The 53,081-nt window shown below is 63.2% G+C and carries 54 protein-coding genes and 1 tRNA gene; 27 read left to right on the top strand and 28 right to left on the bottom strand.

Annotated elements, in window-relative coordinates:
• The 7 genes from acs to phaC form a co-directional block, all read left to right on the top strand.
• On the top strand, window positions 1-1,766 hold a 1,766-nt coding region (acs, locus tag AAGA68_21915; protein MEM9387726.1), incomplete at its 5' end, for an acetate--CoA ligase.
• Between the two features lie 36 nt (window positions 1,767-1,802).
• Window positions 1,803-2,978, top strand: a complete 1,176-nt coding sequence (locus AAGA68_21910) for an acetyl-CoA C-acetyltransferase (GenBank protein ID MEM9387725.1) — start codon at window positions 1,803-1,805, stop codon at window positions 2,976-2,978.
• 31 nt (window positions 2,979-3,009) lie between these two features.
• Window positions 3,010-3,732, top strand: coding sequence for an acetoacetyl-CoA reductase (gene phbB, locus AAGA68_21905; protein MEM9387724.1), 723 nt, complete (start codon window positions 3,010-3,012; stop codon window positions 3,730-3,732).
• Window positions 3,733-3,898: 166 nt separating this feature from the next.
• On the top strand, window positions 3,899-4,240 hold the full coding sequence (locus AAGA68_21900) for a hypothetical protein (GenBank protein ID MEM9387723.1): 342 nt from the start codon (window positions 3,899-3,901) through the stop codon (window positions 4,238-4,240).
• A 59-nt stretch (window positions 4,241-4,299) separates the two neighbouring features.
• On the top strand, window positions 4,300-4,797 hold the full coding sequence (locus AAGA68_21895; GenBank protein MEM9387722.1) for a polyhydroxyalkanoate synthesis regulator DNA-binding domain-containing protein: 498 nt from the start codon (window positions 4,300-4,302) through the stop codon (window positions 4,795-4,797).
• Between the two features lie 17 nt (window positions 4,798-4,814).
• Window positions 4,815-5,570, top strand: a complete 756-nt coding sequence (locus AAGA68_21890) for an SDR family oxidoreductase (protein MEM9387721.1) — start codon at window positions 4,815-4,817, stop codon at window positions 5,568-5,570.
• A gap of 2 nt (window positions 5,571-5,572) precedes the next feature.
• Window positions 5,573-7,261, top strand: coding sequence for a class I poly(R)-hydroxyalkanoic acid synthase (gene phaC, locus AAGA68_21885; GenBank protein MEM9387720.1), 1,689 nt, complete (start codon window positions 5,573-5,575; stop codon window positions 7,259-7,261).
• 65 nt (window positions 7,262-7,326) lie between these two features.
• Here the strand turns inward: phaC and AAGA68_21880 are convergent, their stop codons facing one another.
• From AAGA68_21880 to AAGA68_21870, 3 genes are all read right to left on the bottom strand, one after another.
• The gene (locus AAGA68_21880) at window positions 7,327-7,665 is read right to left on the bottom strand and encodes a DUF779 domain-containing protein (protein MEM9387719.1); all 339 of its coding nucleotides are present in this window, start codon (window positions 7,663-7,665) and stop codon (window positions 7,327-7,329) included.
• Window positions 7,666-7,759: 94 nt separating this feature from the next.
• Complete coding sequence (gene adh, locus AAGA68_21875) at window positions 7,760-9,301, bottom strand: aldehyde dehydrogenase (GenBank protein MEM9387718.1); 1,542 nt, start codon at window positions 9,299-9,301, stop codon at window positions 7,760-7,762.
• A 622-nt stretch (window positions 9,302-9,923) separates the two neighbouring features.
• Window positions 9,924-10,409: a hypothetical protein gene (locus AAGA68_21870; protein MEM9387717.1), complete on the bottom strand. Its 486-nt coding sequence runs from the start codon at window positions 10,407-10,409 to the stop codon at window positions 9,924-9,926.
• Between the two features lie 228 nt (window positions 10,410-10,637).
• On the opposite strand from AAGA68_21870, the gene sthA reads away from it, so the two are divergent.
• Together sthA and AAGA68_21860 are read left to right on the top strand one after the other, a co-directional pair.
• Window positions 10,638-12,038: a Si-specific NAD(P)(+) transhydrogenase gene (sthA, locus tag AAGA68_21865; GenBank protein MEM9387716.1), complete on the top strand. Its 1,401-nt coding sequence runs from the start codon at window positions 10,638-10,640 to the stop codon at window positions 12,036-12,038.
• Between the two features lie 56 nt (window positions 12,039-12,094).
• Complete coding sequence (locus tag AAGA68_21860) at window positions 12,095-12,517, top strand: potassium channel family protein (GenBank protein ID MEM9387715.1); 423 nt, start codon at window positions 12,095-12,097, stop codon at window positions 12,515-12,517.
• Window positions 12,518-12,530: 13 nt separating this feature from the next.
• Here the strand turns inward: AAGA68_21860 and AAGA68_21855 are convergent, their stop codons facing one another.
• Window positions 12,531-12,896 (bottom strand): hypothetical protein, encoded by a 366-nt coding sequence (locus AAGA68_21855; protein ID MEM9387714.1) that lies wholly within the window; start codon window positions 12,894-12,896, stop codon window positions 12,531-12,533.
• A 92-nt stretch (window positions 12,897-12,988) separates the two neighbouring features.
• Window positions 12,989-14,212, bottom strand: coding sequence for a 6-phosphofructokinase (locus tag AAGA68_21850; GenBank protein MEM9387713.1), 1,224 nt, complete (start codon window positions 14,210-14,212; stop codon window positions 12,989-12,991).
• 209 nt (window positions 14,213-14,421) lie between these two features.
• On the opposite strand from AAGA68_21850, the gene AAGA68_21845 reads away from it, so the two are divergent.
• Window positions 14,422-15,201, top strand: a complete 780-nt coding sequence (locus tag AAGA68_21845; GenBank protein ID MEM9387712.1) for a hypothetical protein — start codon at window positions 14,422-14,424, stop codon at window positions 15,199-15,201.
• A gap of 175 nt (window positions 15,202-15,376) precedes the next feature.
• The gene (locus AAGA68_21840) at window positions 15,377-16,525 is read left to right on the top strand and encodes a di-heme oxidoredictase family protein (protein MEM9387711.1); all 1,149 of its coding nucleotides are present in this window, start codon (window positions 15,377-15,379) and stop codon (window positions 16,523-16,525) included.
• A gap of 18 nt (window positions 16,526-16,543) precedes the next feature.
• Here AAGA68_21840 and AAGA68_21835 read toward each other — a convergent pair whose 3' ends face one another.
• The 5 genes from AAGA68_21835 to dapA form a co-directional block, all read right to left on the bottom strand.
• Entirely contained in the window at window positions 16,544-17,977 is a 1,434-nt protein-coding gene (locus AAGA68_21835) for an alanine/glycine:cation symporter family protein (GenBank protein MEM9387710.1), read from the bottom strand.
• Window positions 17,970-19,121 carry a diguanylate cyclase gene (locus tag AAGA68_21830; protein ID MEM9387709.1) on the bottom strand — a complete coding sequence of 384 codons (1,152 nt, stop codon included), beginning with the start codon at window positions 19,119-19,121 and terminating at the stop codon, window positions 17,970-17,972. The genes AAGA68_21835 and AAGA68_21830 overlap by 8 nt, the downstream gene beginning before the upstream one ends.
• A 246-nt stretch (window positions 19,122-19,367) precedes the next feature.
• Window positions 19,368-19,458 (bottom strand) — tRNA-Ser (locus AAGA68_21825).
• Window positions 19,459-19,525: 67 nt separating this feature from the next.
• A complete protein-coding gene (locus AAGA68_21820) occupies window positions 19,526-20,344 on the bottom strand; it encodes a hypothetical protein (protein ID MEM9387708.1) in 819 nt (272 codons plus the stop codon).
• Window positions 20,341-21,213, bottom strand: a complete 873-nt coding sequence (dapA, locus tag AAGA68_21815; GenBank protein ID MEM9387707.1) for a 4-hydroxy-tetrahydrodipicolinate synthase — start codon at window positions 21,211-21,213, stop codon at window positions 20,341-20,343. The genes AAGA68_21820 and dapA overlap by 4 nt, the downstream gene beginning before the upstream one ends.
• A gap of 291 nt (window positions 21,214-21,504) precedes the next feature.
• Here dapA and AAGA68_21810 point away from each other — a divergent pair, with 291 nt between their 5' ends.
• Genes AAGA68_21810 through AAGA68_21795 form a run of 4 tightly spaced genes read left to right on the top strand, consistent with a single transcriptional unit; the run spans window position 21,505 to window position 26,172 of the window.
• Window positions 21,505-22,032, top strand: coding sequence for an ACT domain-containing protein (locus AAGA68_21810; GenBank protein ID MEM9387706.1), 528 nt, complete (start codon window positions 21,505-21,507; stop codon window positions 22,030-22,032).
• Window positions 22,032-23,582, top strand: coding sequence for a PhoH family protein (locus AAGA68_21805; GenBank protein ID MEM9387705.1), 1,551 nt, complete (start codon window positions 22,032-22,034; stop codon window positions 23,580-23,582). Before AAGA68_21810 ends, AAGA68_21805 begins: the two co-directional genes overlap by 1 nt.
• Before the next feature lie 56 nt (window positions 23,583-23,638).
• Window positions 23,639-25,171, top strand: coding sequence for a M48 family metalloprotease (locus AAGA68_21800; GenBank protein ID MEM9387704.1), 1,533 nt, complete (start codon window positions 23,639-23,641; stop codon window positions 25,169-25,171).
• The gene (locus AAGA68_21795) at window positions 25,168-26,172 is read left to right on the top strand and encodes an alpha/beta hydrolase-fold protein (protein MEM9387703.1); all 1,005 of its coding nucleotides are present in this window, start codon (window positions 25,168-25,170) and stop codon (window positions 26,170-26,172) included. The genes AAGA68_21800 and AAGA68_21795 overlap by 4 nt, the downstream gene beginning before the upstream one ends.
• Window positions 26,173-26,296: 124 nt before the next feature.
• Here AAGA68_21795 and AAGA68_21790 read toward each other — a convergent pair whose 3' ends face one another.
• From AAGA68_21790 to AAGA68_21775, 4 genes are all read right to left on the bottom strand, one after another.
• A complete protein-coding gene (locus tag AAGA68_21790) occupies window positions 26,297-26,641 on the bottom strand; it encodes a hypothetical protein (protein MEM9387702.1) in 345 nt (114 codons plus the stop codon).
• The gene (locus tag AAGA68_21785) at window positions 26,628-27,194 is read right to left on the bottom strand and encodes a sigma-70 family RNA polymerase sigma factor (protein ID MEM9387701.1); all 567 of its coding nucleotides are present in this window, start codon (window positions 27,192-27,194) and stop codon (window positions 26,628-26,630) included. Before AAGA68_21785 ends, AAGA68_21790 begins: the two co-directional genes overlap by 14 nt.
• A gap of 18 nt (window positions 27,195-27,212) precedes the next feature.
• On the bottom strand, window positions 27,213-27,674 hold the full coding sequence (locus tag AAGA68_21780; protein ID MEM9387700.1) for a hypothetical protein: 462 nt from the start codon (window positions 27,672-27,674) through the stop codon (window positions 27,213-27,215).
• A 107-nt stretch (window positions 27,675-27,781) separates the two neighbouring features.
• Window positions 27,782-28,018 carry a hypothetical protein gene (locus AAGA68_21775; GenBank protein ID MEM9387699.1) on the bottom strand — a complete coding sequence of 79 codons (237 nt, stop codon included), beginning with the start codon at window positions 28,016-28,018 and terminating at the stop codon, window positions 27,782-27,784.
• A 170-nt stretch (window positions 28,019-28,188) separates the two neighbouring features.
• On the opposite strand from AAGA68_21775, the gene AAGA68_21770 reads away from it, so the two are divergent.
• From AAGA68_21770 to AAGA68_21725, 10 genes are all read left to right on the top strand, one after another.
• Entirely contained in the window at window positions 28,189-28,683 is a 495-nt protein-coding gene (locus AAGA68_21770) for an SUF system Fe-S cluster assembly regulator (GenBank protein MEM9387698.1), read from the top strand.
• An 8-nt stretch (window positions 28,684-28,691) separates the two neighbouring features.
• Complete coding sequence (gene sufB / locus AAGA68_21765) at window positions 28,692-30,128, top strand: Fe-S cluster assembly protein SufB (GenBank protein ID MEM9387697.1); 1,437 nt, start codon at window positions 28,692-28,694, stop codon at window positions 30,126-30,128.
• Between the two features lie 85 nt (window positions 30,129-30,213).
• Window positions 30,214-30,969, top strand: a complete 756-nt coding sequence (gene sufC / locus AAGA68_21760) for a Fe-S cluster assembly ATPase SufC (protein MEM9387696.1) — start codon at window positions 30,214-30,216, stop codon at window positions 30,967-30,969.
• Window positions 30,966-32,306: a Fe-S cluster assembly protein SufD gene (sufD, locus tag AAGA68_21755; GenBank protein ID MEM9387695.1), complete on the top strand. Its 1,341-nt coding sequence runs from the start codon at window positions 30,966-30,968 to the stop codon at window positions 32,304-32,306. The genes sufC and sufD overlap by 4 nt, the downstream gene beginning before the upstream one ends.
• Entirely contained in the window at window positions 32,303-33,580 is a 1,278-nt protein-coding gene (locus AAGA68_21750; protein ID MEM9387694.1) for a cysteine desulfurase, read from the top strand. The genes sufD and AAGA68_21750 overlap by 4 nt, the downstream gene beginning before the upstream one ends.
• A complete protein-coding gene (gene sufU, locus AAGA68_21745; GenBank protein MEM9387693.1) occupies window positions 33,580-34,032 on the top strand; it encodes a Fe-S cluster assembly sulfur transfer protein SufU in 453 nt (150 codons plus the stop codon). Before AAGA68_21750 ends, sufU begins: the two co-directional genes overlap by 1 nt.
• Before the next feature lie 6 nt (window positions 34,033-34,038).
• Window positions 34,039-34,593 (top strand): putative Fe-S cluster assembly protein SufT, encoded by a 555-nt coding sequence (gene sufT / locus AAGA68_21740; GenBank protein MEM9387692.1) that lies wholly within the window; start codon window positions 34,039-34,041, stop codon window positions 34,591-34,593.
• A gap of 22 nt (window positions 34,594-34,615) precedes the next feature.
• On the top strand, window positions 34,616-35,137 hold the full coding sequence (locus tag AAGA68_21735) for a histidine phosphatase family protein (protein ID MEM9387691.1): 522 nt from the start codon (window positions 34,616-34,618) through the stop codon (window positions 35,135-35,137).
• Between the two features lie 90 nt (window positions 35,138-35,227).
• Window positions 35,228-36,199 (top strand): transaldolase, encoded by a 972-nt coding sequence (tal, locus tag AAGA68_21730; protein MEM9387690.1) that lies wholly within the window; start codon window positions 35,228-35,230, stop codon window positions 36,197-36,199.
• Window positions 36,200-36,206: 7 nt separating this feature from the next.
• Window positions 36,207-36,821, top strand: coding sequence for an NAD(P)H-dependent oxidoreductase (locus tag AAGA68_21725; GenBank protein ID MEM9387689.1), 615 nt, complete (start codon window positions 36,207-36,209; stop codon window positions 36,819-36,821).
• Here the strand turns inward: AAGA68_21725 and AAGA68_21720 are convergent, their stop codons facing one another.
• The 4 genes from AAGA68_21720 to AAGA68_21705 form a co-directional block, all read right to left on the bottom strand.
• Window positions 36,822-37,517, bottom strand: a complete 696-nt coding sequence (locus AAGA68_21720) for an aspartate/glutamate racemase family protein (protein MEM9387688.1) — start codon at window positions 37,515-37,517, stop codon at window positions 36,822-36,824.
• 15 nt (window positions 37,518-37,532) lie between these two features.
• Window positions 37,533-38,921 (bottom strand): SpoIID/LytB domain-containing protein, encoded by a 1,389-nt coding sequence (locus AAGA68_21715; GenBank protein ID MEM9387687.1) that lies wholly within the window; start codon window positions 38,919-38,921, stop codon window positions 37,533-37,535.
• A complete protein-coding gene (locus AAGA68_21710; protein MEM9387686.1) occupies window positions 38,914-40,014 on the bottom strand; it encodes a glycoside hydrolase family 3 N-terminal domain-containing protein in 1,101 nt (366 codons plus the stop codon). Before AAGA68_21710 ends, AAGA68_21715 begins: the two co-directional genes overlap by 8 nt.
• A 295-nt stretch (window positions 40,015-40,309) precedes the next feature.
• Window positions 40,310-40,756 carry an aldehyde-activating protein gene (locus AAGA68_21705; protein MEM9387685.1) on the bottom strand — a complete coding sequence of 149 codons (447 nt, stop codon included), beginning with the start codon at window positions 40,754-40,756 and terminating at the stop codon, window positions 40,310-40,312.
• Window positions 40,757-40,928: 172 nt separating this feature from the next.
• Here AAGA68_21705 and AAGA68_21700 point away from each other — a divergent pair, with 172 nt between their 5' ends.
• A complete protein-coding gene (locus AAGA68_21700; protein ID MEM9387684.1) occupies window positions 40,929-41,390 on the top strand; it encodes a GyrI-like domain-containing protein in 462 nt (153 codons plus the stop codon).
• An 18-nt stretch (window positions 41,391-41,408) separates the two neighbouring features.
• On the opposite strand, the gene AAGA68_21695 is transcribed toward AAGA68_21700, so the two are convergent.
• The 10 genes from AAGA68_21695 to AAGA68_21650 form a co-directional block, all read right to left on the bottom strand.
• Window positions 41,409-42,041 (bottom strand): hypothetical protein, encoded by a 633-nt coding sequence (locus AAGA68_21695; protein MEM9387683.1) that lies wholly within the window; start codon window positions 42,039-42,041, stop codon window positions 41,409-41,411.
• 59 nt (window positions 42,042-42,100) lie between these two features.
• Window positions 42,101-42,829, bottom strand: coding sequence for a class I SAM-dependent methyltransferase (locus AAGA68_21690; GenBank protein MEM9387682.1), 729 nt, complete (start codon window positions 42,827-42,829; stop codon window positions 42,101-42,103).
• Between the two features lie 177 nt (window positions 42,830-43,006).
• A complete protein-coding gene (locus AAGA68_21685; GenBank protein MEM9387681.1) occupies window positions 43,007-43,408 on the bottom strand; it encodes a hypothetical protein in 402 nt (133 codons plus the stop codon).
• 299 nt (window positions 43,409-43,707) lie between these two features.
• Complete coding sequence (locus tag AAGA68_21680) at window positions 43,708-44,166, bottom strand: hypothetical protein (GenBank protein ID MEM9387680.1); 459 nt, start codon at window positions 44,164-44,166, stop codon at window positions 43,708-43,710.
• 125 nt (window positions 44,167-44,291) lie between these two features.
• Window positions 44,292-44,975 (bottom strand): hypothetical protein, encoded by a 684-nt coding sequence (locus tag AAGA68_21675; protein ID MEM9387679.1) that lies wholly within the window; start codon window positions 44,973-44,975, stop codon window positions 44,292-44,294.
• Between the two features lie 179 nt (window positions 44,976-45,154).
• A complete protein-coding gene (locus AAGA68_21670; protein ID MEM9387678.1) occupies window positions 45,155-45,967 on the bottom strand; it encodes an alpha/beta hydrolase in 813 nt (270 codons plus the stop codon).
• Between the two features lie 177 nt (window positions 45,968-46,144).
• A complete protein-coding gene (locus AAGA68_21665; protein ID MEM9387677.1) occupies window positions 46,145-46,606 on the bottom strand; it encodes a GNAT family N-acetyltransferase in 462 nt (153 codons plus the stop codon).
• Between the two features lie 1,779 nt (window positions 46,607-48,385).
• A complete protein-coding gene (locus tag AAGA68_21660; GenBank protein MEM9387676.1) occupies window positions 48,386-48,532 on the bottom strand; it encodes a hypothetical protein in 147 nt (48 codons plus the stop codon).
• Between the two features lie 749 nt (window positions 48,533-49,281).
• Window positions 49,282-49,581 carry a hypothetical protein gene (locus AAGA68_21655; protein ID MEM9387675.1) on the bottom strand — a complete coding sequence of 100 codons (300 nt, stop codon included), beginning with the start codon at window positions 49,579-49,581 and terminating at the stop codon, window positions 49,282-49,284.
• A gap of 1,175 nt (window positions 49,582-50,756) precedes the next feature.
• On the bottom strand, window positions 50,757-51,350 hold the full coding sequence (locus AAGA68_21650) for a hypothetical protein (protein ID MEM9387674.1): 594 nt from the start codon (window positions 51,348-51,350) through the stop codon (window positions 50,757-50,759).
• 760 nt (window positions 51,351-52,110) lie between these two features.
• On the opposite strand from AAGA68_21650, the gene AAGA68_21645 reads away from it, so the two are divergent.
• Window positions 52,111-52,965 (top strand): hypothetical protein, encoded by an 855-nt coding sequence (locus AAGA68_21645; GenBank protein MEM9387673.1) that lies wholly within the window; start codon window positions 52,111-52,113, stop codon window positions 52,963-52,965.
• Window positions 52,966-53,081 lie beyond the last annotated feature (116 nt).

The following is a 53,081-nucleotide window of genomic DNA, read 5'->3' as shown; positions in this document are numbered from 1 at the left end:
TCGGTCCCGCCAACGTGTCGATACGCTGGTTTGAGGATGGCAAGCTCAACGCGGCGGCGAACTGCCTCGATCGCCATCTAGAGGAGCGCGGAGACCAGGTCGCGATCATTTGGGAAGGTGATGATCCCAGCGAACACGAGCACATCACCTACCGCGATCTCCACCAATGCGTCTGCCGCTTCGCCAACGCCCTGCAGGACCTCGGTATCGAAAAGGGTGATCCGGTCACGATCTACCTGCCGATGATTCCCGAGGCCGCTGTCGCAATGCTGGCCTGCGCCCGCATCGGTGCACCCCACGCGGTGGTCTTCGGCGGCTTCTCACCGGAAGCCCTCGCCGGGCGCATCGCCGACTGCGGCTCACGCCTGGTCATCACCTCAGACGAGGGCATGCGCGGAGGCAAGCGAGTGCCCCTGAAGGCTAGCGTCGACGCGGCGCTAGCGTCCGTCGACTCGGTCGAACACGTTGTGGTCGTGCGGCGCACGCACGGCAAGATCGCGTGGGAAGAGGGCCGCGATCGCTGGTACCACGACCTGGTGTCTAAGGCCTCCCCGCACTGCCCGCCGGTGCCAATGGAGGCCGAGGCACCCTTGTTCATCCTCTACACCTCCGGCTCCACCGGCAGCCCCAAGGGCGTGTTGCACACCACCGGTGGCTACATGGTCTACGCCTCCATGACACACGAGTACATCTTCGATACGCAGGAAGGTGACGTGTACTGGTGCACAGCCGATGTCGGTTGGGTAACGGGTCACAGCTACATCATTTACGGCCCGCTCGCTAACGGCACCACGACGGTGATGTTCGAGGGCGTCCCGAGCTACCCCGACTACTCGCGCTTTGGGCAGATCATCGACAAGCACGGCATCACCCAGCTGTACACCGCGCCTACGGCCGTTCGTGCGCTGATGCGCGAGGGCGAAACGTGCATGGCGAACAGCAGCCGAAAGACCCTGCGACTGCTCGGCTCGGTCGGTGAGCCCATCAACCCGGAGGCCTGGGACTGGTATCACCGGGCCGTTGGCAATTCGATGTGCCCCATCGTTGACACCTGGTGGCAAACGGAGACAGGCGGCGTGCTGATCACGCCCCTGCCCGGCGTGTCGGCGCAAAAGCCAGGCTCGGCCACACGACCGTTCTTCGGCGTAAAGCCGGCATTAGTGGATAACGAAGGAAATGAGCTGGAGGGAGACGCCGATGGCATCCTCGTCATCAAAGACAGCTGGCCAGGACAAATGCGAACGCTTTACGGAGATCACGAGCGATTCGTCAACACCTACTTCACCAACTATCCGGGCAGCTACTTCACCGGTGACGGCGCACGACGCGACGGCGACGGCGACTACTGGATCACGGGTCGCGTGGATGACGTCGTCAACGTATCCGGGCATCGAATGGGTACCGCTGAAGTCGAAAGCGCCCTGGTGGCTCACGAAGCAGTCGCGGAAGCAGCGGTGGTTGGCTACCCGCACGATCTCAAAGGGCAAGGGATCTACGTTTACGTGACCCTCGCCGCCGGCCTTGAGCCCTCGCCGGAGCTCACCAAGGCGCTGCGCGCTTGGGTTCGCCAAGAGATCGGCCCCATAGCGGCGCCAGATCTAGTGCAGTTCGCGCCCGGCCTACCCAAGACGCGCTCCGGCAAGATCATGCGCCGCATCCTGCGTAAGATTGCTGCTAACGATACCGATAACCTCGGCGATGTCTCTACGCTGGCGGAACCCGCCGTCGTCAGCGACCTCGTCGAGAATCGCTTAAACAAGGGCTAGGGCGCCGAAGATGGCGCATCGAGAACGGAGGATGCCATGCCCAACTCAGTGATCGTCGGCGCTGCACGCACGCCGATCGGAAACTTCAACGGTAGCCTGGCGACGCTGTCCGCCGACAAGCTCGGCACCATCGCCATACGCGCGGCGCTCGAACGCGCTGGTTGCGCGCCAGAACTCGTCGACGAGGTGACGCTGGGGCAAGTCCTCACCGGCGGTGCGGGTCAGAACCCCGCCCGCCAAGCGGCCATCAACGCGGGAGTACCCAAAGAGCGCACAGCGATCACGATCAACCAGATCTGTGGCTCCGGCCTACGCGCAGTCGCCCTCGCCCACCAGGCCATCATCGCCGGCGACGCAGATGTGGTAGTGGCCGGTGGCCAGGAAAGCATGAGCGGGTCACCCCATGTGAGTCACCTGCGAGGCGGCGTGAAGATGGGCCCAGCGACTCTCGTCGACAGCATGCTCGTGGATGGCCTACAGGACGCGTTCAGTGGCATGCACATGGGCATGACCGCCGAGAACGTGGCGAAGGCCTACGAGATCGATCGCGAACGCCAGGACGCGTTCGCGGCCGATTCTCAACACAAGGCGTCGGCGGCCATTGAAGCCGGCGCATTCGCCGATGAGATCGTGGCTGTCGAGGTGCCAGGTCGCAAGGGCGTCACCGTAGTGTCCGCCGATGAGTTTCCGCGTCCGGAAACGACAGCCGGGGGGCTTGCGAGGCTGCGCCCCGCCTTCGACAAAGAGGGCTCTGTCACCGCTGGCAACGCCTCGGGCCTGAACGACGGCGCCGCTGCCTTGGTCGTGACGCACGAGGAGTATGCGCACCGGCACGGCATGGTGCCACTGGCACGCATCGCTTCCTGGGCGACCGCTGGCGTGGATCCTAATCTGATGGGCACAGGTCCGATCCCCGCGTCGCGCCGCGCGCTCGAGAAAGCCGGATGGAGTATTGGCGAGCTCGATCTGATCGAAGCCAACGAGGCCTTCGCGGCTCAAGCCATCGCGGTCAACGATGCCCTTGGCTGGGATCTTAGTAAGGTCAACGTGAACGGCGGTGCCATCGCGCTCGGACACCCCATCGGGGCCTCCGGTGCTCGCGTCCTCACCACGCTGGTCCATGCCATGATCAAACGTGAGGCACGACGCGGTCTGGCCACCCTGTGCATCGGCGGCGGCATGGGCATCGCCGTGTGCATCGAACGGGACTGATTCCCTAGCTCGTGAACGGAGAGGTTTCCCTATGAGTAAGACAGCAATCGTCACTGGCGGCACGCGGGGCATCGGCGAAGCGATCTGCCTGGGCCTGAAGCAGGCTGGCTACAAGGTAGCCGCCGTGTACGCAGGCAATGAGGAACGTGCGCAAGCGTTCCGCAACCGGACCGGCATCGCCACCTTCCGCTTCGACGTGGCCAATTCGGACCAGTGTGCGGAAGGGGTGTCCATGATCGAGCGCGATCTCGGGCCGACCGACATCCTGATCAACAACGCCGGCATCACCCGTGACGGCACCATGCACAAGATGAGTCACGAGAATTGGCAGCAGGTGATCGACACCAACCTCGGCGGCTGCTTCAACATGTGCCACGCCGTGCTGCCAGGCATGCGGGAGCGCAACTTCGGGCGCATCGTCAACATCGGCTCCATCAACGGACAGGCCGGTCAGTACGGCCAGGTGAACTACGCGGCCGCCAAGTCGGGCATCCACGGCTTCACCAAGGCGCTGGCCCAGGAAGGCGCAGCGAAGGGCATCACCTGCAACGCGATCGCCCCGGGCTACATCGATACCGACATGGTCGCTGCCGTGCCCGAGCGCGTGCTGGAGAAGATCATCGCCAAGATCCCCGTGGGGCGCCTTGGCCATGCGGATGAGATCGCCCGCGGCGTCTTGTTTCTGGTGGCGGATGAGGCCGGGTTCGTAACCGGATCGACCCTCTCTATTAACGGCGGACAACACATGTACTGACGCGTTGCGCATTTTGGCTTCCGCAAAGCCCGCAGCGTGCACTGCACACTGCGGGTTTTCCTTTTTAATCAGTAGTTACCGCATCTATATTGTGCGGCGCACATAAAAGTGATAGGCTGTATCTGACGTCCACGGAACGTCTCCCAACAACCTCAGGAGCCTCACCATGAGCACCGCCCCTTTCGAGTTCGACACCCTCCTCAAGGGCTACCCAGACCTGGCCTCTCGCACGCAGGAAGTGAGCCGCATCTACCTCGATGCCACCAGCGAGATCCTACGCGAGCAGGCGGCTACCGCCGAGAAGCTGGTCGACTTTGGCGTCCGCGCCATGCGCCTGCCGGAGAAGACCGAACCGGCTGAATTCTTCGCTGATCGCCTGCAGCAGCAACGTGAGCTGCTGGACACAGTGAGCGCCAGCGCGGAGAAGATCATCGCGCAGGTCAACGACGCCAGTCACAAGGCCTTCAGCGCCTGGGCCGATGTGGTCACGCCCGAAGGCAACGCCTAAGTCCGTAACAATCCCCGCGCCGGGCCGGTCACGCCGGCACGGCGCTGAGGGGGCTGACGATGCGCCTCATACGCAAGCAGAAGAATCGTCGACTCTACGACACGGTGGATCGACGCAACATCACCCTTCAGGAGCTCGCCCGACTGATCGGCGCGGGTGAGCAAATCCAGGTAGAAGATGGCACCAACGGTGAGAACATCACCCGTACGATCCTCCTCCAGATCTTGCTGGAACAGGAATCCCCCGGCCGCGTGCTGCTCTCGGAAGCCTTCCTCGAATCCCTGATCCGCCTCGGCCACAACCCGCTGCAACAGATGGCCTCGAACTACCTCGACGCCAGCCTCGCAGCCTTCGAACGCTATCAATCGGAAATCGCCGAACGTTGGCGCGCCGATGCCAAAGCCATGAGTCACCCTGCGGAAGTGCTGACCGAGGCCGCGCAACGCTCGCTCAGCAGCTGGATCTCGATGCAGCGCTCGATCTTTGATGCCTGGTCCGGCCGCGGGCCCAAGCCACCGCCCGACGCCGCCCCCGACTCGGACGAACAAAACGATTAGCTGACAAGGAAACGCCCGTGCAACTCGACGGCAAACTCATCATCATCACCGGCGCGGCCGGCGGACTTGGGCGGGCGATGGCCCAAGAGCTCTCGGGCATTGGCGCGCACCTCGCGCTGGTCGATCTGGATCAGGACGCCGCCCAGTCCGTCGCAGACAATCTGAACACCCCCGCCAAAGCCTACGCGGCCAACATCGCTGACGAGGCCGCGGTAGATGACCTCTACGCGAGCATCGCGAGAGACTTCGGGTCCAACCTTCATGGGCTGATCAACAACGCTGGCATCACCCGCGATGGTCTGTTGGTAAAGGCAAGGGACGGTGAGATCGTCTCGCAGATGACGCTCGATGCCTGGCAAGCGGTGATCAACGTCAACCTCACTGGAGTGTTCCTCATGGGTCGCGGCGCTGCTAAGCAGATGATCAACTCGCAGAGCCAAGGCGTGATCGTGAACATCGCCAGCATCTCCAAGGCGGGCAACATGGGACAGAGCAACTACGCCGCCGCTAAGGCGGGGGTGGCCTCGCTCGCCGTTGTGTGGGCCCAGGAGTTGGCGCGCTACGGTATCCGAGTGGCCTCCATCTCCCCCGGCTTTTCGGACACGCCCATGGTGGCTGCGGTCAAACCTGAAGCGCTGGAGAAGCTGGCAGCGAAGATCCCCTGCAAGCGCCTCGGCGATCCGGCAGAGATCGCTCACACGGTAAGATTCTGTTTTGAGAACGACTACCTCACTGGCCGCGACATCGCCATCGACGGCGGCCTGAGGATCTAGCCGTGGAGAACGTGCTCGTGAAGACCCCGAAGCCGCCATCGTTGAAGTCACTGTACGGGCTCACCAAGCCGGCACGGCGCCTGTCCGCGCACCTGGCGCAGCACCCTGACTTGCTGGTCAAAATGCCGCTGAAGTACGCCGCTGGCGTAGGCGCCCTGGGTGCCTACGCGGTCGGCCGAACCCTTGGGCTCAAACCAGCGCCCGTGCGCGAGCCGGCGCGCGGCGACCGACGCTTTCGCGACGACGCGTGGGCCGAGAGCCTCCCCTTCGACCTACTCAAGCAGCACTACCTTCTCGCCGCCGAGGCGGCTGAATCCCTTGTCGCGCAGACGCCGGACTTCGAAGGCAAGGAAGCAGAGCAAGCGCGCTTCTGGCTGGGTCAGCTCACCAGTGCCGCATCCCCTGACAACGTGCCCTTTACCAATCCTCAAGTGGTGCGCAAGACGCTGGAGACGGGCGGCGCGAACCTACGCCGCGGGCTCGCCAATCTGCTCGAGGACTTCTCCCCCGAGCAGGGCCAGCTGCGGATCAGCATGACGGACAGCTCGGCCTTTGAGGTGGGTAAGAACGTCGCCACGACGCCCGGTAAAGTAGTATTTCGCAACGACCTCATCGAGCTGTTGCAGTTTACGCCGACCACGCAGACGGTACACAAGACACCTCTGATGATCGTGCCGCCGTGGATCAATAAGTACTACATCCTCGATCTACGTGAGGACAACTCGCTCATCCGCTGGCTCGTGGGTCAGGGCTACACCCTGTTTGTAATCTCCTGGGTGAACCCCGACAGCTCCCTCGCCCATATCGACTTCGCCGACTACATGCGCTTGGGCATCATGGAGGCACTGAATGCGGTGGAGCAGGCGACGGGCGAGCGCCGCGTAAACGCCGTTGGCTATTGCATCGGCGGCACGCTACTCGCTGCTACCCTGGCGCGTATGGCGTCGGAGAACGACGAGCGCATCGCGACTGCCACTTTCCTCACCACCCAGGTGGACTTCAGCGAGGCCGGCGAGCTAGGCGTGTTCATTGATGACGCACAGCTCGACATGCTCGAGCAGCAGATGGAACGGCGCGGCTACCTGGACGGTGCCACCATGGCCGGCAGTTTCAACATGCTGCGCGCCAATGACTTGATCTGGTCCTTTGTGATCAACAACTACCTACTGGGTGAGAAGCCGAAGGCCTTCGACCTGCTCTATTGGAACTCGGACGCGACGCGCATGCCGAGAGCAATGCATATGTACTACCTGCGCAACATGTACCTGCACAATCGCCTCGTGCAGCCTGATGCGCTGGAGCTCGACGGCGTGCCTATCGATCTTCGACGGGTGAGTATCCCTGTCTACCTACAGTCCTCCGTCGACGACCATATCGCGCCCTACCCCTCCGTCTACAAGGCCACGGAGCACTACAGCGGCCCGGTAACCTTCATGCTGGCCGGGTCCGGCCATATCGCTGGGGTGGTCAACCCACCGTCGGCGAACAAGTACTTCTACATGACCAACGACGCCGTACCGCCGTCCGTTGAGGCATGGAAGGCTGGCGCCGAGCGCCACGACGGGTCCTGGTGGCCGCACTGGGATGCGTGGCTGCAAGTTCGCTCTGGCGGACAGGTGTCCGCCCGTCAACCAGGCTCGGAGAAGCTACCCGCCCTTGAGGACGCCCCTGGCACCTACGTAAGCGCCTAGGAATAGAACGAGGTTGCCGACGTCAGCCTCCCCTGGCGGAGCCGACGCCTAATGACGACGATCGCTTAGGGATTAAGCGCCGTCTGCTCTTCTTCGGTCAGCACGCGAGAGCGCAGGAGGAAGCGAACGCCCTCTGGTGCCTCAAGCGAAAACCCCGCCCCGCGCCCGGGTACCACGTCTACCGTCAAGTGAGTGTGTGCCCAGCGCTCGAACTGGGACGCGCTCATGTAGAAGGGGCAGCCGGCAACGTCGCCCAGATGCACATCGCTAGCGCCCACCTTGAACTCCCCTAAGGGGTAGCACATGGGCGCGCTGCCATCGCAACAGCCCCCAGACTGATGGAACATCAAGTCCCCGTGGGTGGCCTGCAGCTTGCGCACCAGCGCCTCAGCGGCTTCGGTCATCGCGACTCGTTCAGTCACTTCCGTTCTCCCAATAAGAAAGCGGCCGCGGAGGCAAGGCCCCCGCGACCGCGTTGTGCCTTCGATGGCTCCCGAATCAGAAGAATCCGAGCGCCTTCGGGCTGTAGCTTACCAGCAGGTTCTTCGTGTGCTGGTAGTGATCGAGCATCATCTTGTGATTCTCGCGACCGATACCCGACTGCTTGTAGCCGCCGAACGCGGCGTGCGCCGGGTACAGGTGGTAGCAGTTGGTCCACACCCGACCGGCCTGGATGCCGCGACCGAAGCGGTAGGCACGGTTGCCGTCGCGGCTCCACACGCCGGCGCCGAGACCGTAGAGCGTGTCGTTAGCGATCTCCAGTGCTTCCTCGTCAGAGGAGAACTTGGTCACGGCGAGCACCGGACCGAAGATCTCTTCCTGGAAGACGCGCATCTTGTTGTGGCCCTCCAGCACGGTGGGCTCGACATAGTAGCCGTCGTCGAACTCGCCGCCGAGGCGGTTGCGGTTGCCGCCCGTGAGCACCTTGGCCCCTTCCTGGCGTCCGATGTCGATATAGCTCAGGATTTTCTCCAGCTGATCGTTGGACGCCTGGGCACCTATCATGGTGTCAGCCTGCAGGGGGTTACCTTGGCGAACGGCCTTTACCCGCTCCACGGCACGCTCCATGAAGCGATCGTAGATCGACTCATGTACCAAAGCGCGCGACGGGCAGGTGCACACTTCACCCTGGTTGAGGGCGAACATGGCGAAGCCTTCCAGGCACTTGTCGAAGTAGTCGTCGTCCGCGTCGAGCACATCCTCGAAGAAAATGTTGGGCGACTTGCCGCCAAGCTCCAAGGTAACCGGGATCAGGTTCTCCGACGCGTACTGCATAATCAGACGGCCGGTAGTGGTCTCACCGGTAAACGCAATCTTGGCAATGCGCGGGCTGGAGGCCAGCGGCTTGCCCGCTTCCACCCCGAAGCCATTGACGATGTTGAGCACACCAGGGGGCAAGATGTCAGCGATGAGGTCCATGACGGCCAGGATGCCGAAGGGCGTCTGCTCCGCGGGCTTCAGCACGACACAGTTGCCTGCTGCTAGCGCCGGGGCCAGTTTCCAAGCGGCCATCAGGATCGGGAAGTTCCAGGGGATGATCTGACCCACCACCCCGAGGGGCTCGTGGAAGTGGTACGCCACCGTGTCGTCGTCGAGCTCAGCCAGAGAGCCCTCCTGGGTCCGGATGCACGCCGCGAAGTAGCGGAAGTGATCCACCGCAAGCGGCAGGTCGGCCGCCGTGGTCTCACGGATCGGCTTGCCGTTATCGATGGTCTCGATGGTGGCGATGTCCGGCAGGTTCGCTTCCAGGCGGTCGGCGATCTTCAGCAGAAGCGCAGCACGTTCCGTGGGTGACGTGCGCCCCCAGGCATCGCGCGCGGCATGGGCGGCGTCTAGCGCCTTGTCGACATCGGCAGCAGAGGAGCGAGCGACCTGGCAGACCGGACGACCGGTCAGAGGGCTTACGTTGTCGAAGTAACGACCCTCGGCGGGGGCCACCCAGTTGCCGCCGATGAAGTTGTCGTAGCGTTGGCGCACGGTAATGCGCTCCGTGACGGAGGCGAGCGCCACCTCCGGCGTAATCGTAGTGGGTTGATCCATGTGACTTTCATCCTCCCGGAGGCGAGTGGTGTCGCGGCCGGGACCCCCCCGTGCCGTTGCGCCATATCACCAGTACGTGCAATCGATCACTATTCGCGATACGACGGATGCCGCCTTCGGAAAACCCGTATGTGCAGCGCACCACAAATTATGACGTATGAACTGTCGATTGTGCACCGCCGGCGAGCGAATGACCACCCCGTGAGGGGCTCGCTCCCTTGCCCTGCCGTAGCTCGACGGCGAGCCTTGTCATTTGGACCTACTTTAGGCTCTTGACCTAAAGCTTTTTGTAGCAAGGTGGAGTCCGCGCATCTTTGTACCAGCCTCCCGACATGAGCGCTTCTGCGCCCCTGAGACCGTTCCTGGAAGACCTCGCCTTCGAGGCGCTCGAGGGTTCACCGCGGGGCGGGGCGCGGGCGTACGAGGGATCGAGCGGAAGGAACCCGTGGCGGTAGTCGAAGCAGGACTGTCCGGGAAAGACCGATAGGGGGAGTCCACATGAAACTGAACGCCCTGAGTGAAGTTGAACAGATTGAAGGTGCCGCTTACGCGCCGCCACCGCCCTCGCCCATGAAGATCGCACGAGCGAAAGAGCCACCCGACGCTCTACTGCCGTTGGCGGTCATGCCCGGATCCAACTCCGCCCAGTTGCCGCTAGCGGAGAGCGGCCCCGCGTAAGAGAACGTGTCGAGCACCTGAGCGCCGTCGCCAAAGTCTCGACCAGCGCCAGGCTCGCGAAGCCGTGAACGCCGATACCGTCACCCTCCGGCGCCGGTGCCCCCGAACACACGTAGGTTTGATCGGCCTTGCTGCCTCCGTCCACATTGGTCAGCGTGACGTCCACGTCAGAGCCCGATCGCGTCGCCGTCATCTGAGCGCTATCGAAGGCCTCCTCGAGAGCGAAGAACCCAAGCCCAAAGCCGTTGATATTGTTACCTACGTAGCAGCCCGCCTGCTCGAACTGATCGTCCGCGTCCTGGTTCTGTACCTTGATGAAGATGTTGTCGACGCCAGCGCCGACGTTGAGCAGCACACCTGTGTACTGCAAGGCAGTACCGCTGTTCTGCACGAAGGCCGATGCTTGGTCGCCGCCGCTCGGCAGCGCCACCAAGTCCGTGTCGAAAGCTCGTGGTTCGCCTGCGTTGCCGGTGGTGTGGTCGATGGCGGGGCCCGCGACTGCTGCGCTACCCGTGTGAACTCGTGCTCAGTTTCTGGTGCGATGCACGAACTGAACATCCGAACCGCCGCCTGCTTCCCGGTGCACGCCAGTCGCCTTCGCTTCACTAGTTAGCCCTGAGTCTAGTTCGGTTTCACCCGTTGACGTCGGAGCGCCTCCATGGTCCCAGAGCACTTTGATCTCATCGTTATCGGCAGCGGCCCCTCGGGTCGCCGGGGAGCTATTCAAGCAGCCAAGTTGGGCAAGCGCGTCCTCGTGGTGGAGAAGAACTTGCGTGTTGGGGGGGTCTCAGTCCACACGGGTACGATCCCCTCTAAGACCCTGCGCGAGACCGTCATGAACCTATCGGGGTGGCGCGAACGCGGATTCTACGGGCGCGCCTATCGCGTAAAGCAGGACATCGGCGCCGAAGACCTCAAGCAGCGTCTGCATCTGACACTCGAGCATGAAGTCGAAGTGCTGGAGCACCAATTCGCACGCAACCGCGTATGCACGCGGCAGGGTACCGCACGCTTCATCGACGCCACGACCATTTCCGTTCACAGCGACGATGGCAGCGATACACCTTACAGCGCCGATCGCTTCCTAGTATGCGTCGGCACCCGGCCCTACCGCCCCAATGAGGTGCCCTTCGACGGGCGCCATGTGGTCGATAGCGATGATCTTCTGCAGCTGCACGCCCTACCCCCGTCTCTGTGCGTGATCGGCGCCGGTGTGATCGGCGTGGAGTACGCGACGATTTTCAGCGCGCTCGACATACCGGTGACCTTGATCGACCCGCGCGATCAGGTCTTGGATTTCATCGATCAGGAGCTCATCGCAGAGCTCATCCATCAGCTGCGTGACCGCGGCGTACAGCTGCATCTTGGTGCGAAGACCGAGCTTATCGTCGGGCCCGCAAAGGACGAAGAAATCTGCAAGGTTCACCTCGACAACGGTCGCACCGTGCGCGCAGCCATGGTGCTGTATGCGGCTGGCCGCGAGGGCGCCACGTCCCAGCTGGGGCTGCAGCAGGCGGGCCTGCAAACCGATCATCGAGGACGCCTGCGCACGGACCCTCAGACCTTCCAGTGCGAGGTCCCCCACATCTACGCGACCGGCGATGTAATCGGCTTCCCCTCCCTCGCCTCCACCTCGATGGAGCAGGGGCGCATCGCCGTGTGCCACGCCTTCGATGCGCACCACGCCGCCCCACCGGAGCACTTCCCCTACGGCATCTACGCCGTGCCCGAGATCTCCACCTGCGGCGACCCCGAACAGACCTTGCGCGAGCGACGCGAACCCTATGAGGTGGGTATCGCGCGCTTTCGCGAGACCTCCCGTGGTCAGATCATGGGGCTGCGAAACGGCATGATGAAACTGCTCTTCTCCTTGGGTGACAGGCGCCTGCGCGGCGTGCACATCATCGGCGAAGGCGCGACCGAGCTAATCCACATTGGACAGGCCGTGATGCACTTCAAAGGGACGGTCGATTACTTCGTGGAGAGCACCTTCAACTACCCCACGCTGGCCGAGGCCTACAAGATCGCAGCCCTCGACGCCTGGAACCGCATGCGCTGAAACGAGGCCGCAAGCAGCGGCTCGCCCCGTGAGGCGAATGCTCTTAGGATAGCGCTATGCAAGCGCTTACCGCCGCCTTGATCAGTGCCGCGTTGACCGGCCTCTGTGTGTTGGTCCACTTCGAGGCGCTCAACCTCTTGATGCTCCGTCTCAGCCATCACGCCGCTAGCCGGCGCGTGCTACTGCTGCACATGCTCGGTCTGCTCGCCGTCCACGTGTTGGAGATCTGGATCTTCGGCCTCGGTATCTTTGCGATGACCGAGGGGCTCGGGATCGGCGGCATCGCCGGGGGCGCCGAAGGGATGCTCGACTTCATCTACTTCTCGGCGATGATCTACACCACTGTCGGCTTTGGCGACCTAGTGCCGCACGGCCCCTTGCGGTTGATCGCTGGCATGGAAGCTGTGGCGGGACTGTCGCTGATCACCTGGTCCGCGAGCTACACCTTCTTGTTGATGCAGCGCCTGTGGAAAGCGTAGGGGACTATCAGCACTAGGGTCCACCGCCCTCGGTGGGAGGATCGTCTTCGCGACTAGGTATGGGATAGGAGTCAGCCACGCGCGCCGGCCCCTTCATCACGTAAACCGTGAAGCAGCCAATGGTGAGGGCGAACAGCAGGGACCAGCAGGTGAGCCAGCCAGCCACCGCGATAATGTCCGCCATCGCCGTCTGCCGGGTGATCTCCTCTACCGCGCCCCCACCCGGCATGATCCGCGCCGTCAGCGCGAAGACCAGAGGGATGACCAGGGTGGCGGCATACAGATTGGGTAGTCGGGTGAGAATCTCGAACTCGAAGCCTGTCCGTTGGCGTCGTCGGTCGGCCGAGTGATTGGCAACGCGCGACTTGGGATCTTGCATGGAGAGGGCTCCGTCTGGGTGGGCTCCCCAAGCGATTCGCAGCTCGCGCCGAAGCGGTTTACGCGATTCACAAGCATCGCCGTTGGCGCGCGCTACCCCGACGCGGCAGCGTCAACGATTGGCGCACGCAGGCGATAGGGACGCGGCACGCTCGAGCCGATCAGCGGACGGCAGTAGCTATGAAACGCCGCTGTGACCTGGTTGCCGGCGTCGTTGATGTACTCATCTGCCATGGTCTTAGTTTTCGCCGCCACCGCCTCCAGCGGCACCATTTCGTAGTCAACGCCGTAGTCGAGCACCGGCCGGCGGATGACTACGGAGCCGTCGACGTCGTCCCACATGGCGTACTGCACCGCCTTCTCGCCCACCTCCCGCGCCTCGCGGGCGTCGCGATCGGACACGCAGCCAGCGAAGGAACGTTGCAGGTAGCCGAAGGTGTCCGCGCGCACGCGTGAGATCTTCAATCGTGCCTTCACCTGATCCATCAGCAACTCACCTAACACCCCTGTTCCCGAGAGTTGCACGTTGCCATGGTCATCCACGCCCGTGTCTTTGAGCGTGCGCGTAATCGGCGTGCCCTCCCCATCGTGAATGCCCTCGGAGACCGCCACTATGCAGCGCCCATGCGCGGACATCGTGGCATCGACGTCGGCAAGAAAGCTATCGATGTCGAACTCGCGCTCCGGCAGGTAAACGAGGTGAGGTCCCTCATCTGGGTACTTTTTCGCCAGGGTACTCGAAGCGGTGAGGAAACCTGCATGACGCCCCATGGTGACGCCGATGTAGACCCCTTGGAGCGCACGGTTATCAAGATTGATGCCTTGGAAGGCGTTCGCTACGAAGCGAGCCGCCGACGGAAAGCCAGGCGTGTGATCGTTCTCGACGAGGTCGTTATCGACGGTCTTCGGAATGTGGACGCAGCGCAGAGGGTAGCTCGCCTCCTGCGCCTGGCGATTGACGATGCGCAGTGTGTCCGAACTATCGTTGCCACCGATGTAGAAGAAGTAGTGGATGCCGTGGCGCCGTAATACCTCGAACATGCGTGCACAGTAGTCGGCATCGGGCTTCACCCGAGTTGACAGCAGAGCTGAACTCGGCGTCTGTGCCACCAGCTCCAGATTGTGCGTGGTCTCGCGTGTCAAATCGATGAACTGCTCGTTCACGATCCCTTCAACACCGTGCATGGCGCCGTAGACCCGGCTGATCTGGCCGAACTTACGCGCTTCGAGCACTACCCCCACAAGGCTCTGGTTGATCACCGCCGTCGGGCCACCGCCCTGCGCCACCAATACCTTGCCTGCAAGCTTCTCCGCCACGTGCTTCCCTCCGACGCGATTTCCTCGGGGGGAGCCTACCTCGCCGGCCCGGGTTAAGCACCCATTGGTTGCCCAGGCCATGTTGTACAGCAGCACGTAGGTCCGCTCGTCCGATTGCTGTCAGATGCTCGCCCGCCTGGGCGAATTCCCTACCGCAGAACGCGCAATCAGTGCGCCCTGCGCTAGCAGCAACACACAGGAACTTAACAATGAAAACAGCAGCCCTCGCACTCGCCCTGGGTGCACTCGCCGTGGCCGCCCAGAGCGCACCCAACGATATGGTCATCTACAAGCAGATGCCCCACCAAGCTGTCGGCACCGCCACGCTGGCGGTCAGCCCCGGTGGCGACCTCTTGCGCGTGCGCCAACTTGGCGACGCCGGCAAGGACGGTTTCCGTACCCGTTTGCCGCAGAACAGCAAGTCCTGGCGTGCGGAGTTTTTAGCCGATCTCGAGGCCGGCGACACGCTGCGCTTCAACCCCGTTTCCCAAGGCGACGACATTGCCCCCCTGAACATCGTCGGTCGCGACCAGGGCTTTTCCGCGTCAGTGGAGTTCACCTCGAGCCCCGATCCTGCTTACCGCGTACTCGTGGTCTCCGACGGGATGCTGGTGAGCCCGTGGATCTGCTACCTCGGCGGCTTCTGCGAACCTGACGACGGTGACCCACCTGGTGGTGGCGGTGGTGGTGGCGGCCCCGGCGGCATCATCATCGATGTCGAACCGATACCCGGAGGTGACATCGAGGATCCTACGCTCTTTGAAGACGACTTCGATCAGACCCCATCCGGCAATTGCCGCCACGCCATGCGGATCGACGGTCAGTCGTCAGTCTCCGTAGCTGGCCTCCACCTCGGCAACGGCGACCAAGTCGTGATCGAGGAGGTCGCGAGCACCGAGACGCCACGCTACCCCTACGCCGGCTTCGAAGCGGTCAGGGTGCAGAGCTCAGCAGCGCAACTCGTGATCATCGACGAAGCCGCGAACTAGCCCCACTCCGCTGGCGGATGTCCCAGGAGGGGCGCCCGCTAGCGGCTCACCAGGAGCGCATCCCGTGAGTCCCCGTCACTCCCTCGTTAACACGTCCACACCCTCCGCAGCGTCGCTGATTTTCATACTACTAGTTGAATCTCTAGGTGCGTCTTCCCCGCTACGAACACAAGGGATGCAATCGCATACGCCGCAGCGGCCTGCTGTCTCTGATAAGGCCTTCGGCCACGCCCTGCCACATGCCGACACCGAGCAGTTCCTGCAGGTGATTCACGGTAAGGCGCTATTCAACCGATCCTGGACGCAGTCCCAAGGACTCGGACCGCACTTTAACGCGAGTGCCTGTGCGGACTGTCACTTCCGCGACGGTCGTGGCGCCCCAGACAATGGCTCCGCGCCGCTGATCTACCGTCTCGAGAGAGCGGACGGCGGGCAGCACCTACCGCTCGGCCCACAACTCCAAGAGCGTTCGTTGCTAGGCGCGGGAGAGGGGTGGGTGAGCGTTACCTATAAGCAGCTCAACGGCCAGCTAGCGGATGGCAGTCCCTACGCACTCCTGCGCCCTCGATACACGCTACGGGCCGCACAGGTGGACGCGCCACTGACACTAGGCCCCCGCATCCCCCCCGCGCTGGTCGGATTGGGGCTACTCGAGGGCGTGCCCGTGGGCACGATCCTCGAGTGGGCTGATCCGCACGATCAGGACGGTGATGGTGTGTCGGGTCGCGCCAGCTGGCAGGGCGATCCGACCAATCGGCAGTTAGGTCGATTCGGTTGGCGGGCCAGTCAAACGTCCCTCAAGGCACAAATCGCAGGCGCCCTGCGCGAGGACATGGGACTGCAGACTCCGCGAGAGGTGAGCCCCGCGGCGCTCTCACGGCTCGTGACTTACGTACGTCTACTCGCTCCACCAGCCGCCCGTGTCGAGCACCCACTGTACCGCGTGGGTCAAAGCCTATTCGAGGCAATAGGCTGTGCTTCGTGCCATCGCCCGACCCTAGAGGCGTCGGACCCAGTCGATGCTAGCGCGAAGCGCACGATCTATCCCTATACGGATCTGCTCTTACATGACCTTGGACCCGCGCTGGGTGACGGCGAAGGTCGAAGAGAACAATCCCGCGAGTGGCGGACCGCACCCTTGTGGGGCCTGGGCCTGCTACCCGTGGTGAACGGCGAGCTACGCCTACTGCACGACGGACGAGCACGCAGCTTTGAGCAGGCCATCCTTTGGCATGGGGGAGAAGCCGATGGGAGCCGCGAGGCTTACCGGCAGCTGCCCGCACAGCAGCGCAAGGCGCTGCTCGCCTTCTTGCGCTCGATCTAGGCGCCGGGGCAGGGCGGCTCAGGAGCCCTCGCGCCTCAGTCCTGCGCGCACCTCATAGGACGCGACATCTCGGCGCAGCTCCGGCAGCAGTAGGTACAGGGCGATGACATTGGGGATCGCCATTCCGAACAACATCGAGTCAATGAAGTCGATAATCGCGGACAGCGACACCGCAGCACCGGTTGAGAGCAACAGGCACAGCACGAGCTTGAACACGACGTCGGTGGTGCGGCTCGGCCCAAACAGGTACGCCGCCGCTTGGCTGCCGTAGAACGCCCATGAAACCAAGGTCGAGAAGGCAAAGAGCACCGAGGCGACGAGCAGCACGTAGGGAAACCAGGAGAAGGTGCCGGCAAATGCCGATGAGGTGATCTCGATGCCGACCACATCCGGCTGGAAGAGGTACGGCTCGTAGACGCCCGTCACCACAACCACCAGGCCCGTAAGCGTGCACACGAGGACCGTGTCGATGAACGGCTCGAGCAAGGCCACGTAACCCTCGGTCATCGGTTCCTTCGTGCGCACGGCCGCATGGGCGATAGCGGCCGATCCCACACCGGCCTCCGACGAATAGGTGGCCCGCTTCATGCCGTTGATCAATGCGCCCACGATGCCGCCGGCAGCCGCGTCCAAACCGAAAGCGCTGCGCAGGATAGTCTGCACCGCAGCGGGGAGAGCGTCAGCGTTCAGCACTAGTATCAACAGCGCTGATCCCACATACAGCAGGCCCATACCAGGCACGATCACCTGCGCGGCTGCGCCGATTCGCTTGATGCCACCCAAGATGATGTATGCGACACCGCTCGCCATGATCACGCCGTAGACTATCGGCGCGGAAATGCCAGTGACGTTGACGAACTGCGCATGAGACTGATTAACCTGGAAGATGCTGACTGATGCCCCCAAGGTCATCACGGCGAAAAACACCGCAGCGGCCTTTCCCACAGTCTTCATACCCAAACGCCCGAAGACCGCCTCGATGTAGAGCATCGGCCCACCGAGCACCCGTCCGTCAGAAAGCACGCGCCGGTACTTCACTGCCAATGCGCACTCGGCAAACTTGGCCGACATGCCGAAGAACCCCGCCAGAACCATCCAGAAGATGGCACCTGGGCCACCGAGCGTGATCGCCACGGGGACGGACGCGATGTTGCCGAGCCCCACCGTTCCAGAGAGCGCCGCGGACAGGGCCTGAAAGTGGGAGATCTCACCGGGCGAGTCGACGTGGGACTGGGGCTTTAGCACCAGCTTCCACCCGTGTACAAAGCCGCGGACATTGACGAACCGGTTCGCCAGCGTGAGCACCACGCCCGCTGCCATCAACCACACCACCACCAAGGGGAGCGCGACGCCGAACACCTCCACCGAGTAGAAGATGACCGATGAAACACTATCGGCGACGGGCGTCAGGACACCATTGATCTTTTGCGCGAGGCTTGTCGGTTCATCCATGCTCGGGGCTCGGCGCCGCCTGGTGAGTACTCCAGCTCCACTGGGCCTTGCCCGCGGACTTGGCCCGGTAGAGGGCGCGGTCGCTCTGCTGCAGGAGCGGCTCGATCGAGCGCTCGCCGGGCGCCATCAGCGCTAGGCCGATGCTGGCACCGGCACCAGCCGCCCCCGAAGGCGGTTGGGGGGATGCCTCCAGGGCATCGAGCAAGCGCGCGGCCGACCGCTCCAGTTCCAGAGCGGACTTCACGTCCGCCACCAGGAGCACGAACTCATCTCCCCCGAGTCGCGCCAGGAAATCCCCTCCCCGCACCGTGTCGCGCAGGCGATGCGCCACCCATCGCAGCACTTCATCGCCCACAGCGTGACCGAAGTGGTCGTTCACGGACTTAAAGCCATCCAAGTCGATGTGAAGCACGCCCGTGTGGTGACCCTTGCGTGCTGCCACAGCGAGCGTCGTGTCCGCAAAGTCGAGGAAGTAGCGGCGGTTGGGTAGTCCGGTCAGCTCATCGTGACTCGCTTGGTAGCTCAATAAATCCAGCTCCCGAGCCCTGCGGTGCAGCTCTTGCAGCGTGGGACGGAACACGAATATCGCCTCCGCCGCCAAACCGAGCAAAGTCACTAGGTAGACGGCGAACTCCAGACGCTCAAGGAAGCGAATGCGCGCCTCGGCCTCCACCTGCAACTGCAGGACGACCGCGTTCAGGCCGTTTAACAGGGAGGACTTCGCCCTCCGCGTGAGCGCATCTGCCGCTTCGATGCGCTCGTCCTGCCCGTCCATCGCCAGCAACGCGCGCACATCTCTCGAGAAGGCCTGTACGGCGGGGTCGACCGCGTCGATGCGATCGAAGTATAGAGTTCGAAGCTCAGCAGACATGCGCTCACGACCGCCGCTCGCAGCCACCAGCGCCTCATGGGAACTGAGCATCAGGGCCAAGTCGTGATCGAGCTCGTCCCGCAAAGTCGTAGCGCGCGATGGCTGCGGCTCCCGAGCAAGCTGAACCGTGTGCAGGGCGATGCGCTGGGAGAGCATGCGCTGCCTGCCGCTGATGTTGATCAGCCAGGCACTTTCGCTCTGCGCGGATATCAGCGCGCTCAGGATGAAGAAGGTGCTGGTCACAGCCGAGGCCACGATGATCAAACCGATCACGTAGCTGCGAGCAAGGCGGCGTCTAGTATCCGCTGCCGCGGCACCGGCCGGGGCTGGGTACGCTACGCGGCGCAAGGGCTTTGGCCGCAATCGCTAGCTGACTCTGAACGTAGGTAAGGCTTCACGGCACCGCCTCCTGCGGCTCTATATCCCCCACGTATCAGCCGTAAGAAGCGTACGGCAGCAGCGACGACAGCAGACGAGGTGACCTGGAACGCGCGCGCTCGCCCAGGCAAAACGATGGGATGGCGGAGAGGGTGGGATTCGAACCCACGATACGGGAGACCCGTATACCAGAATTCCAATCTGGCGCCTTCGACCACTCGGCCACCTCTCCGAAGGCCCGCCAGTCTAGCGAAGTGCGACCGAATGTCCAGCAACGCCGCCCTCATGTATGCCCTCGCCTACTCCACGGCGATCACGCGCTCCGAGACCACCTTCCAGCTGCGCCGCTCCCGCACCATCCACAGCTCTTTGTCGATCGTGGACTGGATACTCTCAAATGCGAAGTACTGCCGGAAACGCACGATCACGTTGTTCCGATCGGGCGTCTGATAGACCTCCAGAGACTCCAGATCCGTGAAGGCTTGAGCTCCCTCGCTCATACGCTGCTGGCGCACGTCCTCCCACTGCGCCCGCGTCATCGGCTGAGGGGGAATGAAGTCGCTCGAGTAAGCATCAAGATAGCCGGCGAAATCGCGCTCTTCCCAAGCCCGAGCCCATTCGCCGACGGCGTCGAACACCTGTCGGTAAACGCGTCGATCGGAGGGGATCGGTGCGCCCTGGGCTGGCGGCGGTGAGGGTACGACCCGCGGATTGGAAGCCTGCCCACCCGCGGCGGCGGCGGCTGCTGCTGCTTGCTCCGCGGCCTCGCGTTCGCGCTCGGCGGCTCGGCGAGCACGACGCGCTTCCGCGCTGTTGTCCTCGATCCCTTCGATCCGTGGCGGGTAGGCCGTACACCGCGGATCTACCTCACGATCCGCGCTCGCGATCGGCGGGATGTCGAAACGGCCGCTGTTTCGGGGCGAGTCGAGGCCGTCGGGAATGCTCAGTTCGCGACCGTCGAGGCGGCCAGAGTAGGCAGGATCCGGTTCGCAGACGGCGGCGCCCCCCCCGCAGGCGGCGAGCGTCGCTAGGAGAAAGAGGAGTGCCGCACAGGCGAACGCGTGCAAGCATCGCCGGACCGTGCGGTCCCCGTAGAAAGCGTCTTTCGGTATCATCAATGCAGGCCAGCTGTCCTGAGCGCGTCATCCAGTAGCGCCTCGTGGGCACCATCGAGAGGCGTCAATGGCAGGCGAAGGTCTGGCCCGTCGATCACCCCGAGGCGCGTCAGCGCCCATTTCACCGCGATTGGGTTACTCTCCACGAACAGCGCGGCATGCAGTTTACGTAGCCTATCGTCAATCTTGCGTGCGGCTCCTAGGTTACCGCCGCGACCGAGGGCCACCATCTGGGCCATCGCTTTGGGAGCGACGTTAGCCGTTACTGAGACAGTTCCATCGACACCCACTTCCAGCGCGTCGATCAGCGAACCGTCATCGCCGCTTAGCACCGCGAGCTGATCCCCGCATCGCTCTCGCAGTTCACGCAAACGCTGCATGTCGGCCACGGCCTCTTTGACGGCGACGATCCGCTCGTGCTGCGCCAATTCGGCCACCGTGCTCGGGTGCATGTCGCAGGCCGTTCGCGACGGGACGTTGTACAGCAGTACGGGGCCTAGCGCCGCGTCTGCCACTGCCTCGTAGTGCCGCACTAAGCCGCCCTGCGTTGGCTTGTTGTAGAAGGGCGTAACCACCATGGCTCCATCGGCTCCCGCCTCGAACACCAGGCGTGTCAGATCGGCGGCGCGTTGCGTGCTGTTGCTGCCACTGCCGGCGATCACGCTCACGCTCTCGGGAAGGTGCGCTCGCGCGGTCCGAATGAGATCGCTCAGCTCTTCAACCGTCAGGGTGGCGGACTCCCCGGTGGTGCCGCCGACCACCACGCCGTCGACTCCACCCGCGAGCTGAAAATCCAGCATGCGTTGGAACGACGCGCGATCTACGCGCCCGGCAGCATCCATAGGGCTGGCCAGCGCGACCATGGTCCCCACTGTGTTCAAGCGCGTTCCTTGGGCCGGATAAACCGGCAATGGTAATGACCGCTCAATCACCTAGCAAGGCGCCGAGCTCTTAGCGCCAGCCAAAGGCGTCGACGGGCCGTGCCCACCGGCCCCAGCCCTCGCTTCGACCCCCTGTCGACGCCGTCGTTCCGGGACCGAATTAGGCGCTTATGTCGCCGTTGCCTGCTTCGGCCCGAGCCAGGTCCATACGTCGCCTTGCCTTGGAACCCTTTGCCTGTACACTCGGCCCGAGCAAGCAACGGTGCACAGACTCCCCCCTACATGAAGCAGTTGATGGTCATCTCCGCGGTGGGCTCAGATCGCCCCGGCCTGGTTCACGATCTCACCGCGAAAATCCTCGAATGCGGCGGTAACGTGATGGAAAGTCGCATGGTGGGCCTTGGCAGCGAGTTCGCCATGTTGATGCTGATAGGCGGCAACTGGCACACCTTGGCGCGCCTTGAGGGGGAGCTCGAGCGACTAGGCGAAGACCGCCTCGCCATCTCAGTGCGGCGCACCGAGGAACGCGCGGTACGAGGTGACCTGCTGCCCTATGCGGTGGACGTGGTATGCCTCGACCACGAGGGCATCGTGTCCAACTTGGCAGGCTTTTTCTCCCAGCGCGGCATCGAGATCGCTGAGCTCAGTACCCGCAGCTACGCGGCCGCTCACACAGGCGCTGCCATGTTCTCCGTCCAGATGTCCGTGAGCATCCCGTCACGGGTTCATATCGCCGCTCTGCGCGAGGAGTTCATGGAATTCTGTGACCGCCTCAATCTCGACGCCATCATGGAGCCAATCAAGAACTGATGAGCACCCGCAACCGCCCGAGCAACGGCGCAGACGACCGCACGCCAGGCACCACCCGACTCGCCGCCGCCGGGGTGATCGCTGGCGACCCAGGTGATGCGCGCGAAGCCGGCAGCCGGCGCCAGCCCGGCAGTGGGGGCCGTCGGTTATTCGTGCTCGATACCAACGTACTCATCCACGACCCCACGGCCATGTACCGCTTCCAGGAGCACGACGTGCACCTGCCGATGGTGGTCCTCGAAGAGCTCGATGTGCTCAAGAAGGGCATGTCCGAGCCCGCCCGCAACGCTCGCCAGGCAAGCCGTTTCCTCGACCGCATCATGCAAGGGGTACCGCACTCGGGTATCGAGGACGGCTTGGCACTGCCCGGCTTGATGCCGGATGACGTCTCCCCGGAACACGAGGAGAGCCCTTCCAGCGAGCCCGGGCGACTCTTCTTTCAGACCCAAACCTTTGAATTTTCTTTGCCGAACGGCCTCCCTGGCTCCACGCCGGACAACGCCATCTTGGCCGCGACGCTCGCTCTGCAGGAGCGCCATCCAGACGTGCCGATCACACTGGTGTCCAAAGACATCAACCTGCGGATCAAGGCGTCCATCCTCGGCGTGCATGCAGAGGACTACTACAACGACCGCACGCTAACCGACACCGACGTGCTGTACACCGGTAGTGAAGCGCTCGACGAAGACTTCTGGGACCAGCACGGGGAGAACATGGAGTCTTGGCAGGAGGGGCTGAAGGCGCTATATCGCATTCACGGCCCGCGAGTGCAGGCATGGCATCCTTCTCAATTTGTCCACGGCGAAGGCGATCTGCATTTCGAGGCCATCGTGCGCGAGCGCGAGGGCGACACCGCCGTGCTCGAGCAGGTGCGTGACTTTCGAAGCGAGCACAACGCCGTGTGGGGAATTCAAGCGCGCAACCGCGAGCAGAATTTCGCGCTCAATCTCCTAATGCACGACGACGTTGACATGGTCACTATCGTAGGCTCTGCCGGCACCGGCAAGACCCTCCTCGCCCTAGCTGCGGGCCTTGCCCAAACGCTCGACAAGGGCGCTTACAACGAGATCATCATGACGCGCGTCACCGTACCCCTGGGAGAGGACATCGGCTTCCTACCGGGCACGGAAGAGGAGAAGATGGAGCCCTGGATGGGGGCGCTGATGGACAACCTCGAGGTGCTGGCGCAGACCGAGGATGGCGATGGCTGGGGCCGTCAGGCCACCAACGATCTGATCCGCCGGCGCATCAAGATCCGCTCCCTGAACTTCATGCGCGGACGCACCTTCCTCAACCGCTACATAATCGTCGACGAAGCCCAGAACCTCACCTCCAAGCAGATGAAGGCACTGATCACCCGCGCCGGCCCTGGCACCAAGCTGGTTTGCCTTGGCAACGTTGAGCAAATCGACACGCCGTACCTCACAGAGACCACTTCGGGGCTCACTTACGTGGTCAACCGCTTCCGCAGCTGGGCCCACGCCGGCCATATCACCCTGCTCCGCGGCGAGCGCTCGCGCCTGGCTCACTACGCCTCGGACATCTTGTGACCTGAAGGCGAGCGGCGGCAGGGAACCTCGCCGCCCACCGTACGGTCGGACCTGCAATGACACGCCTCGCCTCATCGCTCGCCACACGCCGCCGTCGCCCGACCCAGGTCGCTGTGATGTTGCTGGGCTTGCTGCCGCTAGTGGTCAGCACGCCAGTGGCCGCCCAGCCAATGCCGAAGAGCGAACTGCCGGACATTGGCGCACCGTGGGCCACCACGCTCTCGCGTGCCCAGGCCTATCAGTTCGGCCGCATGATCATGCGCCAGCTGCGCGATGCGGATCAGGTCCTCGAGGACCCGGAGCTCACCCAGTACGTGCAGGCCCTCGGCCACAAGCTGTCGAGCCGAGCCAGTGATGGCGAGGATAAGTTCGAGTTCTTCGTGGTGAAGGATGGTGCCATCAATGCCTTTGCGCTGCCGGGCGGCTTCATCGGCGTCAACGCTGGCCTGATCGACGCCACCAACACGGAGAGCGAGCTTGCGGGCGTGCTCGCCCACGAGGTTGCCCACGTCACACAGGATCACATCGCCCGACGCATCCACGCTCAGGGACAGAACGGCCTCGTCACCGGCGCCGCGCTGCTGGCGGCGGTTCTGCTCGGCGCGATGGCGGGCGTGGATGGCGATGCGATCGCCGCGGCAGCCTCGGTGACCCAAGGGGTCGCGGCTCAACAGGCGATCAACTTCACACGCAGCAACGAGTACGAGGCTGATCGGGTGGGCATTGGCATCCTGGCAGAGGCGGGCTTTGACCCTCAGGGCATGCCCGACTTCTTCGAGACCCTGGGCAAGCGCTCCGGTATCCGAGGCACCCAGATCCCTGAGTTCTTGCGCACGCACCCCCTCGAGGCCAACCGCGTGGCCGAGTCGCGCAACCGCGCCGCTGAATACAACGATGTGGAACCGCCGCAAGACACCCTCGATTACGACCTCGCAAAGGTGCGTGTGCGCTCCCTCTTAGCGGACACGCGCACGGAGGCCGTGCGCTACTTCGAAGACTTCTCCCCCGACGGCATCCTCGAAGCGGATGTCCCCACGCGCTACGGCTATGCGATTTCTTTGCTGGCCGCCGACCAGCCGAAGCGCGCGGAACCGTTCTTCCGCTCCCTAGTCAACGAGTTGGGTTACGTCACAGCCTTCCACTCGGGCCTCGCCGAGTCGCTGATCGCCAAGGGCGAGGTGCAAGATGGACTGGAAGTCTACGAGGCTGCCTTGCGCCTGTTCCCCCGCAACATCCCGCTCACGATGCGCTACTCACGGGCGCTCATGAACAACGGGCATGCGCAGCAAGCGCACACGTTGATGCTCGATCTGCTCAACAATATCAACTACACCGCTGAGCAGCTGCGCCTGATCGCACTAGCAGCTAGCGAGGCCGGCGATGAGGGCGACGCGCACTACTACATGTCAGAGTTTCATGTGGTCAACGGTGATCTCTACCAAGCGATCGATCAGCTGAAGCTGGCCCAGGAAGCGTCAGACCTGAAGCCAGTCCAGCGCGAGCGCTTCTCCGCTCGCATCGAGGAAATCGAGAAGGTGCTACCACGCGACCGGCGTGGGCGTATCAAACCGCGACCGAAAGACCAGTGACTACTTACAGCACGCCAGGCACGCCGGCGACGCACCGTTGGCTTGTCGTCACCCTAGTACTCTTGCTGGCTACAACCCCCAACGCCCTTGTCCGCGCCGCGCCCAGTGTCTCTGCCGGTAGGCTCCAGACCCTTCCCCCGTTCGAGGCCACACACGTGCCGGCGCGCACGGTCCGCGTCTGGCTGCCGCCAGACTACCCGCAGGACGCACCGTACGACGTCGTGTACATGCACGACGGCCAGATGCTGTTCGATGCGACCACGACCTGGAACAAGCAGGAATGGGGGGTAGACGAGACGGCCGCGGCCCTGATCGCGAGCGCCGAGACGCGGCCCTTTCTCGTCGTGGCCATTGACAATGGCGGCGACCGGCGACACACGGAGTATTTCCCGGAACGCCCGTGGCGCGCCCTGCCCGCGGCGACACGCCGGGCCTACCTCGAACTCGAACGCGCCCCCGGGATTGCGCTGTTCGCGAGCGAGGTGGCCTCCGACGCCTACCTGAGGTTCATCGTCGAGCAGTTGAAACCCTACGTCGATGCCCACTACGCCGTCCTCACCGCGCCCGCCAGTACCTTCCTCGTCGGCTCCAGCATGGGCGGGTTGATCTCACTCTACGGGCTTCTCGAGTACCCCGAGGTCTTCGGCGGGGCCGCCTGCCTCTCCACCCACTGGCTCGGCATCTTCGAGACAGCAGACAATCCCGTGCCGGCGCGGTTCGCCAGCTACCTTCGCGACACGCTGCCATCGCCGGGAGCGCACCGCTTGTACTTCGATCATGGGGATCAGGGCCTAGACGCGCACTACCCACCACATCAGCGAGCGGTCGATGAGGTAATGCGCACTGCGGGCTACGACGACGCGCACTGGATCACGCGCTCGTTCCCGGGCGAGGATCATAGCGAGAATGCGTGGAACCGACGCCTAGACACGCCCCTGCGCTATCTGCTCAACACTCGCCCCGCTGCTCCGTCTGCGCCCGCCAACGCAAACGACGACTAGCCGAGCGCCCTTTTCCCGAGCCGCCTACGCCTGGGATTGATCGGGGTGCACGTACTCGCGGCGATCGGCCACCTTAGTCTTCGGCGTCTCACCGCCGCAGTAGGCGTGCAGTGAACAGCGCCCCCTACCGCAATATCCGCCGAATGAGCAGCTGGAGCGCAAGCAATCCAACCGTGAGCAACGCGCCGAGACTACTGAGCGGCGAGAGCAGCTCACGCCCCAGCGCGCCAGGCGCGTCGAACAGCGGCGACAGGAAGGCCTCCGTGATCAACTCCAAGGGATCCTGCAGCGGCACGGCCAGCAGCGCGATAAGCAGGCCAGCGGCTAGGCGTGCCGCGAGTAGCCCGCGCTGGCGCCGCTGCACCTTGCGCATAACCTGCGCCACGAACGCCTCGTCCGCCTGAGGTGCGGGGCGCTCGCGCTCGAACAGGGCGAGCAGCTCGGGATCGAGATCGTCACGCATCTTCATAGGCCAACAGTTGTTGTCGTAGCTTCTGAGTGCCTCGGCGCACATGGGATTTCACCGTCCCTAGGGGCAACTGGGTGAGTTCCACGATCTCCTCGTGGGTGAAGCCCTCGTGGTAGGCGAGCACGACGCACAGGCGCACGGCAGGTGCCAGGGCGTCGAGCGCCGCCTCCAGATCGCCAGCGATCATCGCTCCGTCGGCCGAGTCGGCTGCCGTAGTTGCCTCGCTCGAGGCATCCTCCTCGCCCACCACGTCAGCGTTGGCCAGAGGGTCTAGGCGGCGCATGCGCGCCAGCCAAGCGCTCAGACCCAAGCGCTTCAACCACGGTCCGAAGCGCTCGGGATCGCGCAGCTGGTGCAGCTTCTTCCACGCCTGCAGGAAGGTCTGCTGGGCGAGGTCGTCGGCGAGCGCCAGGTCGCCGCAGCAGCGGCGCAGGAGCGTGCGCAGCCAGCTCTGGCGGCGCCGTACCAGCTCCGCGAAGGCGTCGCGATCGCCGGTGCGCGCTAGAGCCACGACCAGCGCCTCCGGGCCCTGGGAGTAGTCAGGTGATCGCACGGATATGACGCGACCGACCTAGGCACCTGGGTCCTGCTGGGGAGCATCGCCCTGCGCGGGTCGTCCGGGCAGCACGATGTCGTTTGGCGCCGACGACTGCGTGGCATCCACCCGCGCCGCGTAGTTGGCCGCGGCAGACATGCCTAGGCTCAGGAGCCCCAGAAAGGCTGCCGCGCCGAGTAGCGCGAAGAGCACTTCCACAGCCAGAAATGCCAACAGCCCGCCCAGCGCCGCCACCCCGAGGGCGATGTAGCGCAGGACGATCGCGCCAATGCGCATGTCGTGCTCCGTACGCTGGGTCTTGCCGAGCAACCGGTCGACGGCCGCCTGGTCCACTGGCTGCCCCGAGGCGATCAGGGCGCGCAAGGTAGCGTGACGGGTCTCGCGCTTGCGAATGTCCTCCCAAATGGCGCTGACGACCGCCGCAGCGATAAACAGCCAGAACCCTAAACCGGCTAGGCCAACCGCGTTGTCAGACATCTCAACCTCCTCGGCTGTTCTCATGGCTACTACTGGGAGAGATGCGCGCGTCGATCGTTACAGATGCACCCCCGTGAGAAGTTTTTTCGGCTCGCGTGAAAACCGCCTCAGGAGCCCTCCTCTTTAAGCGGTGCCTTGAGCTGGGTTCGCGCCACTTCCATCATCACCAGCACCTCGCAGGGCGGGAACTGGCGTAGCAGGGAGATCGAGCGGTAGTCCGTCCACTCGGCGACAGGATCGAATTCGTTCGCCTTGCGAGAGTTCAGTTCCTTCAGTCCCGCCGAGCACTCACCCTGCATCCGCGCCTCGGCGACGCGCGCTTCGGTGGTGGCACTATCGTGCAACGGGATACGCCCTTGTGCGAGCGGCCGTAGGTGCGGGCGGGACCATCGGCCCCACCCGGCACGCGCGAGCCACCTCGAGACCTGCCGCCCGGCGGGCGATCGCTTTATTGCAAAACAGGACCTCTCTGGTACCATTTCGGCTTCCACCCTGCCCATCGGGAGGCGCTGCAATGCTGCGCATCGGGAAACTCACGGACTACGGCACGCTCATCCTGACCCGGCTGGTCGGCGGACAGTGCGTGTCGGCGGCGCAACTCGCCGAACAAACGCGCTTAGGGCCCGCCACGGCCGCCAAGATCCTCAAGGCCCTCGCCCGCACCGGCATCCTGAATTCGATACGCGGCACGAACGGCGGCTACACCCTGGCTAGACCGCCCTCCCAGATCAGCGCCGCGCAGATCATCGACGCCCTGGAAGGGCCTGTCGCCATCACCGAGTGCGCCACGGGCGCGGGGTGCTGCGAGCTGGAGACCGTGTGCGGGGTTAGCAACGCCTGGCAGCACATCAACGTTGCGATTCGCCGGGCCCTCGACGATATCTCCTTGGCTGAGCTGGCCAATTGGAAACACGGGGCGGTGCCATCTTTGCAGCTGGGCACCCTCGCCCACCATCCGAATGGCGCGACCACCCCCGTGCCCGCGCAAGAAGAGACGAGTAACGCATGAGTAACGGAATGCAGGACGTCCACGACGTCGTCGAAGGCAAGTACAAGCACGGTTTCGTGACCGACATCGACACCGAGACCGTACCGCCCGGCCTGGACGAAGACGTCATTAGATTGATTTCGGCCAAGAAGAACGAGCCGGAGTTCATGCTCAACTGGCGCCTGAAGGCCTTTCGCCACTGGCAGAAGATGACCTCGCCAAAATGGGCCCACGTGCACTTCCCGCCGATCGACTACCAGGCGATTTCCTACTTCGCCGCGCCGAAGTCGGACAAGGACAAGCCGAAGAGTCTCGATGAAGTGGATCCGAAGCTCCTCGAGACCTACGAGAAGTTAGGCATCCCCTTACACGAGCGTGCCGCGCTCGCAGGCGTGGCCGTCGATGCGGTCTTCGACAGCGTCTCCGTCGCCACCACCTTCAAAGAGAAGCTGGCCGAAGCAGGCGTGGTGTTCTGCTCCTTCTCTGAAGCCGTACACAGCCACCCAGAGTTGATCGAACGCTACCTCGGTACGGTAGTGCCGCCGCGCGATAACTTCTTCGCGGCGCTCAACTCCGCCGTCTTCTCCGATGGCTCCTTCGTGTACGTCCCGAAGGGCGTGCGATGCCCGATGGAGCTCAGCACGTATTTTCGCATCAACGCTGCCAACACGGGGCAGTTCGAGCGCACGCTTATCATCGTTGATGAAGACAGCTACGTGAGTTACCTCGAAGGCTGCACCGCACCGATGCGCGATGAGAACCAGCTGCACGCCGCGGTCGTCGAGCTAGTGGCCATGAAGAACGCGGAGATCAAGTACTCCACCGTGCAGAACTGGTACCCCGGCGATGAGAACGGCGTCGGCGGCATCTACAACTTCGTCACCAAGCGCGGCGACTGCCGCGGCGACAATTCCAAGATCAGCTGGACCCAGATCGAGACGGGTTCCGCGATCACCTGGAAGTACCCGAGCTGCATTCTGCGCGGCGATAACTCCGTGGGCGAGTTCTACTCCGTGGCCGTGGCCAACAACCTGCAGCAAGCGGACACGGGCACCAAGATGATCCACATCGGCCGCGATACGCGCAGCACCATCGTCTCTAAGGGCATCGCCGCGGGCCGCGCCCAACAGGCCTACCGAGGCTTGGTCAAAGTGCTACCAACCGCCGAGCGAGCCCGCAACCACACCCAGTGCGATTCGCTGCTCATGGGCGACAAGTGCGGCGCCCACACTTTTCCCTACATGGAAGTGAAGCAACCAACGGCCACCGTCGAGCACGAGGCCACCACCTCCAAGATTAGCGAAGACCAGCTCTTCTACTGCCGCCAGCGAGGCATCGCGGAAGAGGACGCGGTGAACATGATCGTGAACGGCTTCTGCAAGGAAGTGTTCAAGGAGCTGCCGATGGAGTTTGCGGTGGAGGCCCAGCGCCTGCTCAACGTGAGCCTCGAGGGCGCCGTAGGCTAGCGGCGCCGGCAACAAGCTGCATTTAGGACATGATCGCGCGGGCTCGACCTCGAGCGCCGCGCCCGAAGGAAACCAGGAAGTCAACATGCTCAGCATTCGCGATCTGCGCGCCAACGTGCAGGACAAGGAAATTCTGAAGGGCCTCTCGCTAGAGATCGGCGCGGGAGAAGTGCACGCCATCATGGGCCCAAACGGCTCCGGCAAGAGCACCCTCGCCCACCTCCTCGCTGGCCGCAGCGGCTACGAGGTCACGAGCGGTAGCGTGGACTTCGACGGCACCGCCCTGCTGGAGCTTGAGCCAGAGGAGCGCGCACGCGAAGGCCTGTTCCTGGCCTTCCAGTACCCGGTGGAGATCCCAGGTGTGAACAACGTCTACCTCCTGAAGGCGGCCCTCAACGCACAGCGCAAGCACCGTGATCTGCCGGAACTCGACGCCTATGAGTTTCTTTCACTAGTCCGCGAGAAGATGCAGCTCATGCAGATGGACGAGAGCTTCCTCCAACGCGGCGTCAACGAGGGTTTCTCCGGCGGCGAGAAAAAGCGCAACGAGATCCTGCAGATGGCCGTGCTCGCCCCGAAGCTCGCCGTGCTCGACGAGACCGATTCGGGCCTCGACATCGACGCCTTGCGCGTGGTCGCCAACGGCGTGAACTCTCTGCGCAGCGAAGACCGCTCGATGCTGCTGGTCACCCACTACCAGCGCCTGCTCGACTATATAGAACCTGACCACGTTCACGTGCTCGCCGCAGGCCGTATCATCAAGTCTGGAGACAAGGACCTTGCCCGCGAACTCGAAGCACGCGGCTACGACTGGGTGCTCGAAGAGGCCAACGCAGCATGACCACGGCCCTCGCCGACACGATCGCGCGCTACACGGAGGCGCACGAGCAAATGCAGCGCGTCCTCGCTGGCAGCGAGGCGATCAAAGCGCTGCGCACGCGCGCGATAGAGGCCTTCTCGAGCCAAGGCTTTCCCACCACACGGCACGAGGACTGGAAGTACACCAACCTCTCTCGCATAGAGCGCGAGGCCTTTCAAGCAGCGGCGGCCATTCCTAGCGTCGCCGCGGATGCCCTTCCCGCCATGTCGTTCGCCAACGACGACGCCCTGCGCCTGGTCTTCGTAAACGGGCGCTACGCACCCTCCCTCAGCGATGCCGAGGAGGTCACCACCGCCGGCGTGCACGTGGGCAGCCTGGCGCACGCGGTAGACCAGGAAGACACCCGCCTGATGGCGCTCGGCTCCGTTGCCAACCTGGAGAGTAACGGCTTAGTGGCGCTCAACACCGCGTTCATGAAGGATGGAGCGCTGATTAGCCTGGACGCGAACGTCGAGCTGGATCGCCCGATATGCCTGGTGTTTCTGAGCGTCGAGCAGGCGGCGGCAGCCCTGATCCAACCTAGGGTCTACGTGGTGGCCGGTTGCCATGCGCGCGCCCGCATCGTCGAACATCACGCCACCCTCGGCGAACCTACTAATTTCACCAACATGGTCGAAGAGCTGCGCCTCGCAGACGGCGCTCATATCGATCACTACTTGGTACATGACGGAGCACGTACGGGCTCCGTCGTGCATTCCCTAAACACCACGCTTGGACGCGACGCGCGCTTTGTCAATCACCACCTGCAGGCCGGTGCGCGCCTTGCGCGCCAGGACATCAACGTGCAATTGGCAGCTCCTGGATCGAGCACCGTGTTGAACGGCGTGTTCCTGCCGACCGATGAGCAGCATCTCGACACGCACACGCGCGTCGACCACCTCAAGCCGCACACCCGCAGCGATGAGGACTACCGTGGCGTGCTCGATGGCCGTAGCCGGGGCGTTTTCAACGGCAAGGTCGTGGTCCACAAGGATGCCCAGGGCATCGAGGCGCACCAGTCGAGCCGCAACCTGCTACTCAGTGAACGAGCGGAGATCGACACCAAGCCTGAGCTCGAGATCTACGCCGACGATGTGGTCTGCAGCCACGGTGCCACCGTCGGCCAACTCGACGAGCAAGCTGTGTTCTACCTCCGCTCGCGAGGCCTCGACGAGCAACGCGCCCGCCAGGTGCTGACCTACGCATTCGCGCGCGACCTGATCGAGCGCATCGACCTGGCACCCGTGCGCGAGGTGGCGACCCGCGCCGTGCTCGCCCGCCTAGGCGACAGCGCTCATTTGTTGGAGGAACTGTCATGACTGCTGCTAGCCGGTCCCACCCACGTCCAGACGTCGATGTGGTGGACGCGCCGCCCCTGGACCTCGACGTAAGTGTTGTGCGCAAGCAGTTTCCGATCCTCGACCAAGAGGTGAACGGTCACCCGCTCGTGTATCTGGACAATGCCGCCTCGGCCCAGCGCCCCCAGTCGGTGATAGACGCCGTACGGCTGTACGACGAGCGTGACCACGCCAACGTTCATCGTGGTGTACACACGCTCAGCCAACGCGCGACGGATGCCTTCGAGCACGCCCGCGAGCGCGTCCGCGCGTTCCTGAACGCTCGCGAGGCGCGCGAGGTGATCTTCACCCGCGGCACGACCGAGGCCATCAACCTCGTCGCCAACAGTTACGGCGTACGCCTCCAAGCGGGCGATGAAATTCTCGTCACGCACATGGAACATCACTCCAACATCGTTCCCTGGCAGCTCCTCGCCGAGCGCACGGGCGCGACGCTGCGCCCGGTACCCATCAGCCAAGCCGGCGAGCTGGACATGGTCGCCTACCGCGAGATGCTCGGCCCCAAGACCCGCATCGTGGCCATGATCCACGTCTCCAACGCCATCGGCACGATTAATCCAGTGAAGGAGATGGTAAGGCTAGCCCGTGAGACGGGCGCCATGACACTGATCGATGGTGCCCAGGCGGTCCCTCACCTGCGGGTGGACGTGCAGGACATCGACTGCGACTTCTACGCCTTCTCTGGCCATAAGATGTACGGGCCCACGGGCATCGGCGCACTCTACGGCCGCGCTGAGCTGCTGGAGCAGATGCCGCCCTGGCAGGGCGGCGGTGAGATGATCCTCGAAGTGCGCTTCAACGGCACCCGCTACGCGCCCCTGCCCGCGAAGTTCGAGGCGGGCACGCCAAACATCGCCGGTGCCATCGGGCTCGGCGCGGCGGTGGACTTCATCGAGACCCTGACGCCCGAAGCCATCGGCGCGTGGGAACACGAGCTGCTTGAGTACGCTACCGATTTGCTCAGTGATCTGAAGGGCGCGCGGGTGATCGGCACCGCCGCGGAGAAGGCAGGAGCCCTCAGCTTCGCACTCGACGGAATCCACCCCCACGACATAGGCACTATCCTCGATAGCGAGGGCGTCGCCGTGCGCACTGGGCATCACTGCGCGCAACCCGTGATGGACTTCTTTCGGGTACCTGCAACTGCGCGCGCGTCCTTTGCCAGCTACAACACGCACGAGGACGTTGACCGACTTATCGACGCCTTACGCGTAGCGCAGAAGGTGTTCGGCTGATGGAGCTAGCGGATCTCTACAAAGACCTGATCATCGATCACAACAAGAGCCCGCGAAACTTCGGGCGCCTAGAGCCAGCGTCGCACACGGCGGACGGATTTAACGCCCTGTGCGGCGATAAGCTCACGATCTACCTAAACGTGGACGACGACGAACGCATCAGTGATGTCCGCTTCGAGGGCGCGGGCTGCGCGATCTCGATCGCTTCTGCCTCACTCATGACAGAACACCTGAAGGGTCTTAGGCTCGCGCAGGCGAAGCAGGTCTTCGGCGCCATGCACGCGTTGCTCACCGACACCGATGCCGATGTCGATCAGGCGGCGCTCGGTAAGCTCGCCGCCCTGTCTGGCGTGCGCGCCTACCCTTCCCGCGTGAAGTGTGCGACGTTGTGCTGGCACACCGTGAACTCGGCCCTGTCGACCGAGGACCCGACGACTGTGTCCACGGAGTAACGCGAGATGTTTGGCAACCAGAGCGAACCGGTAGTCATCAGTCGCGACGTCGAGGCCATCGTAATCCCGAGCGGTGAAGAGACCACCCTGCCCGAGGACGCGATGGGCTACATCACACAAGCCCTTGGCGGCAGTTTCACCGTCTACCTGGACGGGCATCTGTTCCGCATCGCTGGCCATGACGCTGACGCGCTAGGCAAGGAGCCCACTCCCCGCCCCGAGCTACCGGAGGGCGCCACCAACGATGACGTCGAGAAGCTTGCGTGGGATCAGATGCGCACGTGCTTCGATCCTGAGATCCCCATTAACGTGGTCGATCTGGGCTTGATCTACGGCTGCACTTTCGAACACGGGGGTGGCACCTCCCGACGGGTTGACGTGGTGATGACCTTGACCGCGCCCGGCTGCGGGATGGGCGATGTGCTCGTGGCGGACGTGCGCGAGAAGCTATTGCTGATCCCCACCGTCGAGGATGTTCGCGTGGAGCTCACCTTCGAACCCGCATGGGATCAAAGTCGCATGAGTGAGGCTGCTCGCCTACAAACCGGCATGATGTACTAATGCCACTGCCCGCCCCATCTTCATGAACGGCGAGCGTCCGCCCCGACGCGTGCTCATTGTGCGCCACGCACAAGCTGAGCGGGAACCCCCGGGGGGCGGACCGGACAAGGAGCGTCCACTAAGTGATCACGGCGAACATGAGGCACGTCTCGCTGGCGGGCGGCTGCAGGCTCGCGGAATCATCCTCGATCTGATCGTGAGTTCGCCCGCCACGCGCGCCGCCGGCACCGCACGTCTTCTCGCCAAGAGGCTGCGCTACGACGCCGAAGCCATCCAGTACGAACTGGCCATCTACAATGCCTCACGAACAACCCTGCTCGAACTGCTAAGTGATACGGATGATGGGAACTCCTGCGTGGCCCTTGTCGGTCACAACCCGGGGCTGAGTGAGCTTGCCGCCACCCTGAGTGCCGATCCGGTGGCTGGGCTACCCACCTGCGGCATCATCGGCCTTGTCCTTCCTCAGTTGCAGGACTGGGCATCGTTGCGGCCGAACACGGGCAAGCTGGAGTTCACCGACTTCGGTCGCACCACCCCTACGTAAGCTGGGCGCGCTACGCCAGACGCGCGGTTTGCAGCTCTGCGGGCCCTATTAACTCTTCCGATAACAACAACTGGAATCAGCGGACACCCCATGCAATCCCAGCCTAACGCCCTACTGCCCCAGCTCCGCGCGATGACCACCGTGGTCGCGGACACCGGCGACATCGACAGCATCCACCAATGCCGACCGGTCGATGCGACCACCAACCCTTCGCTGATCCTAGCCGCGACCCAGCAACCTGAGTATCAGCCGCTCATCGAAAAGGCCATCGCCACGGCCCCCACGACGCTCACCGGTCGCGCGCGCATTGACGCCATCGCCGAGCAGGTGGCCGTAAACTTCGGCCACGCCATCCTCGAGCTGATCCCAGGTCGCGTGTCTACGGAGGTGGATGCTCGCCTATCATTCGATGCGGGTGCGAGCGTGGCGAAGGCACGTCGTCTCATCAAGCGCTATGAGGAGATGGGCATCGACCGCGAGCGCATCCTGATCAAGCTCGCCTCCACCTGGGAGGGCATCGAGGCAGCGCGTGCCCTAGAGCAGGAAGGCATTCACTGCAACATGACCCTGTTGTTCTGCCTCGCCCAGGCGGTGGCCTGCGCGCAAGCCGGTGCCACACTTATCTCACCCTTCGTGGGCCGCATCCTCGATTGGTACAAGCAAAACACGGGCCAACAGGCCTACGCCCCGGAGGACGACCCCGGAGTCCGATCCGTAACGGCGATCTACAACTACTACAAGCACCACGCACTGACTACGCAAGTGATGGGGGCGAGCTTCCGCAACGCCGACCAGATCATCGAACTCGCGGGCTGCGACCTGCTCACGATCGCCCCGGCCCTGCTCGATGAGCTGCAGCAGCGCGAGGGCGATCTCGCGCGCAGACTCGCCAAGGACCGCGCACGGGATATGCAGATCGACTCCCTAGGAGAGGTTTCTGAAGGCGCTTTCCGTTGGAGACTCAACGAAGACGCGATGGCAACGGAGAAGCTAGCTGACGGCATCCGTCGCTTCGCCATCGACCAACGCAAGCTCGAAGCACTGCTCGAGCAATGGAGCTAATGCCACCATGAGCCGTCATCACTTGCTTCGTGTGGATGCCAGCAGCCGGCGCGAGGCGTCGGTGACGCGCGCCCTCGCCGACCGCCTCGTCGAACGCCTTGCGGCCGAGACCGTCGTTACCGAGCGCGACCTCGCCGATCCGCCCCTACCATTTGTCGACGGTGACTGGATCGCAGCCAACATCACCCCCGACGAGGCACGTACGCAGGCGCACCACCAGGTGCTGACCCTGTCGGAGACACTGATCGGCGAGTGGGAGCAGTCAGATGCAGTAGTGATCGCCTGCCCGATCTACAACTTCGGCGTACCCGCGGCCATGAAGGCTTACATCGATCTGATCTGCCGGGCGCAGCGCACCTTTCGCTACTCCACAGACGGGCCGGTCGGTTTGCTCGCCAATCGCCCGACCTACCTGGTTATGGCCTCAGGGGGCACCCGCTTGGGCAGCCCAATCGACTTCGCCAGTGGCTACCTACGCCACGTACTCTCGTTCATTGGCATCACTGACCTGCACGTGATCGCCGCCGATGGCCAGTCGAGCGACACCGAGGCACGTAGCAGGGCGGAAGCCGCTATCGACGACCTGACCTTACCTGTACGCAAGGTCAAACCATCGGAGTGATCAAAGGGTCAGCGCCCAGGTGACGGCGGCCTCAGCGTGCACGGCAGTAGTATCGTAGAGAGGGGCCTGCGTATGGCGTTCGCCTACCAACATGCCGATCTCCGTGCAGCCCTCCACGATCGCCTCCGCTCCCGATGCCATCAGGCCGTCGATGATCTCGAGCATGCGCGCGCGCGATCGGTCGTTGATCGTCCCCAAACAGAGTTCCTCGTAGATGATGCGATGGACCTCCTCACGCTCGGCGGCGCCGGGCACGAGAATATCGATGCTGTATCGCTGGGCGAAGCGGTCCCGATAAAACGGCTGCTCCATAGTGAAGCGCGTGCCCAACAACCCCAGCCTTCGCCGTCCCGCCTCGCGCGCCAGGGCGGCGGTCGCGTCCACGACATGCAAGAGGGGAACGTCGATGGCCGCCTCCACCGCGTCTGCCACCTTGTGCATCGTGTTCGTACAGATCAGCAGGCAGTCGGCTCCAGCCGCTTGCACCTGCGATGCCGCGCGAGCCAGAAACGCACCCGCCTCGTCCCAGCGGCCCTCGTGCTGAAGCGATTCGATCTCGTGAAAGTCCACGCTCACCAGCGCGATTGGCGCAGAATGCAGGCCGCCGAGCCGTTGTTTGACCGCCTGGTTGATCAACTGGTAGTAGAGCGTGGTGCTCTCCCAGCTCATGCCGCCCAGCAAGCCGATGGTCTTCACGCGCTAGTCCCCTGCTCAGGCATACACCGACGCCAGCGTGGTATGAGGGTAGTAGTGATCGAGAATGCTCTCGTAAGCGTAGCCTCGGTAGGCCATGACCGCCGCGCCGACCTGACAGAGCCCCACGCCGTGACCCCAACCGGCCCCACGCAACACCAGGGCGTCAGGACGTTCCGCTGGCCCCTCCAGATCCACCGCAAATGCGGAGCTGTATAGATGCGATGGTGAGAGCGCACGACGAATCTCAAGCTCCTTGCCAACCGTCAGAGTAGCCCGTTCCCCGACGAGACGCACGCACTGCAACCTGCCTGAGGCGCCGCGACGCACGGGCTCAATCGCTCGCACCGGTCCGAGATCATGACCGAGCTTCTGGCGCACTAGCTCCCCAGCTATTTTAGGGCTTAGGCGCTCGGTCCAGCGGTAGAAGTGGCGCGTACGCTGATCCCTCGGTGGCAACACGAGCGCCAACACCTCCTCGTCTTTGCAGTTGCAAAAGGAGGGTGGGTCGTCGTCGAGGTACGCACGAAAGTCAGCCTCCCGCGTCAGATCGTGGGCGAGTGGCCGCGCATCTCGGGCCTGGTCATCGACCGGCATCAGATAGGGTATGTGCGCATCGCTCCAGGCCACCCGGGCATCCTCCGACCGGCCTCCGCAGCACTTTGAGTACACGGTCTCGCACACCTGCGCATCGTGCATCAGCACAAGTCCACGGGTGGCCGCGATGGCCTGCTCGGCCGCTGGATTGGCGACGCGCAGAGTGCCATGGTAGCGCTGGCAATGATCCTCCGCGCAAACATCGAAGTCGGCGTGCGCGATGCTGTCGTACCACCGCATTACGGTGGTGGCGTCCTCATTCCCCACCGTGGCCCTCGCTTCCACGGCGTCCTGTATCTCAGCAGCGGACAGGCGAGACTTCGCTACCCTGCGCGCCAACAGCCAACTTCGCGATACCACGGCATGCGCCTCCAGTAGGGAGCGCGGTGAGCTGGAGGACATCTCCGAGCAAATAACCGACGTCAGATAGCGCTCCATGGGCAGGCGATTGATCGCCGTCACACCCCGTCCGGCTCTGGCGGCTATGAGCTGCAACTCGGCGGGAAACGCCTGTTCCTCGTACTCCGCCCAGTGGAAGCCCTTGCCAATCTCGGTGGTCAAGCGAAACTCGCCGTCGTCGCGCGTAGGTATCAGCGTGAACTCCTGTGCCTCCAGCACGCGCCCATCGCCGGTCAGCTGCAGCGTATCGTCGCGACGCTTCACCGAGTAAATGCCTTCACTAAGCGATACTGCCAGCTGGCTCTGCACGGCGTAGGGGCAACTCAAGGAAAAGCGGATCTCGGGTTCATCGTCCAAAAGTCCAACGGTGATCGTCGGCTCCTCGTGCGAGGCGGCATCGTGCTCACTCACCCGTGAACTCCTCGACCTCGATCGTGTGCTTCTGAGGGAGTGCGTCGGCCAGCGCCTGATGAGATCGCAAGGTGCAGGCCTCCAAGGGGGATGGCGATGGATGCCTGAGGCGATTGAGCCAGCGCACCACACGCGCGCGCCCCGCCGCCAGACGGGCTGCGGCCTGTTCATCCTCAGCCACCAAATTCCTGATCGCCTCGGACCACTCGAAGGCGCGCCCATAGTGATGGTTGAAGATCACCATGTCCGCAGGAGCAGCAAGCGTCCGTGCGGCCAGTGCCTCGAGTGAGTAGCGATCGGCTACTGCCTTCATGTCGAAATCATCAGCGATGACGACACCCTCGAAACCCATCGTGTCGCGCAGGAAGTCTCCGCAGAGGGCGTTGGACAGTGACGCAGGCCATTGCCCATCGATTGCCGGAAAGAGGATATGAGCGCTCATGATGGCACCCAATTCAGCACTGCCCATCGCCGCCTCGAAGGGCGCCAGGTCTGTGACACGCAGGGTCTCTAGGGGGTCGTCGAGGCTCGGCAGAGCGAAGTGCGAGTCGAGCAGGGTGCGACCATGACCTGGGTAGTGCTTGCCGACGCTCGCCACCCCCTCGGACTGCACGCCGCGTACGTACGGCAGGGCGTAGCGAACAACCTCCTGCGCATCACGCCCGAAGGCACGCGGTCCGATCACCTCGTTCTGCGGCTCAGCGAACACATCTAGGCAAGGGCCAAACACCACGTTCATGCCCAAGGAATGCAATGCGACGCCCACCGCCTTGCCCACCTCTGGGGCACGCTCGCGCCAGTTCAGGGGATAAGGGAAGTGAGCGATGGGCGCCGGCAGACGATGCACGCGTCCGCCCTCGTGATCGAGGGCCCAGATGAGTCGCTCTCGACCCGTGGCTGCTCGTATCGCATCGCGCAGCTCACCGAACGCAGCTAGCCAAACGGCGTACGGCTCGTTGTGGAGAAAGGCGTCGCGGCCGAAGTGCACACCCACTGGCCGAAGGGCCTGCAGGATAGTACGCGTTGCATCGCTCAGCTGCGGCTCGTCGATACGCAAGATGAGATGAAAACCTGGGTCCGCAGACGGAGTCATCGCTCGCTTCGTGGTGTGCTGATCGCCGGGCCCTCTCCGGCAGGCTCATGCTACCACTCGTGGCCATGACACACGGCTGCCAAGGCGATGTGGTACGCAGTGGTAGGCCTCAGCCCATTAATCACTGCCGACGTTGCACCGCGCGGCGCGGACCGGCGCGATCTCGCCGAGTGTCTCGATGGCGGCGCGCTTACCGATGGTTCTCCACGTGGACAGTCAGGTCCATGTCCCAAGGGGCAGCGGCGACTTCCGGGCGCAGCAAGGCCATGCGTGTGCACGATCGCAGCAACCCAGGTCAACCGCGTTGCTCCAACCTGTCGAGGACCGCCTCCATCTCCACCCTGCCCCACAGACTCCCCCAGCGCGCCCGCTTTCCCGAGCCATCGAGACCCTTCGGCGAGGCAGGCTGGGCCTCGCGGAGTAACTCACGATCCTCGAGCTGCCGCGCATTGACCGCGCCGCGCCAGCCATCCTCGAGCTCCGCCACCACTGCCAGCAGCTCACCGCAGAGGGTACAAGACAGGAAAAAGGCCTGCCTCGACCCCTGCTGATCCCGGCGCCAGCCGCTCACGCTGCGCAGCGAGATCCTCGCCTGCGGTGCCGAAAGATAGGCCACTCCCCGGGGCACGCAGAAACCGCAATCGCAGGCGCGTGGCGTATAGCTGGACAGGGGCTCGGGCAGCACGATGCTCACCGAGCAGTCGCCACAGGTGCAGGATCCTGTGTGGGGGTTCTCACTCATCGCGATCATACGTCACCTAACATATCCATTCTCAACTCTCCCTTACCCACCCCGTGCATCGTAGGGTAATATGGTAGGCCATGTGGCGAGATGGCTTGCCCTTCGACGAGGTGTCCGCTGCGGCGCGACAAGATCCGCGCCTTCGGTACCCCCGACTACATGGAGAACGGTCATGGATGTCGAACGCAAGATCCTGCAAGAGCAACACTACCTTTACGTGGATCGCCAGTGTGAGTACGGCCCGAAGATCGGCGAGGCGATGGGCTCGGCCTTCGGGGAGGTGTTCACGTTCAACGCGCAGCACGGCATCGCGCCGATCTCGATGCCGATGACCGTCTACCTCGAAATGGACCCTCGTATCTTACGCTTCAGGAGCGGTTTTCTTGTCACGGCCGAAGATGCGGCGAAGGCGAGCGGTAACGTCAACGCTGCCACGCTGCCCGCGGGCGATGTGATGACCACTATCCACGTGGGCCCCTACGACTGCATGAACGAGACCCACAAGGCACTCTGGCAACTGATGGAGGCGGAGGGTATCGCGTGCGCAATGCCGATCTGGGAGATATACGTGGACGACCCCGAGCGTGTTGAGCCGTCGAAAGTGCGCACCGAAATCTATCGGAAAGTGGGCTGAGCGACCGAATCCACACGCCTAGAGTGATATCTCATAGGCAACGATTAGCTGTGACCCGTTGTTGGCCTGCGCCAACGACAGGCTCACACGCTCGAGCCCCGGTACAAGCTCGAAGGCGATTGCCTGCGGCGTCGAGGACACGCGTGGTGCTAACGCCTCGACCAGCTCGCTGACGCCCACCGGCACCACCTCCGCCAGGCGCGCCAGGCGCTCGAGCGCTAGTCCGGCAAGCGTCCCCGTCGGGACACGCTCGAGTTCGAATGCGTAGGTGATGGTGGCTGGCGCACAGCCAGACTGGGAGATGAGCACCCGCTCCCCGCTTCGAAGCCACACCCGCTCGGCCACCGTGTAGGGCGCCGGGCGGGCTAGCTGGTACTGGCGCACGACGCTAAGGGTGGTGTTCACGACGGGATGCGGAACACCGAAGACGCAGTCTTCTTCTGCCGCCTGGCCTGAATTCGCAAACGCCTGGGCGCACCCGAGCAGGGCCGCACCGAAACCCCCACCCGCCAGCGCTATCGCCCGTCGCAAGTTCTCCGCCAACCAGCGTATAGCACGTCGTTCAGTCTTCCCTATCCACCAGCCCATGGCGATCGGGCTAGCGCGCCGCTCGACGGTCAGCACGCGTCCAAACGCATCGATAGCTTGCATGGCGCTCTCCATTCCCTAGTCAGGCGCTGCACATCGGATCCGAGCCCCGCGGCTCGCCTTCATGCGCAGACCACTAAGCGGTAGCCCAAATCCAATTCAATAAGATTCGCCTGGGCACGGTTCCTGCGCGCCCAGGTACCGGCATCCAACTCTTGCTGCAATTTGAGCAGGCCCGCGGTGCAATCGATCTTGTCGAAGGTGGAGATCGCTGAGCGAACGCGCTCGTCAAGGTAGGCCGAGGGCCTCTTCCAGTAGGCTCCCAGAAATCCGTCTGTACAGTCTGAGGGAATCTCCACCGGCGTCACCTCTACCGCGCCAAGCGCCGCACGGAAGACATCGAGCGGTGGAAAGATCTGACGGTCGATCCTCAGAATCTCGGGTAAGTAGTCTTGCACCAGCCAAAAGCCGGCGTGCTCGGGGTCCCACGTCAACACGACCACCGCGCCACGCGTCACACGCCGCATTTCCGCAAGCCCCGCCAACGGGTCGTCCCAGTGGTGCACTGTTAGCACTGCGAGGGCCGCATCGAACTCATCTGACTCGAACGGCAGTGCCTCCGCCCGTGCATGGACTGCTGCGCCCGCGCCCCGACTCCTCAGCATCTCGAACGATGCATCCACAGCAATCACGTCCTGCTTCGAAGGCTCGTAAGACCCTGTGCCGGCGCCGACGTTCAGCACGCGACGACTGCCGGCAAGTGGCTGGTCCAACCGCGCCGCAAGTCGCGGATCAGGTTCGCGGTAACGGGTGTAGACGGCGGCGACGCCATCGTAGTAGCGGCTGACCATCTACGCGCCCATCCCACTCATCAGACGCCTGATGGTCTCATGCTGTACGCGGCGCTGAAGCGGGGTCCCGGCGACGGAGGGTATTGGGGGCCGAAGACGCGTACCACTCACCCCTGGGCCCAAGCGCGCGATCAGCGCCGACCTGGCTACGCAGCGCTTCGCCTAGTGTCCGCACGCTCATCGCTGCAGCCGGGATACTACGAGCGCGGAATCCACCGAAAGATCACCCTCGGTCCAAGCCTCACGAACTGGCACCCCCAACTGTACGAGGAACTCATGCTCCGCAAGGGTCTGCCCCTGCCCTCCTGAAGTCCCGATTTCGACCACTGACACCGTAGCACTCACTGCCTTCGCCGAGTGCTCCGTGAGCCGGATCTGCAGCTCGACTCCCCGCAGCCGGATCGGAATGTAGCTACCGTTGCGGACACTGTCCTGATGATGCACCGAATGGGACTCCCCACCAAGCTCGAGCACGACGTCGTAGTTGCACCGATAGATCTTGGCCTCGCCCGCCGCCGCGGCGCCGACCAGCCCCCAAACGATCAGCAGCGTCGGAAGCCGTAAGATGTGCCGAAACACGTCAACCTCCATGAGCTTGGGGGAACCGTGCCCCGTTCAGTGCGGACCCGAGGGAAGCACCGCCTCTAGTGTCGCCGCCGAAGACGTCCGAGCATTCCCGCGCTATCACAACCGATCGGTACCCCCCACGATGAGTTCTTTGGTTCATTGGCAGGCTATCGCTCTAGTCCCCGTTTGAAGGCGCAATAGATGCATTGACACAAGCTAGCTTCATCCCCGTCCTCCACGCCCTGTTGATCGCTCGCTTCAATTCGAGCCATCGCGATCAGACCTCCCGCCCTGACCTCGAACGTTGGGCGTCAAAGCTCCCCCTTCCGGACCTCTTCAGCCGGCGCTTCCTTGCTTGGCAAGGCACCGCCAACGAAGATGGCGTTCGCCAACACCTTCTCGCCGTTCAGCCACACCTCGAAGGTCCACATTCCGGTGGGTGCCGTCACGGGCGGGGTGAACCACTGCCACACTCTCTTCGTACCACCGCAGGGATCGAAGGTATGCTCGTACGTATGGACGAGCGTCCCATACGCATCGAACAGCTTACCAACGTGGGTCTGCTCCTCGTCGGGCAAGCTCGCGTAAGTTGTGTACATCACCACCTGAGCGCCCGCTTGCACGATGTCGACGCGGTCTACCGGCAACGTATCTTCGAGCGCGCTGGTGAAAAAGTTGCGCACTGTATACCCCGGGCCACTCGCCGTTTCCGTCGCAGTGAACGCAGGCGTGCACGTGACGCACGATAGGAGCGCTACAAGCCATTTCATATCGATCTCCTTCGGTCCGAATCTCAGTAAGCACACAGGGGTTTAGCCGCCAAAGTATCACGGATGCCTAACGCCCAGTAGCATCCGTCCCGACAAGGCACGATTTGACGCGCGCTCGCTAGCACTCACTTGCTACCCAAGAACGAGACCAAGGCGAGCCCGCCCTCAACGCTGGTGGACCAGGAAGCCGATTCCTCGAACTCGAACCACGGCTCAGTTCGCATGTCGAAGAGGATACTCGACCACGTCGGTCCCGCGCCCTCGACGCCGCCCATGGCTTGAATCTCGCACGTCGCCGACCGACAGACCACTGTAAGCACGTCGAAGCCGAGCGCCTTGGGATGCCCAGCCAGGAACTGCTGCACCGCTTGTTCCATGAACGGCGCCCAAGCATCCTCGCGACGCTCGGTCTCGAGCGCCGCATGGCGTTCGGACGGTGTAGCTCCGCTAGGATCGGGTTCCGCCCCCTCCCTCACCAGCGAACGATGGGATTGCGCCACCACGATCCGCTCGGCGGACGCCAACATAGGCGGCGGGTCGACCCCCGGCGCTAAGGCTGCAACTTGCTCTGGATCCGCCGCGGAGCCAGGCGTCCGCGATTCTCCTCCCACGACAGCCTGCTCAGGCTCGCCAGCGGGCGTCGCGAGCGGCATGATCGCCGGAGCGGCGTCCGCGTCGACCATCGCCGCAGGACGTTGCGCGAGAGTCGCGCCATCGCGCTCGACCACGGAAGGGCCACCTAGCCTGAGGATCCCGGCACACGCCACGGCCCCCACCAATACGCCCAGAGCAAAGGAACGAGTCTCCATCAAGCCTCCGCGTGTCCGATCCACATGCGATACAACGTCCGCGCGAGCGTCGCTGGGTTAACTCTCCCAACAGAATGCCACGATCCGCTGCGCCCAAACCGAAGACCATTCCATGCCCGTCGCAATTCGACGCTTTCGCGGGCAACGTAGACCTCCTGGCGCTCACCCGCTGGCCCTGATCACAACTCGGATGCGAGCCCATTGCGACTAAGAAACGCCATCACCTGCGTGACGGGGCTGGGACAGTCATTGTGACCACACCGAGGCGAGATCAGGTGGCCGTGGCGAGCCATGTCCGCCAGCCTCTGCCCATGCGCATGGGGAATGACGGCGTCCTCAGTGCCGTGGTAGATCAGCACCGGAATGCCCAACGTACTAACGATCGCGGCGTTGTCAAAGCGATCCAGCAGCAAGAAGCCCGGAAACCCCTTGGAGGAGACGAGCCGTCTCAGGGAGAGGAATGGAGCCTCTAAAACGAGTGCCGCAACGCGCCGCTCGCGGGCCAGAACAGACGCGATTCCAGTGCCGATGGAGCGGCCGTAGGCGATCACGCGACCCTCGCTGATGTCCTGCCGCGTTATCACAGCATCAAACGCTTGTAGCGCCGACGCCTCTATCGACGCCGAGCTCGGCGAACCCGCCGTGCCGCCGTAGCCGGGATACTCGAGCAGCAGCACGGCAAAGCCGAGTGCACGATACGCTGCAAGCCTCTCCAACGACCATATCGCAAGCTCGGCGTTTCCGTGGGCGTAGACGATTAGGGGCGCTGGTAGCGGACCGCGCTCAGGGAGGGCGAGGAAGGCCCCGCCGATATCGACGGCAATCTCCTCCACCCCCAACCCAAGAAGCGTGGGACCGCCCCACTGCGGAGCAGGGAACAGCACATGCCTCTGCATTGCCAGAAAGCCGACCGCGAACACGCCAAGGCCGGTGAGCGCCAGCGCAACGACCTTGCTCAGCAGCTCTCCCGCCATCACATATCGACACCGCACGCCAGGCACCTTCGCACTACACCGACCGGCTGCCAGCTCGCGGCTACCAGAAGGCACTTGGTCAGCGAATCCCAGCACAAACATAGGCGGATCTGCCGCTCCTCTGCGCCGCTAGGAGCCCCTCGTCCAAGCGGCTGGGTCATCGACAGTCTCGGTGGTATTGCCCGCCTCAACGCACTAGGACTCCCACACCATATACGTTACGTCGACAGCGTCGGCACCGAAGCGCCGGAAAAACCCTTGCGCTTGCGCATTGCTGCGCGCTACCGTCCAGTACGCTCGCGCAGCGCCGAGTGCACTCGCCACCTCGCCCGCCGCGCTCATCAACTGCGACCCGATGCCTCGCTTGCGACGGCTACTGGCTACGTAGAGATCGACCACCTGCAAGGTTCGCTCAGCCTGTTCTGCATCGTATCCGATGGTGTGAATGAGGTAGCCAACCAGTGCTTCCGACGGAGCGTCTGCCACTAGGGTTGCAAACGCCGCCCCTGGCCGGAATCCATCGCGCATGAAACTGTCCACCGTCAAACGGCCTTGAACCTCTTCATCTAGATCTCGGAGGTAGCGTGTGAACTCGCCATACAGGCGCAGGACCTCTTGCGCGTCGTTCTCGTTGGCTGGCCGTATATGGATGCCCATCGCTTGAGCCTATCTCGTTGAAGAGCTAGTAAATACGATAGCCAGGCGTCTAGTGGGCCGCTTGGCAAATAAGGTGACGCTCAGCGAGTAGCACGGGCGCCATCGCGGCGTTGCATCGCTTGCTAATGGCGATGCCATTGGCTGCGCGACGCGCCTTGCTGACGCTGCCCCTACGCTGACTGAGCGTTACCTTACTTACCAAGCGGCCCATTAGGCACCTCGGTCACGACCAGACTTGGCGTGTTTCCACGCCTCGTAGGTCTTCTCAGCGTCCATCTGCTTTAGCTCGTACCAGGCAGCGATTGCGTCGCCTCTCGACACACCCGTCTGGTCCTTCATGAACGCAGACAGAAAACTGATGTAGCGACCCGATCTCGCCTGCGCAAAGGACCCCTCGATCTGGCAGAGCTCTGTGTAACTTGCGCGCCAACTGTCCGTAGGTCAAGGTCGCGCCCGCAGCGAGCTGCTCCTCTCGCCACCGGCTTAGGCGGTACTTGGCGCCTGACTTTTTGCGCTGTCCCGGCGCCATGCGCAGTCGCTCTCTCTCCAGGAATGCTCTCGTCGCAGCATCGTTCGTGTAGCGGCGTACACGGCGGCGCACTGAAAGGGGCGTTTCGCTGTCGCGTGGACCTTCGCCACCGCGCGTTCGCGCAGCGCGGGGCGTGCCTACGGTGCCCGATTCCAGAACGGTACATGCGGGAGCGGCGTTCCACCACTCTACCAGCCGGCCAATTGATCGGCGAAGGGACTGCGGATGGTGACCTAGGCGGGCCACAGTCAAATTGCCTAGCCAACTCGATATCCGCGTCCTCAAATGCGATACGGTACCCCCCAAGTTCACACCGGGGGACGTGCGACCCGTGTGGTGGCCGCTAGCGCGAGGACTTGAGTTGCAGCGTGACGCGAGACCAAGTCACATTCGTCTTGCCTGGAATGACACTCGGCGCTCGCCTTTGGACGGCGACGGACCTGAATCCAAAGGCTTTCGAGGCCTCGATCGTCTCATCGGCGTCCGTTGGAAACACCCTCGTCCCTACTCCAGGAGGGCCATGGCGCAGGGATACGCAAAGAACTCCACGCGCCTGCAGCAGCGCACCAAGACGCTCTAGCCCTGCAATTCGCTCGGACGGATCCAGGTGGTGCCAAACCCCCTCGACTAGGATGAAGGAGTAGCGGTCGCCGACAGTGCCCAAACTCTCGAGGTACGGAAGACTGTCCATGATCCAGCGGACGCCGTGACGGCCATAGACCTCGACCGCAGCTCTCCGGAACGGTGCGAACGGCTCTACGGCGTCCACCCTGTACCCCATCCTCGACAGCCAGGCAGCATTCTGTCCGACGCCGGACCCCGCATCCAGCACTGCAGCGCCTGCTCTGGGCAGATAGGGCAAGAACGCTGAACAGACCTCTTCGAACCGCAGTCGTTGGCTGGCAGTCGTAAACTCTTCGATCGCCGACCCGTAGCCTGCGACGCCAGCCGGCTGCCTCATTTGAGCCATGTTCGCGAGATGGTTCCCCGCCTCACGGTGCCCATCCGCCGCCCAAGAGAGAGTTCGCACGCACCAGGCCTACGGCTTTGCTCTGCGCCTGCGAATTCCCGCGCTCGAGCGCCACGAATGCGCCGCTACGTGCCCAGCCATCATCAAATGCCCCCCTCAGTCGCGCGCGCTCCTGTTCGCGGACAAGGCCCAGCGCATCCGACAGGAGCGTCAACCTCACCGACGCGTCGGTCCGTTCCTGCCACCACGCCGCGACTTCCGCCCAGAGCTGCGCTACGGCCTATCGAGTAGTGACGAGAGAGGTCGCGAATGCCAGCGGTTCGAAGGGGATCGTCTCTAGCCCAACATCCTCCAAGCCGGTATCGATGAGCAGCAACTCACCCACGTCGTGGATCTCGCCCAAGCCGCCTGTTCTGGAGTGGAACACGCTCCCTGTCAACTCTCGATATGGCCTATCATATTAGCTCAGTTGCTGCCCCGCTGAGCCCTCGATTTGCGCGCGAGCACACCAAGAGACCGATCAGTAGCAAGCTTGCTGCGGACCCCCTGGCCCGGTGAGCTCGCCGAGCTGTGCCCGGCGGGCTTCGACGCTGCGCTACTCGGCGCCGGCTCACAGCGCACCCGGATCGCGACCGCAGAGGCATAGACCAAGCTCGCTCCGACACGCACCCAGCGCAGGCAGGATCGTCAAGTCAGCACGAGCCCTTAGTCCCGCCCGATTCACCTCTGCTGCCCGCCACCTGGTCCAGACTTGAAACAACTCTGTGTATCCATGGAAAAGCAAGACCCTGAGAGGATTGATGCCGGGGTCACGGCGTCCAACGCGCTGTCAGCAGCGATTCAACCCCCGCACGCTACCCTGGACTCGAGTTCACTCGCCAACGGACTCTAGCGCCTCCCGACAGTTGTGCTGAAGAACGGCTTGCTGCCCGGACAACTCTTGCAGGAGACTCCGGAGGATTCGCATCGAACCAATCAGCTGATCTGGATCTTGCGCATCGCGCGAGAAAAAGAAATCCGATAGACGCCTAAGCGTTACATTGACATTTGTCTGTGATAGGTAGGCTTGCGAGATCACATAGGAAACTTCGAAGTCGATATGCGACGACACAGAGCTTTGCTGAGCCAGCCGCCAAGACGACTCGCTGTAGAAGTCTTGTATCAGCCCCCTCTCCATCAACCGTCCATGGCGATGCCATCCGCAGTCAGCAAGCTCTGCATGAGCTCGTCCGAGGCCAAGTGCCCATCTATCGCCTCGATCACCGTTCGATGATAGGGCAACCATTCGTCAACGACTGCGAGGTTCCTGGTCATCTCGTCAGCAATATGGCTGATGAGCTCATCGACCATGTGCGCATCCCGTCGCTGCTCCAACACGCTGTCGAGGAACAGAGCCAGTAGCACACTAAAGACGATGAGTACTGCCTCGATCGCGTATCGCGCAACGCTCTCGTTGGTACGTGCCGAAGATGTCATCTCGATAGGTTCAGTTCACTGCTGCTACAGAGCGCACAGTGGATCAGCCTCGATGCCCCCAGAAGTCGCATCTGCATGACGGCGCACATCGCCGTTGGCCCGCCCTGAGGGTTCCTACGGGACGCCGCGACTGGGGTGCCCAAACATGCGCTCAAGCGAGCTGTACGCCGCTTCGACCAGCGCCGCACGGAGTACTCGCATGGGACATACTCGGGCGTGTCCCTGTGTTGGCAACCGACCAGGTAGTAAGCGCCTAGCTGAAAGCCGGCGAAGTACCCGACACCCGTCCGCGTGGAGCTCTCCTGCCTCACGGCGCTCTTCCGACCTTCCTCGTCCAGTTCCGGGGCATCGGAGGGAATCGACGGCAGGTAATTGGACTTCGCCACAAGTGATCCCACAAGCTGCGGGTCCCCTTTGTACGCTCTAGCGACTGAGTAATTCGCACGCTGCTCGGCGTACCATGCCACCCCGTGCGACGCTAGCTGCACATCGGTAACGAGAGCGACGAATACGTGATCACTACCACCGAGGTGCTCGTTGAGACTCGCCCCGGTACAGCTGGCGACAACTTGGCCACTGCAGCTGCTAATAGCGCAAACGCCTCGGTAGGCATCTCCCTAACCTCCTTCATGTGCTGCCTAACGTCAAGGGTGAGCGCGCCGGACATGGGCCGCTCGAGCAACCCGGAAGGGAGGGCGGTGCCAACTTTCCCATCCAGCATAACTAGTAGTGTGCTGTCCCAGAAGTTCGTTGAAAAATACGCACGGGGCTCTTCGTTCCTGGGTGCCGCGCGACGACGAGCGTGGCAGGCCCCACGGGAGGAGGAGCAACGTACCCCGGGGGCGAAAAGTATCCGCGTATTTTTCAACGAACTTCTGGGACGGCACACTAGATGCCCGTCACACCCAGCAGCGGCGGGATCGCTCCTGCGGTGCGGAGCCAAACGGAAGTTGTCCGCCATATCCCACAGGATCGTACTGAGGGGATCTCCACGTCCAGAAGCACACCTAGCGGTTCTCCATGGCGCTTGAATCGAAGACTGCCTGACCGCTCCCTCATCTCTACGCCGTACGGGCCCATCCCGAAACAACACCCTCTCTCGGCGAAGGGGCGCACGATCTGCCCAATTTCTGCCCACTTCCCATCGTCGCCCCCAACCCTCTGATTAGGGGAGCTCATGATCCCTGCGCATCGCACGCTTCGCTCTCTTCGAAGGCCATCAGGTGTTCTTCGAATACACCCCTGAACAACTGCTCGGCGCGACCAAGCCGTTTCCCTTGGAATGGCGCTCTGCCATAGCGTCCCTCGCTCGCTATTCGAACGTTGAACAGCAACTTCCCCGGCCTTGGAATCATCGTGACAAGTTCGCGAGTCCCACGCGACCTCGGCGTGTAGCTCGCGATCACCTCGCGGTTGTTTCGATGCGGCTTCCAACCAAGCGATTGAGCACACGCCATTGCTAGCGCGCGGTTCTCCGCCGCGTGGTCCCTTGCGGAAAACACCTGCAGGCGATACGTACTCATGACAGACCGATAGCCCGCGGCCGCCCATAGCATTCCGCCCGCATAGGCCAGTGCCAGGGATGCTAGAGAGTCAATCAACGGCCACAGTAGCAGTGCCGCGCCTGGCGCGAGGACAATGCTGGCGACGAACGAACCAAACCAGTCATCCAGCGTGTCGTGCACCGCGTTCCCGCGTCGATCAAGTCGCACGAGGCGACCCTCCCGCTCACTCCCCCGCGTATCGATCTTCTCGAAGAAATCCGTCATTCAACCGCCCAGCGTCTGCGAAGATGGCGGCCCTACCCGTTTCAATCCTGGTTGAACCCGAAAGCCATCTCCCGCCCGTAGGTCTACAATCGCGTTCCCAAGGCTTCCCTAGAACAGGGCTCTCGTGCCAAAGGGTCATCGTCGCAGCAGCACGCGCAACGTGCAACATGCAGACTCCCGTTGTGATGGTGACGCGCTTGCACAGATCACGCAGTTCCCACGATCCCGCCTCCCAGCGTAGTTGCTGCCATCTAACTCATCGAACTGACGGCGCACCGTCTCTCCTCACCGAAGCCTTCGAATTCTATACCTGTTTACACAGTTTCAGATCCGAGCAACGTGAGTGCCGAGTTCTTTCGCCACCTATGTTGCCGCGACAGCAGCCTCATCCACTCTACGAACGGCTTCTCCACGGCACTCGTCATGTGATGCCTAATTTCCTTTCTAGCCATACCTCCCTACTTCTCCGGGAAGGACATGTCCATAGTTCGTGGGGAGACCCTCGTCCACAGACTTTGAGATGTGGACAGCGGCGATTCGCATGCCCCTCAAACTTTGCTTCGATATCCGCAGCCGTTGAGTCAGGCGTTCGTTCGCAAGTGCAGGGCCGCAGCCGGGATATGGTCATCCTATTCCACGATACACACTCGAGGACGGCGGACAATATCAATTCCTATCTGGACTTGATCGAGGACAGAATCACCGGTGAAGGTAACTTCCCAGTGGTCTCCAAAGAGCTGCAATCGCGAGTGTGAACTGAATGAGAATTCCCCATGTTGCACTACTTGCAATGCGCGGACTCTCGTTGCTGTGGTTGGTACGACACGAGGCCGATCCCGCATACCCGAGGGTCACAGAGATCATCGATCAGCCTCAGATGTACGACGGTGAACACATCGATAGGCTCGTTGCCCTTGGGCCTGCGGGCGTTCCGCAGATCGGACTTGGGCTCACGGCTGGAGAGGAGTTTCCCCTCAGATTTGTGTTCGCACTCGGTGAATTGGGCACCGGCGAGGCCGCAAGCCCGCTCCTCCAGTATCTGTCTAGTCGTGCCTCCTTCGATTCCAATGATGATAGCTACGTCACGGCCCTGACCCTGCGTGCTGTTGGCCACATCGGCGCCGAAGAGGCACTGAGTCCCCTGGGCAACCTACTCGTCGAACCACAGGTGCATCCTCGGGTCCGATTGGCAGCAGCAGCGGCTTATCTTCGCTCCGCGGCCGGAGGTCGAGACGAACGCGCCGAGAAAGTTCTATTGGACCTCTATGCGAACCGAACTGAGTACCTAGCTGACTCGAATTCGGGATTCAGCGACGCTGAACTCTACGGTGCTTTGTCAGCGTCAGCATCTGGCGAAATCAAGGAAATCCTGCTTTCAGCCCTAGGTGCGGGTGTCTACGGCAAGGTGGCGGAGACGATCGTCGACTACTTCGGACAGCACAGAGATCCCAGATCGGGCAAGGCACTAGTGGCTCTTGCGAGCAAAACAGATCGCCGCCCAGACATCCGCGTGAAGGCCGTACTTACCGCGGCTGCTTTGCCGGAAAATGATGCAGTTGTCGACTTTGCAACCGCTCAAGCACTCCTCAACTGTGCTAGTCGCGACCTGATCTGACAGTTATCGACCTCGATGGCCGTGCAGTTGTCAGATCAGTTCAGCGAACTGACTTTGCTCTCCCACAAGCCGCGACCATCCACCAGCGTCTGCATGGGCGTCCGTCCGCAACACAT

The sequence above is a fragment of the Pseudomonadota bacterium genome, from assembly GCA_039193195.1.
Classification (GTDB): domain Bacteria; phylum Pseudomonadota; class Gammaproteobacteria; order Steroidobacterales; family JBCBZW01; genus JBCBZW01.
This window is presented reverse-complemented; position numbering and strand designations above follow the sequence as displayed.

Bases quoted from the DNA above. Each gene is read 5' to 3' on its own strand.
- AAGA68_21780 (MEM9387700.1), bottom strand. From the start codon at position 27,674: ATGTCTGACAACGCGGTTGGCCTAGCCGGTTTAGGGTTCTGGCTGTTT.
- AAGA68_21790 (MEM9387702.1), bottom strand. From the start codon at position 26,641: ATGAAGATGCGTGACGATCTCGATCCCGAGCTGCTCGCCCTGTTCGAG.
- AAGA68_21710 (MEM9387686.1), bottom strand. From the start codon at position 40,014: ATGACTCCGTCTGCGGACCCAGGTTTTCATCTCATCTTGCGTATCGAC.
- tal (MEM9387690.1), top strand. From the start codon at position 35,228: ATGCAATCCCAGCCTAACGCCCTACTGCCCCAGCTCCGCGCGATGACC.
- AAGA68_21645 (MEM9387673.1), top strand. From the start codon at position 52,111: ATGAGAATTCCCCATGTTGCACTACTTGCAATGCGCGGACTCTCGTTG.
- sufU (MEM9387693.1), top strand. From the start codon at position 33,580: ATGGAGCTAGCGGATCTCTACAAAGACCTGATCATCGATCACAACAAG.
- AAGA68_21700 (MEM9387684.1), top strand. From the start codon at position 40,929: ATGGATGTCGAACGCAAGATCCTGCAAGAGCAACACTACCTTTACGTG.
- AAGA68_21900 (MEM9387723.1), top strand. From the start codon at position 3,899: ATGAGCACCGCCCCTTTCGAGTTCGACACCCTCCTCAAGGGCTACCCA.
- AAGA68_21675 (MEM9387679.1), bottom strand. From the start codon at position 44,975: ATGGAGACTCGTTCCTTTGCTCTGGGCGTATTGGTGGGGGCCGTGGCG.
- AAGA68_21860 (MEM9387715.1), top strand. From the start codon at position 12,095: ATGCAAGCGCTTACCGCCGCCTTGATCAGTGCCGCGTTGACCGGCCTC.
- AAGA68_21880 (MEM9387719.1), bottom strand. From the start codon at position 7,665: ATGACCGAAGCCGCTGAGGCGCTGGTGCGCAAGCTGCAGGCCACCCAC.
- AAGA68_21835 (MEM9387710.1), bottom strand. From the start codon at position 17,977: ATGGATGAACCGACAAGCCTCGCGCAAAAGATCAATGGTGTCCTGACG.
- AAGA68_21840 (MEM9387711.1), top strand. From the start codon at position 15,377: ATGCAATCGCATACGCCGCAGCGGCCTGCTGTCTCTGATAAGGCCTTC.
- AAGA68_21845 (MEM9387712.1), top strand. From the start codon at position 14,422: ATGAAAACAGCAGCCCTCGCACTCGCCCTGGGTGCACTCGCCGTGGCC.
- AAGA68_21655 (MEM9387675.1), bottom strand. From the start codon at position 49,581: ATGACATCTTCGGCACGTACCAACGAGAGCGTTGCGCGATACGCGATC.
- AAGA68_21690 (MEM9387682.1), bottom strand. From the start codon at position 42,829: ATGGTCAGCCGCTACTACGATGGCGTCGCCGCCGTCTACACCCGTTAC.
- AAGA68_21770 (MEM9387698.1), top strand. From the start codon at position 28,189: ATGCTGCGCATCGGGAAACTCACGGACTACGGCACGCTCATCCTGACC.
- sthA (MEM9387716.1), top strand. From the start codon at position 10,638: ATGGTCCCAGAGCACTTTGATCTCATCGTTATCGGCAGCGGCCCCTCG.
- AAGA68_21695 (MEM9387683.1), bottom strand. From the start codon at position 42,041: ATGCAAGCTATCGATGCGTTTGGACGCGTGCTGACCGTCGAGCGGCGC.
- AAGA68_21750 (MEM9387694.1), top strand. From the start codon at position 32,303: ATGACTGCTGCTAGCCGGTCCCACCCACGTCCAGACGTCGATGTGGTG.
- AAGA68_21855 (MEM9387714.1), bottom strand. From the start codon at position 12,896: ATGCAAGATCCCAAGTCGCGCGTTGCCAATCACTCGGCCGACCGACGA.
- AAGA68_21910 (MEM9387725.1), top strand. From the start codon at position 1,803: ATGCCCAACTCAGTGATCGTCGGCGCTGCACGCACGCCGATCGGAAAC.
- AAGA68_21705 (MEM9387685.1), bottom strand. From the start codon at position 40,756: ATGAGTGAGAACCCCCACACAGGATCCTGCACCTGTGGCGACTGCTCG.
- AAGA68_21735 (MEM9387691.1), top strand. From the start codon at position 34,616: ATGAACGGCGAGCGTCCGCCCCGACGCGTGCTCATTGTGCGCCACGCA.
- sufC (MEM9387696.1), top strand. From the start codon at position 30,214: ATGCTCAGCATTCGCGATCTGCGCGCCAACGTGCAGGACAAGGAAATT.
- phbB (MEM9387724.1), top strand. From the start codon at position 3,010: ATGAGTAAGACAGCAATCGTCACTGGCGGCACGCGGGGCATCGGCGAA.
- AAGA68_21895 (MEM9387722.1), top strand. From the start codon at position 4,300: ATGCGCCTCATACGCAAGCAGAAGAATCGTCGACTCTACGACACGGTG.
- AAGA68_21810 (MEM9387706.1), top strand. From the start codon at position 21,505: ATGAAGCAGTTGATGGTCATCTCCGCGGTGGGCTCAGATCGCCCCGGC.
- adh (MEM9387718.1), bottom strand. From the start codon at position 9,301: ATGGATCAACCCACTACGATTACGCCGGAGGTGGCGCTCGCCTCCGTC.
- sufB (MEM9387697.1), top strand. From the start codon at position 28,692: ATGCAGGACGTCCACGACGTCGTCGAAGGCAAGTACAAGCACGGTTTC.
- AAGA68_21800 (MEM9387704.1), top strand. From the start codon at position 23,639: ATGACACGCCTCGCCTCATCGCTCGCCACACGCCGCCGTCGCCCGACC.
- AAGA68_21650 (MEM9387674.1), bottom strand. From the start codon at position 51,350: ATGACGGATTTCTTCGAGAAGATCGATACGCGGGGGAGTGAGCGGGAG.
- sufT (MEM9387692.1), top strand. From the start codon at position 34,039: ATGTTTGGCAACCAGAGCGAACCGGTAGTCATCAGTCGCGACGTCGAG.
- sufD (MEM9387695.1), top strand. From the start codon at position 30,966: ATGACCACGGCCCTCGCCGACACGATCGCGCGCTACACGGAGGCGCAC.
- AAGA68_21680 (MEM9387680.1), bottom strand. From the start codon at position 44,166: ATGAAATGGCTTGTAGCGCTCCTATCGTGCGTCACGTGCACGCCTGCG.
- AAGA68_21665 (MEM9387677.1), bottom strand. From the start codon at position 46,606: ATGGGCATCCATATACGGCCAGCCAACGAGAACGACGCGCAAGAGGTC.
- AAGA68_21725 (MEM9387689.1), top strand. From the start codon at position 36,207: ATGAGCCGTCATCACTTGCTTCGTGTGGATGCCAGCAGCCGGCGCGAG.
- AAGA68_21805 (MEM9387705.1), top strand. From the start codon at position 22,032: ATGAGCACCCGCAACCGCCCGAGCAACGGCGCAGACGACCGCACGCCA.